This is a genomic window from Klebsiella variicola (assembly GCF_000828055.2).
Taxonomy (GTDB): Bacteria; Pseudomonadota; Gammaproteobacteria; order Enterobacterales; family Enterobacteriaceae; genus Klebsiella; species Klebsiella variicola.
On record NZ_CP010523.2, the window covers coordinates 3,758,533 to 3,815,392 of the forward strand.

A 56,860-nucleotide genomic window follows, 5' to 3' on the forward strand; every position below is an offset into this window, starting at 1 on the left:
GAACTCGTACTCATGATCCTGCGCGTAGTAACCAATTTGCGCGTTTTCAGACCATTTCACGGTGCCGTTGTCCGGCTGCAGTTCGCCTACCAGAGTTTTCAGCATGGTGGATTTACCCACGCCATTGGCGCCCAGAATGGCAATCTTCTCGCCCACTTCCAGCAACAGGTTGACCTTTTTGAACAGCGGACCTTCATCAAAGCCTTTGGTAAGGGCTTCCACTTCCAGCGCGTTACGGAACAGTTTCTTGTCCTGTTCGAAGCGGATAAACGGGTTCTGACGGCTGGAGGCTTTAACCTCTTCCAGCTTGATTTTGTCAATCTGGCGCGCGCGCGAGGTGGCCTGACGTGATTTAGAAGCGTTGGCGCTAAAGCGGCTAACGAAGGACTGCAGGTCCGCAATCTGCGCTTTTTTCTTGGCGTTGTCCGCCAGCAGACGCTCACGCGCCTGGGTGGCCGCGGTCATGTATTCGTCGTAGTTGCCCGGATAGACGCGCAGCTCGCCGTAGTCGAGGTCCGCCATGTGGGTGCAGACCATGTTCAGGAAGTGACGGTCGTGCGAGATGATGATCATGGTGCTGTCGCGATCGTTCAGCGTCTGCTCCAGCCAGCGGATGGTGTCGATGTCCAGGTTGTTCGTCGGTTCGTCGAGCAGCAGGATATCCGGATTGGAGAACAGCGCCTGCGCCAGCAGGACGCGCAGTTTCCAGCCCGGCGCGACTTCGCTCATCGGGCCGTAATGCTGTTCAACCGGAATGCCGACGCCGAGCAGCAGTTCGCCGGCGCGCGCTTCGGCGGAGTAACCGTCCATCTCGCCGTATTTGACTTCCAGGTCGGCCACTTTATAGCCGTCTTCCTCGCTCATTTCGGGCAGCGCGTAGATGCGATCGCGCTCTTGCTTCACTTCCCACAGCTCGCCGTGGCCCATGATAACCGTATCCAGCACGGTGAATGCTTCGAAGGCGAACTGATCCTGGCGCAGCTTACCGATACGCTCGTTCGGGTCGAGAGAAACGTTGCCCAGCGTCGGCTCGAGATCGCCGCCGAGGATCTTCATAAAGGTCGATTTACCGCTGCCGTTGGCGCCGATCAGACCATAACGGTTGCCGCCGCCAAATTTAACGGAGATATTTTCGAACAGCGGCTTACTGCCAAACTGCATGGTAACGTTGCTGGATACTAGCACGGGGATATCCTGAAAAAAGAGAATGAGGGGTGTGACACAACAGACATTATGCCAGCAAATGACACACTTTTCACGGCCTGCGGTAAATTCCGCCGCGGCGCTTGTGCTAAGGTCTTTGTCAGATGAGCCGCAGACCAGGGCTCAAACGGTTATTCTGTACGTCATTATGAGGAACCCCATGACCACCAGCCTACCGCGACACCCGGCTTTTTTATCCCTGCAGGGCGGTATCAATTTTCGCGACCTCGGCGGCCAGCGCGCCGCCGACGGACGCACGGTACGCAGCGGCAAGCTGCTACGCTCCGGCGCGCTAAATCGGTTGACGGCGGACGATCTCAACCATCTGGCGACGCTGCCGCTCAGTCGGGTGCTCGACTATCGCGACCCCGGCGAAGTGCAGCGCACCCCTGACAAGCTTAGCCCGCTCACTCACTATTTAAACGCGCCCGCTAATCCGCCGCTCGGCGATGTGAATGCGAAAGTCACCGAGCTGAATGCTGCCACCCTTAACGCGCTGAACGGGGAGCAGTTTATGCTGCAACTGTATCGCCAGTTGCCCTTTAATAACCCGGCCTATCGCCAGCTCGCCGCCTGGCTGACCACGCCTTTTGAAGGCGCTTTACTGCAACACTGCGCCGTCGGCAAAGATCGCACCGGCGTCGGCTGCGCGTTAACCCTGTTTGCCGTCGGATGCGACAGCGAGACGGTCATGGAGGAGTATCTGCTCACCCACGGCATGCTGACACAAGTGGAAGCCTGGATGCTGGAGATGCTGGGCAACGACCTGACGCCCCAGGGACGCCAGAGTCTGGCGGATATCCTGACGGTGAAAGAGTCCTATCTCGCCGCCGCGCTGTCAGCCATCCACCAGCGCTATGGCACGGTCGACGCCTGGCTGGCAGAAGAGTACCAGCTCACCGCCCCGGCACGCGCTTCGCTACAGGACCGGTTACTGGAAGGATAACCTCCCTGTCACCCGCGTGAGAGGCGGCGATTGCATCATCCGCCAGCCCCGTCAGCCGAGGCTACAGGGAAAAAAATGTGATTTCGTACACATCTGATTTACCTGTTTAGCGGAATGCACATATAATGCGCTCCCATCTACTGTCTCAATCATTAACAAAGGCCTGTGTGGCGTTGATTTCGCACACGACATTAAAGACTATGAAATTATCTACACTCTTAGCGGCAGCCTTCGCCCTCGTAGGCTTTTGCAATACAGCGTCTGCTGTCACCTATCCTTTGCCGACCGACGGCAGCCGTTTGGTTGGTCAGAATCAGGTCATCACCATTCCGGATGATAACAAGCAGCCGCTGGAATACTTTGCGGCGAAATATCAGATGGGGCTGTCCAACATGCTGGAAGCCAACCCGGGGGTGGACACCTATCTGCCAAAAGGCGGTAGCGTCCTGAACATCCCGCAGCAGCTGATCCTGCCGGACACCGTCCACGAAGGCATCGTCATCAACAGCGCCGAGATGCGTCTGTATTACTATCCGAAAGGCACCAACACCGTGATCGTTCTGCCGATCGGTATCGGCCAGTTAGGTAAAGATACGCCGATTAACTGGACCACCAAAGTCGAACGCAAGAAGGCCGGCCCGACCTGGACGCCGACCGCCAAGATGCACGCTGAATACGCCGCTGCCGGCAACCCGCTGCCAGCCGTCGTACCGGCCGGTCCGGATAACCCGATGGGTCTGTACGCGTTATATATTGGCCGTCTGTACGCCATCCACGGCACCAACGCTAACTTTGGTATTGGCCTGCGCGTGAGCCACGGCTGCGTGCGTCTGCGCAACGATGACATCAAATTCCTGTTTGAGAATGTGCCGGTCGGCACCCGCGTGCAGTTTATCGATGAGCCGGTAAAAGCGACCACCGAGCCGGACGGCAGCCGTTACATTGAGGTTCACAACCCGCTGTCGACCACCGAAGCGCAGTTCCAGGGCGGCGAAATCGTGCCGATCACCCTGACTCAGCCGGTACAGGCGATCACCAGCCAGTCTGATGTCGATCAGAACGTGGTTGAGCAGGCTATCCAGAACCGCTCCGGTATGCCGGTGCGTCTGAACTAAGTTCTGCATGACAAGAAAAACGGCGGGCCTGATGCCCGCCGTTTTTTTATCTGCATTTCCCCGGGCTGCGGCTGACGCCTTGCCTGGGTTACCAAACCTGACAACACCCTGGGCCTGCTAAGCGCTGCGCAAACAGGGGTCCCCGGTCTAGCCGTTATTCACCAGAATAATCCCGCCGTGATCGTAGCGATAGTGACAGTGGGCATACTCCAGCGGCGTACCGTCTTCGAGGTAGATCACCTGTTCAACCTCCAGCACCGGGTCGGTGAGGTCGCAGTGAAGATGTAATTTATCCAGTTCATCCGGCTTCATCGCACGCACCACGCGGTAAGATCCCATCAGCTTCAGCCCCAGCGTCTCCTGGATATAGCGAAACACCGAGCTTTCCAGATGGCTTTTATTGAGCCCCGGCACCAGCCCCACCGGCATGACCGTCAGATCCAGCGACACCGGTTCCCCGTTGAGCAACCGCAGGCGAACGAAGTCATACACCGGCGCATCGGCGTCAATCAGCAGCGAACTCTGCTCTTTGTCGCTGGGAAAACGCACCTCAAAGCGCACCACTTCGCTTTGTACCTCGCCAAGATGCTCCCAGGTTTTGGTGGCGCCAAAATAGTCGCTGCCGGGCAACTCCCACTGCGACAGCTGGAGAAAATTTTTCCGCACAAAGGTACCCAGTCCTTTGCGGGTATAGATAAGCCCTTCGACGATTAACTGACGCATCGCCTGCTGGATCGTCATCCGGCTGGTGTTGAACTCCGCCGCCAGCGCAAACTGGTCGGGTAGCGGCGCGCTGGCAGGATACTGCTGGCTGATGATGCGTTTTTTTATTTCCCGCGCGATTTGCAGATACTTCGCCGTCATTCCCGGTCCTTTTACATTCTGTGTGTGGCTGGCGGACAGCATACTTGACCTGACCGCCAGGACACTGTTACATCGCTTCGCCGTTGCTGTGGATCACCTGCTTTAGCCACGCATAGCTCTTCTTCGGCACCCGCCGCAGATCCTTGAGGTCATGGTTCTCACGATTGACGTACACCACGCCGTAGCGCTTACGCATATCGCCCTGAGAGCTGAGGATATCGATTAATCCCCAGCCGAGATAGCCAATCACCTGCGCGCCGTCCTCAAATATCGCCGCTTTCATGGCGTTAATATGGTCGCGATGGTAGGCGATGCGGTAATCATCGGCAATGGGATGTTCGCCATCCCAGGATTCGATCACCCCGATGCCATTTTCAATCGGGAACACCGGTAGCCGCCAGTCATTGTAATAGCGGGTGATGATCATGCGAAATCCCAGCGGATCGATCTGCCAGTTCCATTCCGTCGCTTTCAGGTACGGGTTATCCTGATTACCGAATAGCATGTAATTGTTGACCGCCGTTCCCGGCGGGATCGCGTCGCTATTGAGCGCACGGCTGGCGTAATAGCTGAACGCCAGATAATCGACCTTCACCGTCGCCATCAGCGCGATATCTTCAGGGCGATAAATATCGTCAAAGCCTTGGCGAGCGACAAAATGCATCACCTCCGGGCTATAACCCTCGCCGGCGTAGGCGCGCAGCAGGTTCTGGTTTAAAAACTCGTCCAGTTGCTGGGCGCAGAGAATATCGCGTGGTTTGCAGGTAGCCGGATAGACCAGCGCATGGGCCAGCATTCCGCCCATCAGGCACTGCGGCTTCGTCTGATGCAGATAGTGGGTCAGATGGACATGCGCCATCATCACGTGGTGCTGGATCTGGTAGAGTTCGCGCAGCGTTTTATCGCCACGCAAATAGCCGGTGATCAGGAAGGCTTCCGGCGAATGGTAGAGGTTCTGTTCATTGAAGGTCAGCCAGTACTTCACCTTATCGCCGTAACAGTCGATCATCTTCTGGCCATAGCGGATAAAGGCGTCCATGACCCGGCGGTCGGTAAAACCGTTGTAACGCTCCGCCAGCGACAGCGGCATATCAAAGTGATACAGGCAGATCATCGGTTCAATACCGCGGGCAATGAGTTCATCGATAAACTGATGGTAGAACGCGATCCCCTCTTCATTGAATTCGCCGTCCCCTTCCGGGCACACCCGGCTCCAGGCGATCTGGAAGCGGTAGCAGTTCATGCCCAGATCCTGCATCAGATCGAAATCTTCGCGAAAGCGATGATAGGAGTCGGTCGCGACCTTCCAGTCCGAGGCGAATTCCGCCGGTTGACGAATATCGTACACCGACATCCCCTTGCCCCCCTCGTTCCACGCCCCCTCCGTCTGCATGCTGGAGACGGAATTACCCCATAAAAAATCTGCCGGTAGTGTGTTCTTCATGCTGCGCCTCGGTATATGACTAGTCATTTAACTGTAATGACTAGTCATATACAAAAGATCCGCCACCGAAGCAAAAGTCGGATCGTTTTCTGTGAGCCAGGCAAACAAAAAAGATCGCCGCAAGCGGCGATCTTTATAGGCACGGAAAAAACGGCGTTACTGCGCGTCAAGCTGATGACGACGATATTCCCCCTGTCGCTCCAGCATCCAGCCCGGATATTCGCGCGGCAGGGCGCTGACCGCGTCAAGCTGTCGCAACTCATCATCGCTCAGGCGGATAGCGGTCGCAGCGATGTTATCCTGCAACTGCTCGGCCCGTTTGGCGCCAATAATGACGCTGGTCACCGCCGGCTGATGCAGCAGCCACGCCAGGGCAATCTGCGCCACCGATACCCCTTTTGCTTCAGCTATCACCCGCATGACGTCGATGCAATCAAATGCGCGCGCTTTATCCACGGGCGGAAAGTCGAACGCCAGGCGACGACCACCCGCTTCCGCCTCGCCGTCGCGGCGGTATTTCCCGCTCAGCAGGCCGCCCGCCAGCGGACTCCAGACCATCAGGCCGAGTCCTTCGCTTTGCAGCATCGGCACCAGCTCACGTTCCAGGTCACGCCCGGCAATCGTGTAGTAGGCCTGCAGAGAAGCAAAGCGCGAGAGTCCAAGGCGTTCCGCGATGCCCAGCGCTTTGGCGATTTGCCAGGCCGCCCAGTTTGAAACACCGATGTAGCGCACATGCCCCTGCTGTACCAGCGTATCCAGGGCCGACAATGTCTCTTCGATCGGCGTCGCCGGATCGAAGCCGTGCAATTGATAGAGATCGATATGATCGAGCTGCAGGCGGCGCAGGCTCTCTTTCACGCTGCCCATGATGTGGTACCGTGAGCTGCCGCGCGAGTTCACGCCGGCGGTGCCGGTTTCGCCAAACACTTTGGTCGCCACCACCACGTTTTCACGCGGGATTTTCAGATTTATCAGCGCCTGACCGGTAATCTCTTCAGAGCGCCCTTCCGAGTAGACGTTGGCGGTATCGATAAAGTTGATCCCGGCGTCCAGCGCGCTGCCGACCAGCTGTTCGGCTTCAGCCTGGCGCAGCTGGCCGATTTTGCCCCACATCCCTTCTTCGCCGCCGAAGGTCATGGTGCCCAGGCACAGCTCAGAGACAAACAGACCGGTATTGCCCAGTTTTTGATATCGCATAGCACTCTCCTCAACAGGATGGTTAACGTCAGCGGTATAGTTATACCGCTGTGTCGAGGCGTGCGAATGGGGTGTTTCTGTCAGTTTCTTGCCCAATTCTGCAGAAATCAGGCGCAGAGTTTAAAGAGCCAATAGCCGCTGATGGCCGCCCATAGCAGCATAGGAATGGAGTAAAGATGGAAGCGCCACCAGATCCGCCGATCGCTGGCCATGCGCAGGGCGATGATATTGGCCAGCGATCCTGGCAGCAGACCAAAGCCGCCCACGTTAACCGCCCAGGCAAGCAGTATCGACGGCGGGACATAGTTGAGCAGCAGAATGGTCGAGGGCACATTACTGATCACCTGAGACAGGCCGATGGCGGTCAGCCACAGTCCGCCGCCGGAAAGCGTCCCGACGCCGCTCAGCACATGATGCAGCGCCGGAAGCTGGGTCAGCAGGTGGACGTCGATAAACATCACCATAAACACCAGCAGCAGCGACCAGTCCACATGGACGATCACCGCCCGGGCCAGAATCAGGAAGCCCAGCAGCACCAGCGCCAGCCCCCACAGCGCCTGATTCATCTCCAGCGCCGTCAGGAACACCAGATACAATCCCAGACAGCTCCAGACCAGCTTAGGCTGCCACGATGGCGCCTTATCGCTACTCTGGTAGCTGAGCCGGTTTGCCGGGAAACAGAACCAGCACAGCACCAGCAGGGTCAACATCATTGCCGCCGCCAGGGGTAACATCTCGCCGATAAACCCGACGAAAGAGAGGCCGGACCGTCCCCACAGCAAAATGTTCTGTGGGTTGCCGATCGGCGTCAGCAGCGACCCGGCGTTAACCGCCAGCGCTTCGAAGATAATCAGACGGTTAACCGGGATCGCACACCACTTTTTCAGCGTCAGCGTCAGCGGCACCACAATAAACAGGGCCACATCGTTGGTCAGGAAGGTGGACAGGAGCGCTGCCGCCAGCACCATAAAGATGGCCAGCTGGCGCTCAGTCACGAAGCGGCGGGCCATTTTCCTCCCCAGCACGTCAAAGTAGCCGCTCAGTTCAATGCCCTTGGTCAACAGCATCAGGCCGCTGAGCGTGATGATGGTATGCCAGTCAATGGCCGCCGGCCAGCTTGCCGGGACAAACGGCACGATGGCGCTGAGCACGCAGGCGATAATCAGCAGCAGGTGTAAAAAACGGTCGCGCAGCAGCGACTGAATAAAGGGAAGAGTCATGCTTCCTGGGATCCCTGTTTCTGGGTAAATTTCAGGAACATCGCCAGCGTCTCTTCACTCACGTGATGCTCCATTCCCTCCGCATCGCGGCGGGCGATTTCCGGACTGACGCCAATGGCCAGCAGAAAGTTTTCCACAATCTGGTGGCGTTCGCGACTTTCCTGGGCCAGCTTTTCCCCTTCCGGGGTTAAGAAGATCCCGCGCCAGGGGATCTGTTCGATCAGACCCACGCTGGCCAGGCGTTTGAGCATTTTGGCGACCGTGGGCTGCGAAACGCCAAGACGCGCCGCCATATCCACCTGGCGCGCCTCCCCCACTTCGTTGATCAGATCGGAGATCAGCTCCACATAGTCATCGATCAGTTCGCGGCGATGCGCTTCCCGCACCTGACGGAACCCCTCAACGTGCTCTTCAACATTTACTAACTGCGTCACTTTTTTTGTTATTGGCTTACCTGCGCGACGGTTCATTGTGCTTCCTCATTCGTGTGACGCGTCAAGCATCATATAAAAAGATCCACATTGTAATGGATTGCGCCAAGAGCACAAAAAATTAACGTTTTAGCCATAGCTATAAAATATAGCCTGTGCTATATCTGTATGTAATGCAAACAGCCATCATGGATTGACGGCGTGAACAGGCAGGAGGAGAGCAGATGAACGAATTCAAGAGGTGCTTAAACGTGTTTAGCCATTCCCCTTTTAAAGTACGATTAATGCTGATCGGTATGCTGTGCGAGATGATCAACGGTAAACCACAGCAGGGCAAACCCCATTCCTAAGGCGGCGTCGCGGTACGCCGCTTCATTTTTCTGTCATCTTCTGCCGGTAAAATGACCGGTTTCCCCCGTTTCCCTGACCTTTTTTCAAGTTTTGTAAGCGCCCTCGCAAAACAATCTGTTATGTCTGGTTGACCTTACCATTTACAAGCCCTATCTTTGCACAGCCCTGCCACATTCGCGGCTCGCAGAGACCCTCTTCACGCACTGTCCAGCAGGTTTTACCCCTTGTCGCCAGGGGATGCGCATGGCCTCTTTTTGATTGTTTACTATGAATGTCACCACCCTGAAAGATACGCTGGTCGCCCGCCGACTGGCACTGAACCCATGGACAGGATTCTACTTTTTACAATCGCTGTTGATTAACCTGGCGCTGGGCTATGAATTTAGCCTGCTCTATACCGTGGCATTTACCTGCGTGTTACATCTTCTGTGGCGCGCTTTTCCGCGCGTCCAGAAAGGGGTAGTCGGCGCCTATTCGCTGCTGGCGGCCCTGTATTACCCCTTTGGCCAGGCTTACGGCGCCCCCAATTTCAACACCTTGCTGGCGCTGCACGCGACCAACGTGGAAGAATCTACGGAAATTCTGACCATCTTCCCGTGGTACAACTATCTGCTGGCGGTCTTCATTTTCGCACTGGGGATCATTGCGGTCCGCCGCAGGATCGTTGAGCCCTCCCGCTGGGGAAAAATGGAGACCCTGGGCCTGCTGTTCAGCGTCGGGATCTTCTTTCTGCAGCCGGTGCAAAACCTCGCCTGGGGCGGCGTGTTCAAGGTGATTGACACCGGTTATCCGGCCTTTCGTTTTGTGAAAGACGTGGTGGTGAATAATAACGAGGTGCTGGACGAGCAGGCGCGAATGGCGCAGCTGGCCGGCATGAAAGACAGCTGGCACGTGCTGGCGGTGAAGCCAAAGTACCATCTCTATGTGGTGGTGATTGGCGAGAGCGCCCGTCGCGACGCCCTCGGCGCCTTCGGCGGCCACTGGGATAACACGCCGTTTGCCAGCTCAGTAAACGGTTATCTGTTTAACAACTATGTCGCCGCCAGCGGCTCGACGCAGAAATCGCTCGGCCTGACGCTTAACCGGGTGGTCGACGGCAAACCGCAGTTTCAGGATAACTTTGTCACCCTCGCCAACCGCGCGGGTTTCCAGACCTGGTGGTTCTCCAACCAGGGGCAGATTGGCGAGTACGACACCGCTATCGCCAGCATCGCCAAACGTGCGGATGAAGTCCAGTTCCTGAAAAACGGCGATTTCGAGGCCAATAAAAATACTCAGGACGAGCAGTTATTAAAGCTGACCGAGCAGGTACTCTCTACGCAGCGCACCCAGCCGCAGCTGATTGTCCTGCATCTGATGGGCTCTCACCCGCAGGCCTGCGATCGGACCAAAGGCAAGTACACGGTTTTCGTCCAGTCGAAAGAGACCTCCTGTTATCTCTACAGCATGACGCAGACCGATTCGCTGCTGGCTAAGCTATACAGTCAGTTGCAAAACTCCGGCGATACCTTTTCACTGACCTACTTTTCCGATCATGGTCTGGCGTTCAAGGAGCGGGGAAAAGAGGTGCAGTATCTGGCGCATGACGATAAGTTCCAGCAGAACTTCCAGGTGCCGTTTATGGTGCTGTCCAGCGATGACAAAGCGCATAAAGTGATTAAAGCGCAGCGCTCAGCGAATGATTTCCTCAGTTTCTTCTCCCAGTGGACCGGGATCAAGGCGGCGGAAATCGTCCCGCGCTATCGTTTTATCTCTGAGCAAAAGGCCGGTCCGGTGTACATCACCAACTTCCAGCTGCAGAAGGTGGACTACGCTCACCTCGGTACCGATGAGTTCACCGTCAATTAATCGTGCAGGCCGGGCCAGTCGCTCAGGCTGGCCGGCAACAGGCAAAAAAAATCCGCCCCGAAAGGCGGATTTTTTATATCACCGGAGTGATTAGAAGCGGTAACCCACGCCAGCAATCCAGGTACCGACGTCAACGTTACGAATACGAGACTGCTCGTAGGAGAAGTCCAGAGCAACGTTTTCGATCGGGTTGAACTGCAGACCAGCACCGTAGGAGAAACCGTAGTCGCTCATATCGGATTTCTGGTTCGGGAAGTTGTTGTTCTGGAATTTACCGTAACCAACACCCACTACACCGTAGATGCTTGCCCAGTCGTTCAGACGGTAAGCCGGACCTGCGGTGATGCCGTAGTACTGACCTTTGTTGTAAGTACCGTTGCTGGTGTTATCCTTTTCGGTGTAGGTGAAGGAACCGATAACGCCCAGCGGGTTGTTATCTTGCTCGTAACGGTATTTCAGGTTGAAACCGCCAGCTTTGTTCGCTTTACCCTGCATGTCGCTCTGCGCGTAACCGCCGGTTACGGTAGAAGTTGCAGCAAATGCAGTGGTACCTACGGATGCAGCCAGAACAACGGCCAGTGCTGAAAGACGTGCAATTTTATTCATAACCACCTCAAATGTGTTTCTAATAAGTCCTAAGCCTTAAATATATCAAAAACTTTTGGGAAACTCTTTGGAGTTTACATTGTCTAACATACTTTTTCATGTAACCAAAAGTTTCCATATTTCTATAACAATATGGAAAACAACAATTTTTGGCGTTAACGTACATCTTAACGCTCATTAAGAAATTCGCAAGCATCCAGATTAATCTTAATCACCTGGCGAATTTCTCAGCAATGTGCGCCATTCTACTGTTTTTGCCTCTGTTTTTTTCAACATTAGCTCAACCGTCAGCAGGTTATTCCAGTACACTGGCACTTTTACGACTTTTGACAAAACCTGACAGGAGAAAGGATGCCCGGTCCATCCCGAAAAGCGGCGGCATGGTTGCCGATTCTGGTGATTTTAATCGCCATGACCTCGATTCAGAGCGGCGCATCGCTCGCCAAATCGCTGTTCCCGTTGGTCGGCGCCCCGGGGGTCACCGCCCTGCGCCTGGCGCTCGGGACGCTGATTTTGGTGGTCGTGTTCAAGCCATGGCGGTTACGTTTCTCCCCGGCGCAGCGCGTGCCGCTGCTACTGTACGGCCTGGCGCTCGGCGCGATGAACTATCTCTTTTATTTATCCCTGCAGCGTATTCCGCTCGGCGTGGCGGTAGCCCTGGAGTTTACCGGCCCGCTGGCGGTGGCGCTGTTTGGTTCGCGCCGACCGCTGGATTTTGTCTGGGTGGCGCTGGCGATCCTCGGACTGTGGTATCTCCTGCCGCTGGGGCAGAACGTGGCGCAGGTCGATTTAACCGGCGCGCTCTTTGCCCTGGGCGCCGGCGCCTGCTGGGCGGTCTATATTCTGACCGGGCAGCGCGCCGGTGAAGAGCATGGGCCAGCCACGGTGGCGATGGGGTCGCTCATCGCCTCGCTGGTGTTTGTTCCGTTAGGCATGGCGCAGGCTACGGATACGCTGTGGCAATGGTCGCTGCTGCCGATGGGGCTGGGGATTGCTATTCTCTCAACCGCGCTGCCCTACTCTCTCGAAATGATGGCCTTGACGCGCCTGCCGACGCGCACCTTCGGCACGCTGATGAGCCTTGAACCAGCATTAGCCGCCCTTTCCGGTATGGTCTTCCTCGGCGAAACGTTGAAGCTCTCCCAGACCCTGGCGCTGGGCGCGATCATTATCGCCTCGATGGGCGCCACGCTGACCATGCAGCGACAAAGTAAAATCGAGCAAGTCGATATCAATTAACATTCTGTTACGCCGCCGGCCCGTGAGAAATCCGGGCCGTTCAGCTAAATATAACCCTATGATATTTAGCGATTTTCAAAATAACCAACCACTTTGCGCTATCGAAGTGATATGGCCTGCCGATGCCTCACTCTTTGAAACCCTTGCTATACTTAGTCCCGAAGTTACCTGGGACAACGCTCCACATCATTCAGATTTGAAGTGTGACGAGCATCAATATCAAGAGGATATGAAACGATGAGTACCGCAAAACTGGTTAAATCAAAAGCATCTAATCTGGTCTATACCCGCAACGATGTCGCTGACAGCGAAAAGAAAGCGACCATTGAGCTGTTGAATCGCCAGGTGATCCAGTTCATTGACCTGTCACTTATCACCAAGCAGGCACACTGGAATATGCGCGGTGCGAACTTTATCGCCGTGCACGAAATGCTGGATGGCTTCCGTACCGCGCTAACCGAGCACCTGGACACCATGGCGGAGCGCGCCGTGCAGCTGGGCGGCGTCGCACTGGGCACCACTCAGGTCATTAACAGCAAAACGCCGCTGCAGAGCTACCCGCTCGATATCCATCACGTTCAGGATCACCTGAAAGCGCTGGCTGACCGCTATGCCGTCGTCGCTAACGATGTGCGCAAGGCGATCGATGAAGCCAAAGACGAGGATACTGCGGATATTTTCACCGCGGCCTCCCGCGATCTGGATAAATTCCTGTGGTTCATTGAAGCGAATATCGAGTAAGGCTTTGCCGCCGGCCGCAGCGCGGTCGGCGGCGCCTTTACTTTTCCCGCCCACCTTTCTGTTTTCCGTTCTATCCGTTTCCCCTTCTATGCTTTTCGTCCCCCTGCTGGCCATGCACTGTTTTAGGGCGCCAAATTGATGAAAATGCGCGCAAAAGTAAAACAATTGTAATAATCACCTCACACAATCGTTACGTTGAGATTGTTTTCCCATCAGGGTTTGCGCTAAAAATGTGCTCGTTATTCAGCAACTCTATAACGCACCAAAGTGACGCCCCATCCTGGTGCAGTGAGTGCCTGTCATGATCGAAATTGTGCAACCGCTCGCGCTTCGTTTGTTGAAAAACAACAGCTTGTAAAAGTGGCACGATTTTTTCATTAGGCTAGTCGTTCTCGCAGGGGATCGTCCCGTGGATATAAAAGGAAATGCTATGAAGTCTGTATTTAAAGTTTCACTGGCTGCACTGACCCTGGCTTTTGCGGTTTCTTCCCATGCCGCCAATAAGACCCTGGTTGTCGCCACCGATACGGCGTTCGTCCCGTTCGAATTTAAGCAAGGCGATAAATATGTCGGGTTTGACGTTGACCTGTGGGCGGCTATCGCCAAAGAGCTGAAGCTCGACTACACCCTGAAGCCAATGGACTTCAGCGGCATTATCCCGGCGCTGCAAACTAAAAATATCGATCTGGCGCTGGCCGGGATCACCATCACCGACGAACGTAAAAAAGCGATCGACTTCTCCGACGGCTACTACAAAAGCGGCCTGCTGGTGATGGTCAACGCCAATAATAACGACATCAAAGATGTGAAAGATCTGAACGGTAAAGTGGTCGCGGTGAAGAGCGGTACCGGCTCCGTTGATTACGCGAAAGCCAATATCAAAACCAAAGATCTGCGTCAGTTCCCGAACATCGATAACGCCTATATGGAACTGGGTACCGGCCGCGCTGATGCCGTGCTGCACGATACGCCAAATATTCTGTACTTCATCAAAACCGCAGGCAACGGCAAGTTCAAAGCGGTAGGCGAATCACTGGAAGCGCAAAACTACGGTATCGCTTTCCCGAAAGGCAGCGACGAGCTGCGTGAGAAAGTGAACGGTGCGCTGAAAACGCTGCGCGAGAATGGTACCTACAACGAAATTTATAAAAAATGGTTCGGCACTGAACCAAAATAATAAGAACACACTTCGCCAGACGCAGCTCCGGCGACATCACAACGGTCTTCCGGCACAGACTCGGCGGGAGACCGTATTTTGGCGGAGGATTTCCTCTGCTCTCGACACGGTAACAGGAACGTATTATGCAGTTTGACTGGAGTGCCATCTGGCCTGCCATTCCGATTTTGCTGGAAGGCGCCAAAATGACGCTGTGGATTTCCGTCCTCGGCCTGGCCGGCGGCCTGATAATCGGTCTGGTGGCCGGTTTCGCCCGCTGCTTCGGCGGCTGGATCGCCAACCACATCGCACTGGTGTTTATTGAAATCATTCGCGGCACCCCGATTGTGGTGCAGGTCATGTTCATCTACTTTGCGCTGCCGATGGCCTTTAGCGACCTGCGCATCGACCCCTTCTCCGCAGCGGTAGTGACCATCATGATTAACTCGGGCGCCTATATCGCGGAAATTACCCGCGGCGCGGTGCTCTCCATTCATAAAGGCTTCCGCGAAGCGGGCCTGGCGCTGGGCCTGTCGCGTCGCGAAACCATTCGCCACGTGATCCTGCCGCTTGCGCTACGCCGCATGCTGCCGCCGCTGGGCAACCAGTGGATTATCAGCATCAAGGATACCTCGCTGTTCATCGTCATCGGCGTCGCCGAACTGACCCGTCAGGGACAGGAGATCATCGCGGGCAACTTCCGCGCCCTGGAAATCTGGAGCGCCGTTGCTGTTATCTACCTGATTATCACCCTGGTCCTGAGCTTTATTCTGCGTCGTCTTGAAAGAAGGATGAAAATCCTGTGATTGAATTTAAAAACGTCTCCAAGCACTTTGGCCCGACCCAGGTGCTGCACGATATCTCCCTGAAAATTAATCAGGGTGAAGTGGTGGTCATTATCGGCCCGTCCGGCTCCGGTAAATCGACGATGCTGCGCTGCATCAATAAACTGGAAGAGATCACCAGCGGCGATCTGATTGTCGATGGCCTGAAGGTCAACGACCCGAAGGTGGACGAACGTCTGATTCGTCAGGAAGCCGGGATGGTATTTCAGCAGTTTTATCTGTTCCCGCACCTCACGGCGCTGGAGAACGTCATGTTTGGTCCGCTGCGGGTGCGCGGCGCCAGCAAGCAGGCGGCAGAGAAGCAGGCGAAAGATCTGCTGGCGAAAGTCGGCCTGGCCGAGCGCGCGCATCACTATCCGTCTGAACTCTCCGGCGGCCAGCAGCAGCGTGTGGCCATTGCCCGCGCGCTGGCGGTGAAGCCAAAGATGATGCTGTTTGATGAACCGACCTCCGCGCTCGACCCGGAACTGCGCCATGAAGTGCTCAAGGTGATGCAGGATCTGGCTGAAGAGGGGATGACGATGGTGATCGTAACCCACGAAATCGGCTTTGCCGAAAAAGTGGCTTCGCGATTGATCTTTATCGACAAAGGACGCATTGCTGAAGACGGCAACCCGCAGGAGCTGGTGAAGAACCCGCCAAGCCCGCGCCTGCGCGAATTCCTGCAGCACGTCGCCTGACCCGCAACGGCTCTCTTCCTCCGCGGAGAGAGCCGCTTTTCCAGATTCCTCTTCCCTCCCCTTCCGCCATCGGCTTCTATACTTACCCGTTTACGTTGCAACGGAGGTGCCCATGCCGTGGATCCTGCTTTTGCTCGCTGCACTGTTTACTGCCCCGCTTTCCGCCGCCGCCCTGCCCGGCGTGCCGACAGCTAACGCCGATAAAACCAGCGCCAGCGAACCCGATGCGGAACAGAAAAGAGCGGCCTACGCCGCGCTGGCTGACGTGCTGGCTAACGACAGCGCCCGTCAGGAGCTCATTGACCAGCTGCGTAAAGCAGCCGCCACGCCGCCGCCAGACAGCACCCCGACGCTGACGCCGCCGGCGGTGAAAGAAGAGACCACGGTGCTGGAGAACGTCACGCAGATCAGCCGGGAATACGGCGAGCAGCTCTCGTCTCGCTTCTCTCAACTGTGGCGCAATATCACCGGCTCACCGCATAAACCTTTTAATTCGCAAACCTTCACCAGCGCGGCCTGGCATTTTTTACTGCTGGCCGGCCTGGTCTTTGCCTTCTGGTGGCTGGTGCGTCTTGCGGCGCTGCCGCTGTATCGCAAAATGGGTGAATGGGGGCGGCATAAAAACCGCGATCGCGGAAACTGGCTCCAGCTGCCCCTGACCATCGCCGGGGCGTTTGTTATCGACCTGCTGCTGCTGGCGCTGACCCTGTTTGTCGGCCAGTTGTTAAGCGATCGCCTGAATGGTAATAACCCCACCATCGCCTTCCAGCAGAGTCTTTTCCTCAACGCCTTCGCGTTGATCGAGTTTTTTAAAGCCATTCTGCGGCTCATTTTCTGCCCGCGCATCCCGGCGCTCCGGCCTTTTAACCTCAGCGACGAAGCCGCGTCATACTGGAGCCTGCGCCTGAGCGCGCTCAGCAGCCTGATTGGCTATGGCCTGATCGTCGCGGTGCCGATTATCTCCAATCAGGTGAATGTTCAGGTTGGCGCGCTGGCTAACGTCGTCATCATGCTGTGCATTACGCTGTGGGCGCTGTACCTGATTTTTCATAACAAGACCTTGATTACGCAGGGGCTAATCCATCTGGCCGACCGTTCGCTCTCCTTCTTTAGCCTGTTTATCCGCGCCTTCGCGCTGGTCTGGCACTGGCTGGCCTGCGCCTACTTTGTGGTGCTCTTTTTCTTCTCCCTGTTCGACCCGGGCAATAGCCTGAAATTCATGATGGGCGCCACCCTGCGCAGCCTGGCCATTATCGGCGGCGCGGCGCTGGTGTCCGGCATCCTGTCGCGCTGGATAGCCAAAACCATCACCCTGTCACCCGCCACCCAGCGCAATTATCCTGAGCTGCAAAAGCGGCTGAATGGCTGGATCTCCGCCTCGCTGAAGGCCGCGCGCATTCTCACCGTCTGCGTCGCCGTCATGCTGCTGCTGAGCGCCTGGGGCCTGTTTGACTTCCGCGAATGGCTGCATAACGATGCCGGGCAAAAAACGGTGGATGTGCTGATCCGCATCGCCCTCATCCTCTTCTTCTCTGCCATCGGCTGGACGGTGCTGGCCAGCCTGATCGAAAACCGGCTGGCCTCGGATATCCATGGTCGCCCGCTGCCCAGCGCGCGGGCCCGGACGCTGCTGACCCTGTTTCGCAACGCGCTGGCGGTGGTGATCAGCACCATCACGGTGATGATCCTGCTTTCGGAGATTGGGGTTAACATTGCGCCGCTGCTGGCGGGCGCCGGGGCGTTAGGGCTGGCGATTTCGTTTGGCGCGCAAACGCTGGTTAAAGATATTATCACCGGCATATTTATCCAGTTTGAGAACGGGATGAATACCGGCGACCTGGTCACCATCGGCCCTTTGACCGGCACCGTGGAACGAATGTCGATTCGCTCCGTGGGGGTACGGCAGGATACCGGCGCCTATCACATTATTCCCTGGTCCTCGATCACCACTTTTGCCAACTTCGTGCGCGGCATTGGCTCGGTAGTCGCCAACTATGATGTCGACCGTCATGAGGATCTGGATAAAGCCAGCCAGGCGCTGAAGGCGGCGGTGGACGATCTGCTGGCCCAGGAGGAGATCCGCGGCCTGATCATTGGCGAACCGTCGTTCGCCGGGCTGGTGGGGCTGAGCAATACCGCCTTTACGCTACGCGTCAGCTTCACCACCCTGCCGCTGAAGCAGTGGACGGTGCGCTTTGCCCTCGACACTCAGGTGAAAAAGCACTTCGATCGCGCCGGGGTTCGCGCCCCGGTACAGACCTGGCAACAGCTGCCGATGCCGGGCTCAGACAGCCCGGCCGCCGAGTAGTTAGAACGGACGGCGGCGTTTGGCGTCGTCCATAAAGCTCCAGGCGATAAAGCGGCTCTGCTTTTGACCCTGGGCCATCTCTTTTTTCACCACTTTCACGGCCCCAACCTCGGTCAGCAGGCGGTAGAGCGGCGGCAGATTGTCGCCGCGCGACACCAGCGAGGTAAACCATTTCACCTGGCGGGCGAAGGCCTGACTTTCGCGGATCATCTGCGAGATAAAGGCCACTTCGCCTCCTTCGCACCACAGCTCCTGCTGCTGACCGCCAAAGTTAAGCGCGCTGTCGGCGCCGAGTCCGAGATTGCGGCGCTTGCGCTCACCGCCCGCCCGGGCGCTCTCTGCGGAGTCATGGAACGGCGGATTACACAGCGTGGCGTCATAGGTCTCGTTTTTGTGGATGACGCCGTGGAAGATGGCCTGGCTCTCTTTTTGCCGACGCAGACGGATCTGCCGGGTCAATCCGGGGTTGCCATTGACAATCGCCTGCGCGCTGGCGAAGGCTTCCGGGCTGATTTCGCTGCCGGTAAAGCGCCAGCCGTACTCGTGAACGCCGATCAGGGGATAGATGAGGCTGGCGCCGGTACCAATATCAAGGATCGTGGCTTGCTTCGGCACCTCGCCACTATCCTGCGCCAGCAGATCCGCCAGATGATGAATATAATCGGCACGCCCGGGCACCGGCGGACAGAGAAAACCGTCAGGAATGTCCCAGTGTTTGACCGCGTAGAAATGCGCCAGCAGCGCTTTATTCAACGCCTTTACTGCCTGCGGATTGGCAAAATCAATGGTCTGCTCACCCAGCGGATTGAGCGTAATGTATCCCTGCAGGTCAGGATGCGCCTGGCAGAGCGCAGGCAGGTCGTAGCGTTGATGGTGGCGGTTACGCGGGTGTAACCCCGGTTTCTGGGCTTTCATGACAATCTCCTTTGAACAGCCGCGTAAGATACCCGTTGACGGCGGCGCGGTAAATAAGGGAGTCTGGATATCTCCTTTATCCGTGACAGGTGCAGCATGTACTTTTATCAACCTTCGCAGGGCCACGGCCTGCCGCACGACCCGCTGAACGCGATAATCGGGCCTCGCCCGATAGGCTGGATCGCCTCGCAGGACGCCGAGGGCCAGCGAAATCTGGCGCCATACAGCTTTTTTAACTGCTTTAACTATCGCCCGCCGATCATTGGTTTCGCCAGCAGCGGCTGGAAAGACAGCGTGCGAAATATCGTCGAAACAAAGGAGTTCGTCTGGAACCTGGCGACGCGACCGCTGGCCGTGGCGATGAATGAAACGTCTGCCTCGATCCCGCACGATGAGGACGAGTTCGTGCGCGCCGGTCTCACCGCCGCCGCCAGCCGCCTGGTCAGCGCCCCCCGAGTCGCGGAGAGTCCGGTGAACTTTGAGTGCCGTCTGTCGCAATGTATTCAACTCACCACCGCCGACGGTAACCCTGTTGATACGTGGCTGGTGCTCGGCGAAGTGGTCGCCGTGCATATTGATGAATCACTGCTGGACAACGGCATCTATCAAACCGCCCGCGCCCAGCCGATCCTGCGCGCCGGAGGTCCGAGCGCCTATTACAGTATTGATGATAGTCTGCGTTTTGACATGATCCGCCCTGACGCCCGCTAAATAATCTACCGGCCAGAGTACCGCTGCCCTGCGCCGGTAGCCTACTAAACGCCTTGTTTTGCATTAAAAATTCCCTATCGCACGGTCGGGAAAGACCTACACTTAAGCTATGTCCCATGCTGTTTATGAGGATATGCTGATGAAAATCACCTCGCTGCTATTCGCCGCTGCGCTCACCGCTCATGCCACCGCGGCCTCTCCCCTGCCACCGACACCCGTACTGCCCTATGCCGGGCCGCTCCGCCCTGTCGGCACCGTCTCCGCCTCCGGTGCCAGCACCCTTGATGATCTGGTGGCCGCCCTCGCGGATAAGGCCCACCGCCAGGGGGCGATAGCCTGGCGGGTCAATGCCGCCAGCAGCGGTAACCGACTGCACGGTTCAGCTATAATTTATCAATAACCTTTCACAGGAGGCAGACGATGGCATCAGGTTGGGCAGGCGATGGGGCCGTTCAGGATCAGATCGACAGCACCATTGACGATGCGGTGGCTCGCGCGCGCCGCGAGCTTCCGCGCGGCGAAAGCAACAAATTTTGTGATGAATGTGGAGAGCCGATTCCGGAGGCCCGTCGACAGGCCATCCCAGGGGTCAGATATTGCGTGAAGTGCCAGCAGGAGAAAGATTTACATAACAATACATTTTCAGGATATAATCGTCGCGGATCCAAGGATAGCCAGCTACGCTGACTTTCCTTTACCGTTCATGACAGCCTTTCGCATTATCTTTTCGCGCACATTTTTTGGCGGAAAAAGTCGCAATATGTGCCCTTAAACGCGTCGGTCTTCCTCGCTACGCTTCGTGACGAAAAGAATGAGAAATAATTTATTAATAATCAGTAAATTATTAATCATTCAAAAAATTCGATGAAGACTGTGAATTTCCTTCGATTTTATCTCCCGCAAAAAAGCGTGATACTTATCACATCGACGGAACATCATCCCCTGAACAGAACAACCTGCGAGAGATTAACTATGAAAAACATCAAATATGCTGCCGCTGCCATCGCTCTGACCGCCCTTTCCTTCGGCGCCTTTGCCGCCGAACCGGTCACCCCCGCTCAGGCTGAAAGCATGAATAAAATCGGTGTGGTGTCTGCGCAAGGCGCAACCACTTTAGATGGTCTGGAAGCAAAACTGGCTGCTAAAGCCGAAGCCGCTGGCGCGACCGGCTACAGCATTACTTCCGCTAACACCAACAACAAACTGAGCGGTACTGCGGTTATCTATAAATAATCGCTGTTCCCTCTGTAAGCCACTGAATTAACCCTGAAAAGACCTTTAATACCCTTGCCTTGCCCGTCCGAGCCACCGGACGGGCTTTTTTTTATCCTGCAGATCCGATCACCAGCAGTCGTTGACGCGGCTGAGGCCCTGCTCCAGGGTGGTGACTTCCCCGCTGGCCAGCAGACAACAGGCAAGCTGAATTTTCAACGAGTGGGGCACCGGTTCGACGCCGGCGACGCAGCGCTCGATCCAGCGCGCCGTGACCTCAGGATCTTTCGAGGCCGGCAGGACCACCGCCTCCGCTGCCGTCTCAGTCTGGCGTTCGTACAGCACCCGCACGCCCTGCTCATCGATCAGGCTGATCTGCGGGCAGCGCTGCGGGTTGGCATACACTTCGCCCTCGGTACCGTGCATCAACAGCGCGCGGCCACCGGTCTCACGAAAGAAGTTCGCCACCCGCGGAACATATTCCGGATGCGACACGCTGGAGAGACGCAATGCCTCCGCTTCGCCAAACGGTGTAGCCAGCTTGGCCAGGGTATGGGCGCTGTTGCGCACGCCCATCCGCCAGCGCATCGCCAGCTGTTTCTCCAGCGGCGGACAGAAAGCCCCCACCGGGATATACACCGGTTCATGGCCCTCCAGCTGCGCCTGAGCCTGTCCGGCGTGCCGGGTGGCCGGAATATCCAGCAGGGTAAAAATGGTCTCGGTCAGCACCCGGGTGGGATCGTGACTGACGCCGTGAACCACCACCGGAAACCCCAGCTTGTGCAGAAGCATCGCCAGCAGCGGCGTCAGGTTCGCCTGCTTGCGCGCGCCGTTGTAGCTGGGGATGACAATCGGCATCGGCTTGCCGGCCGGCGGGGTCAGGCGCAGCGTATGCTGCTGCATCGCCGCGTAAAACCCTTTCATCTCCGCTTCGCCTTCGCCTTTGATGCGCAGGGCGATTAATATTCCCCCCAGCTCCAGCTCCGGCACCTCGCCGTCCAGCATCCGCGCATAGAGCGCACGGGCGGTCTCTTCATCGAGGTCGCGGGCATGATTCTTACCGCGACCCACCTCTTTTATAATTTTGCTGTACTCCATGGCTCCCCCTGGTGCATCACGCGCCGGCGTCAGCGACGTTTGCGGCCTGACTGTTTTGCTGTCTGTTTTGCTTTCCGTTTTACTATAACCTCCGGGACGCCCGGCTGCTCTATGGGAAAAACAGGTAACGCGTTCAGTAGACGCGCGCCATAGTTTTTGGTCAACAGACGCTTATCGTAAATCACCACCTCTCCCCAGCAGTGATGGCTGCGGATCAGACGCCCCACCTGCTGAATAAGATTAAAGGAGGCGCTGGGCAAACTCTGTACCTCGAAAGGGTAACGATTAAGGCTTTTCAGCCATTCGCCTTCGGTGATCACTACCGGGCTGTCGATGGGCGGAAAGGCGATTTTATGGATATGTACCTGGCTTAGCAGATCGCCCTTTAAATCCAGCCCTTCGGCAAAGGACTGCAGACCCACCAGCACGCTGCGCTCGCCGCTTTCCACCCGTTTGCGATGCAGCTCCACCAGCCGATAGCGCGGCTGGTCGCCCTGCACCAGCAGTATCAGGCGCAGATCGGTCACATGCTCCAGGAAGCGGTTCATCGCCCGCCCGCTGGCAAACAGCACCAGCATCCCGAGATGTTTCTTGCTCTCTACCTGCTGGCGAAAATAGGCCGCCATCTCGGCAATGTGCTGCTCTTCGTTATCCATCAGCGGTTCATAGCGCATTTGAGGAATAATAATTTTCCCCTGCTCCACGTGGTTGAACGGCGAATCCAGCGCCACGAAGCGGTCACCCGCTTTCTCCTTCAGACCACTCATCTCCTGCAGGCGCGAGAAGCTGTTTAGCGAGCGCAGCGTCGCTGACGTCACGACGATATGCGGTACGCTGCGCCACAGCAGCCGTTCCAGCTGATCGCTGACGCGGATGCCGACACAGTGGAACCAGACATGGATCTGGCCGTCGCGCACCACTCGCGTCGCCCATTTGGTTACCGGCGCGCCTGAGGATTGCGCCAGCGACGCCAGGCGCCATAGCTTGCTTTGGCTTTCAAACATGCCGAGCGCGCGGTTCATCTGCAGCAGCACCCGATGCAGGCGCACCACGTCATGGCTGCCGGTCTTTTCGCTGAGATCGTTAAGAAACAGCTCCGCCAGCCCGCGCAGCATCTCGGTGAGCTTCGCCAGCCGCTGGCAGATCTCCATCACCTCCTGCGGCAGTTCGCCCATCGGGAAGCGATGCTCCGCTTCCTGACCGGCGGGCATGTAGAGATTGAGAATATTATTCAACGACGCAATCAGCTCGAACAGCTCTTCGCAATGGCCGGTGAGCCGCTCCGGATTGGCCAGCGGCGGCGTGGTTTTCGGACGAAACTGCTCCATGCAGGTGGCGACCAGCTTGCAGAACAGATCCAGCTGCAGGCGAAACCAGGGGGCGGTGATCTCGGCGCTCATCTCCAGCGCGTCGCGGGCGACGTCCGGCAGATGATGGCCTTCATCGAGGACCAACAGCAGGTTTTTCGGCTCCGGCAGCACTGCCTCGCTCTCCATCGCCGCCATCACCAGCGCATGGTTGGCCACCACCACTTCCGCCTCCTGAATTTCCCGCCGCGCCACGAAGAACGGGCACTCGCGATAGTAGTGGCAGTTGCGGTTCAGGCAGCTGGCCTTATCGGTGCTCAGCCGGCTCCACAGCGCGTCATCGATGGCTTTATCGGTATGATCGCGCAGGCCGTCCCAGCGGTAGCTGTCGAGGTCCTGCTTCAGGGTCGCACACAGCTTCTGCTCGGCCTGGTTGTTCGGGGTGAGATCGTCATCGAGGAAGGCCAGCAGATCCTGCTGTGACGGCTCGGTGCTGGCCAGTGCCGTCAGGTTACGCGGACAGACGTAGCGCCCACGACCGAAGGCGGCGGTAAAGCGCAGGTCGGGAATAATTTTACGCAGCAGCGGCAGGTCTTTACTGTAGATTTGATCCTGCAGGGCGACGTTGGCGGTGCTAACCACCAGCGTTTTTTGTTCCTCCCGGGCGATGGCGATGCCCGGGATCAGGTATGACAGCGTTTTACCGACGCCGGTCGGCGCTTCGATAGCCAGATGCCTGCCCTCTTCCCCGGCGAGAGTTTTCGCCACATCGGCGATCATCTGCCGCTGCGGGGGGCGGGGAATAAAGTCCGGGATCTGTTCCTGAAGCGCCTTATACCAGGCGGCGATTTGCGCTTTCAGCGCAGCGGTCAAAGCCATGAGAAAACCTGAATACTGTATAAACAGCCACTATTGTGCCATTTTTGCCCGCCTGGAGGTATTGCTTTCTGCTGAGTGTGGAAGCGTGCTCGACAAATAGTGTAATGGAAAGAAAAAGGCCCGCCGCCGCGTAGCGGACAGACGGGCCTGAGCCGGGCCGCGTTATCGCGGCCGAGGCATCAGCGTGTTATTCGCCAGCCGGTTTACGCGGACGACGGCGGCGCGGCGGTTTGCCGTCCTGCGTACGCGCTTTCGGCGCCTCGCCGTCCTGACGGCGCGGGGCGCTGTTCTGGCTGCGCGGCTGTCCGCTGCGTCCCTGACCCTGGCCACCGCGTCCCTGACCTTGCCCACGACCGCCGCCGCGCTGCTGGCGACCGTTCTGGATAGGTTCGGCTTTAATGGACGGATCCGGCTCATAGCCGGCAATCGCGATGCGCGGGATCTCTTTTTTCAGCAGGCGCTCGATATCGCGCAGCAGCTTATGCTCATCCACGCACACCAGCGACAAGGCTTCACCGGTGGCCGCCGCGCGGCCGGTACGGCCGATACGGTGGACGTAATCTTCCGGTACGTTCGGCAGCTCGTAGTTCACCACGTGCGGCAGCTCTTCGATATCCAGACCACGGGCGGCGATATCGGTCGCCACCAGCACGCGAATGCCGCCGGATTTAAAGTCGGCCAGCGCGCGGGTACGCGCTCCCTGGCTCTTGTTGCCATGGATCGCCGCGCTGCGGATGCCGTCTTTATTAAGCTGCTCCGCGAGGTGGTTGGCGCCATGCTTGGTGCGGGTAAACACCAGCACCTGCTGCCAGTTGCCTTCGCCGATCAGCTGCGACAACAGTTCGCGCTTGCGGTTCTTATCAACGAAATGGACGTGCTGGGTGATCTGCTCGGACGCGGTGTTGCGACGCGCCACTTCCACTTCCAGCGGGTTGTGCAGCAGTTTCTCGGCCAGGCCCTTGATCTCGTCGGAGAAGGTCGCCGAGAACAGCAGGTTCTGTCGACGCGCCGGCAGTTTAGCCAGTACGCGACGGATGTCATGGATAAAGCCCATATCCAGCATGCGGTCCGCTTCGTCCAGCACAAGGATTTCCACGCTATCAAGGCTGACCGCGTTCTGATGTTCGAGGTCCAGCAGACGGCCCGGGGTGGCAACGAGGATGTCGACGCCACCGCGCAGCTTCATCATCTGCGGGTTGATGCTCACGCCGCCGAATACCACCAGCGAGCGAATATTCAGGTACTTGCTGTAATCGCGGACGTTCTCGCCCACCTGCGCCGCCAGCTCACGGGTCGGGGTCAGGATCAGCGCCCGCACCGGGCGGCGACCCTTTGCGTGCGGCTCTTTGTCAATCAGGCGCTGCAGCAGCGGCAGGGTAAAGCCCGCCGTCTTACCGGTACCGGTCTGGGCGCTGGCCATCAGGTCGCGCCCCTGCATTACTGCCGGGATCGCCTGCTGTTGGATAGGGGTCGGCTCAACGTAGCCCTGCTCAGCGACAGCGCGCAGGATATCGGGATTCAGGCCAAGGGAATCAAAAGACATAACAACTCCGAACCGCCCCGGCCCGGTGAAGGGCGTAGTTTTCAGGGAGATTATTGCGATAAGAGATGGCAAAAACCACAATGCCATGAAGGGGCGCAGTCTAGCAGATTTTGTGACAGGCCGCATAAAATCTGCAAAAGAATACCGCGCCTGGCTGGCGGGCATGAGAAGGCCGCTGAGCGCGCTCAGCGGCCTGGTGCGTCATGGCAAAGCGATTAACGCAGACGATACTTAAGTTTTTCAACGATCTTCGCGGTGGAGATGCCGTAGCGATCGTGAAGGGTCGGCAGCGCGCCGGCTAACAGGAACGCGTCGGGCAGCCCCACAGTATCCAGCTCACAGCGCACACCCTTACGCATCAACAGCGCGGCCACCGCCTCCCCCAGGCCGCCGACCGCGGTGTGGTTTTCCGCAGTCACCACCAGACGACCTGGCTTCGACGCCTGTTCAATAATCGCTTTTTCATCCAGCGGTTTGATGGTCGGCACGTGCAGGACCGCCACGCTGATGTTATCGGCCCGCAGCTTTTCAACCGCCTCCAGCGCGCGCATGGTCATCAGCCCGGAGGAGATGATCAGCACATCGTTGCCGTCCTCCAGCAGCTTTGCTTTACCCAGTTCGAACTGATAGTCGTATTTATCCAGCACCAGCGGCACCTTACCGCGCAGCAGGCGCATATACACCGGCCCCTGGTGATCGGCAATGGCCGGCACCGCCTGCTCTATCTCCAGCGCATCGCAAGGATCGACGATGACCATGCCGGGGATACCGCGCATAATCGCCAGATCTTCAGTGGCCTGATGGCTGGGGCCATAACCGGTCGTCAGGCCCGGCAGCGCCGCGCAGATCTTCACGTTCAGATGCTCTTCAGCGATGACCTGATGAATAAAATCATAGGCGCGACGGGTTGCAAAGGCGGCATAGGTGGTGGCGAAAGGAATAAATCCCTCCTTCGCCATTCCCCCCGCCGCCGCCATCAGCAGCTGCTCGGCCATGCCCATCTGGAAGAAACGATCCGGGAAGGCCTGGGCGAAAATATGCAGATCGGTATATTTTGACAGGTCCGCGGTCATGCCGACGATTTCCGGACGCTGCGCCGCCAGTTTTGACAGCGCGACGCCGAAGGGCGCAGAGATGGTCGCCTGGCCCTCATCGGCAATCGAGGCGATCATCGCCGACGTTTTTAAACGGGGTTGACTCTGGCTCATTACAGCACTCCTTCTGGTTTGTTAGCATCCAGCACCGCAATCGCTTTTTGCCATTCGTCGGCATCGACGCGAATAAAATGGTTTTTATCGCGGGTTTCGAGGAACGGCACCCCTTTGCCCATCAGCGTGTCGCATAAAATGACCCGCGGCTGGTTGCCGGAATAACTTTTCGCGTTGTCAAAAGCGGCCATCACCGCCGGCAGATCGTTACCGTCCACGCGCTGTACGTACCAGCCGAAGGCGGCCCATTTATCCTGCAGCGGCTCAAAGCCGAGGATTTTGCGCGAATCACCGTCCGCCTGCTGTTTGTTGACGTCGACAAGGTTAATCAGGTTGCTCAGGCCATAGTGAGCCGCCGACATCGCCGCTTCCCAGGTCGACCCTTCGTCCAGCTCCCCATCGGACATGGAGTTATAGACCCAGGCCGTGCTCTGTTTCTGCCGCAGCCCTAGCGCCATGCCGACGGCAATGGACAGCCCCTGTCCCAGCGAACCGCCGGACATCTCCATCCCCGGGGTGTAGGTCGCCATGCCGGACATCGGCAGGCGGCTGTCGTCGGAGCCGTAAGTTTCCAGCTCGGCTTCCGGGATAATGCCCGCCTCCAGCAGCGCGGCATAATAAGCGATAGCGTAATGGCCATGAGAGAGCAGGAAGCGATCGCGCCCCTCCCACTCGGGATCTTCCGGACGATAGGTCATGGCGTGGCTGAAGGCGGTGGCCAGCACATCGGCATAGCCCAGCGCCTGGCCGATATAGCCCTGCCCCTGCACTTCCCCCATTTGCAGGGCGTAACGGCGAATACGCCACGCCGCCGCGGCGACTTTTTGTGATTCGGTCATCTTCATCTGTTTGCCTCGCTTAGTGAATTAACATGCCGCCGTTAACGTCCAGGGTGATACCGGTGGAGTAGGAAGAGAGGTCGCTGCCGAGGAACAGCGCGGCGCGCGCGATGTCTACCGCGTCGCCGAGGCGGTTCATCGGGATCCCGGCAAGAATGTTGGCCGTCATGTCGTCGGTCAGCTTGCCGGCGGTAATGTCGGTCTGAATCAGCCCCGGGGTGATGCAGTTAACGCGGACGTTATCCGGGCCAAGCTCGCGCGCCATCGCCCGCGCCAGACCCAGCACCCCGGCTTTTGCCGCGCTGTAGTGCGGGCCGCCGAAGATACCGCCGCCGCGCTGGGCGGAAACGGACGAGATGCAGACGATGCTGCCGGATTTTTGCGCCCGCATGGTGGGAATAACCGCCTGCGACATCAGCAGCGTACCGCGCAGGCTGACATCAAGTACCGCGTCATAGTTGGCGCGCTTGATCTCCATCAGCTTCAGCGGCTGGGTAATCCCGGCGTTATTCACCAGCACATCAACCCGGCCATATTTCGCCAGAATTTGTTCGATGGCCGCCTGCACCTGCACTTCGTCGGAGACGTTCGCCGCCAGGCCGAGATGGCCTTCGCCTAATGCCGCCGCCGCGGTTTTGCTGGCTTCACCATTGAGGTCGATAATGACCACTTTCGCGCCGTTGTCGGCGAATAATTTCGCGGTGGCGAAACCCAAACCGCGAGCGGAGGCCGCGCCAGTAATAATGGCGACTTTATCTTCTAATAACATAGTTTCACTCCATGACATTACGTCATATTAATTAACAGGATATATTTCCGTTATTGTGGTTCATCGAGGAAAATAATCACCACCAAACCAATGGCGGCGCAGATACCAAAATAGGTAAATACAGAATTAAAACTCCCGGTTTTATCAAGTAAGAAACCGGCTGCCATCGGCGCGACAAATCCACCGAGGTTGCCGCCGCTATTAATTATGGAAGAGGCGATTGGATAGGTTTTGCTGTCCGAAACGGCCATACCGTAGGCGGTAAAAGCCGGCCAGCCGATATTCAAACAAAAACCGACAAAAAATAATCCAATACAGACCGCCAGGGTGCTTGCCGGGATATTCAGCATAATTAACATCATGACCACCGTTGACACGGCAGTAAACATCATGGTGGGTTTACGTCGGCGGCCCAGGACTTTATCTGAAATCCACCCGCCGCCAATCGCGCCAATAAAGCCGCCGATGCACGGCATACTGGCCACGAAACCCATACTCATTACATCAAAGCCACGCTCTTTGACTAAGTACAGCGGGATCCAGGTTAATAATCCGTACAGCACGCTAACCATCATAAAATACGCCAGGCAGTCACCGAGAATATTTTTTGAGGTGAATAAGCCTTTCGCCGTATCAATTGGCGCCATCTTCTTTACCCGAATGATTTTATCCAGCCAGGTGAATCGATCGGCAATTAATATATTTTCGCGTACGCTATTATTATGACTTTCACGCCCGGCATTAATCTCTGCCAGTTCACTTTGTGAAACAAATCCGCTTTCTGATGGCTTTGACTTCACCAATAGATACCAGGCTATCGCTGCCACAATCCCGGGTATCGCGAAGGAGAAAAAGACCCACCGCCAGCCCCAGGTCACCGCAATCCACACCGCCAGCGGCGGGACAATAATCGGCGCAAACATGGTCGCCGCGATGTAAACGCCGGTTGCTGTGGCTTTCTCTTTTGGTGGAAACCAGTTATTTATGGTGGAAGCCAGCCCCACCGGGCAAGGCCCTTCGCTTAGCCCCAGTCCCAGCCGCACCAGCTTCAGGCCAAACACGGAGCTCACCGTGCCCATCAGCCAGGTAAAGGCGGAGAAGCCGAAAATGGACAGCGAAACCAGCCCCCGGGTACCGCGTTTGGCGATGAAAAAACCGGCCGGGATCTGGCTTACCGCATAGCCGAGGAAAAACATACTGGCGATGGCCCCGGCTTCAAAATTATTGATATGAAACTCATCAATGATAAACGGCAGAACCGCGCCAATATTGGTTCTGTCGGCGTAATTGATGGCATACACCAGGAAAATCATCGTCAAAACCACGAAACGATATTTCGTTTTCCTGGCGTCAGTACAGACTAGTGTATCTATACGTGACATAGGGTTTCCTCATCTTATACCTCATCCACTTCGCTGCCCGTTGCCGCTTCGGATCACCGCGTTTTCACTTTCCATACAGCAGCAAAAGATAAATATCTTTTCGCTCAGCTAAACAGGTGGTTAGGTGTTTTATAATGGCGATCTCAACGCATCGCCGTTTGTGATCAGGCCTGTGAGAGGAATATAACAACCCCAAAATGAAACGGTATTCAAAAAACCTCAATTATGATTGAGAAAAATTGAGTTAGTGACTTCCCGCAAATTTTTAGTTTTTACTGACACGCGCGCTTTTAACGAGATAAATTGTTAAGCCCATCACAAATTAAAATCATTTTTTTCCTTTTCCCTATGCTGGCTATCACGACTGCGCCACGCTGTTCGCTATTTTCTTTTAGAAACGCCCAGCCCAGGATGCTGCCATGAGTCAACCGCTGCCCAATAAAAATTTGCCGATGCCCTCTTTACGCAATATCCAGGCCTTTATTGAAGTCGCCGCTACCGGCAGCCTCAACCTGGCCGCAGAGAATCTCAATATTACCGCCTCGGCGGTCAGCCATCAGATAGCCAGCCTGGAGCACTTTCTGGGGAAAAAACTGTTCTCCCGCAGCAGTAAAGGCGTCATGTTAACGGCGGTGGGAGAAAAATATCTCAAAGAGGTCTCCGGGGCGCTGAATATGATTGGCCAGGCCACCAGCCAGGTGATCAATGATATCCATCAGGATTATTTACGTATTCACTCGGCGCCGAGCTTCGGCCTGCTGTGGTTGATGCCTCGCCTGGATAAATTTCGCCAGGCGTGGCCGGAGTTAAAAATCAGCCTGACCTGTTCCTACGAAAGCATCCAGTTCTCCCGGGATAATATTGATATCGATATTCGTCACGGGCTATCACAGTGGCCAACGCTGTTGGTCAGAACCATTAAAAATGAGTGTGTCCTGCCCTACAGCGCAGCGTCTTATTTAGCCAGCCATCCTGTGCATGCGGTGGAAGATCTGCTGGCCTGCGATCTGATCCACTCCGACAGCACCTTAATTAACTGGAGCAGTTGGCTGTCGTGGCACAAGGTCCGCGGCTGGCATAAAAACTTCATTTTTAATTTCGACCGGTCGTACATGAGCATCGAGGCGGCCAGAATGGGGATGGGCGTGATCCTCGAAAGCAATCTGCTGGCCGGCGGGCACGTGCGTCAGGGGCAGCTGACGCCGGTATTTGACGACGAGCGGAGTATGCCGGTCGGCGCGCACCACTTCGTTCTTCCCCATGCCAATGAACAGAAGGAGAAGGTCCAGCGTTTCTTCGCCTGGGTCGCCGGGGAGCTGAAGGAGGAAGGGTTCCATATTTGATCCCGGCTGGTGGACAAACCGCCGATCGAGGCCTAAAGTTAATCAATCGATTGATTAACTTTTACCGAGCGCGATGACCAGTAAAGGCGAACAGGCAAAAAATCAGCTTATCGCGGCCGCTATCGCCCAGTTTGGCGAGTATGGTCAGCATGCCACCACCCGCGATATCGCCGCCCAGGCCGGGCAGAATATCGCCGCTATCACCTATTATTTTGGCTCGAAAGACGACTTATATCTCGCCTGTGCCCAATGGATCGCCGATTTTATCGGCGACAATTTTCGCCCACAGGCCGAAGCGGCGGAGGCCCTGCTCGCCGGGAAGTCGCCGGATCGCCAGGCAATACGCGCCCTCATTCTCAACGCCTGCCATAACATGATCCTGCTGCTGACCCAGGATGATACGGTCAACTTAAGCAAATTCATTTCCCGTGAGCAGCTGGCGCCGACCGCCGCCTACCATCTGATCCACCAGCAGGTGATCGCCCCCCTGCACCACTATCTCACCCGGCTGATTGCCGCCTGGACAGGCCGCGATGCCGGTGATACGCAAATGATCCTCCACACCCACGCCCTGCTGGGCGAGGTGCTGGCTTTCCGTCTTGGGCGTGAAACCATCCTGCTACGCACCGGCTGGACGCAGTTTGACGCGCAAAAGACCGAACAGATTTTCGAGGTCATTACCTGTCATATCGATTTCATTCTGCATGGGTTATCGCAAAGGAGTTTGGGCTGATGAAAAAACCCGTCGTCGTCATTCTGCTGATCGTGATTCTTCTCGCCGCGCTGGGCGGCGGCTGGTGGTGGTACCAGAGCAGCCGGCAGCAGCCGCTGACCCTGTATGGCAATGTCGATATCCGCACCGTCAACATGAGCTTCCGCGTCGGCGGCAGACTGGCTTCGCTGACCGTCGACGAAGGCGACAGCATCCGCGCCGGGCAAACTCTCGGCGAGCTTGATCGCGCGCCTTATGAAAATGCCCTGCTGCAGGCCCAGGCCAACGTCTCCACCGCCCAGGCGCAGTATGACCTGATGATGGCCGGCTACCGCGCGGAAGAGATTGCCCAGGCCGCGGCGGCGGTGAAACAGGCGCAAGCCGCTTACGACTATGCGCAAAACTTTTATCAGCGCCAGCTCGGGCTGCGCGCCAGCAGCGCGATTTCCGCCAACGATCTGGAGAACGCCCGCTCCTCACGCGACCAGGCGCAGGCAACGCTCAAATCGGCGCAGGATAAACTGCGTCAGTATCGCGCCGGTAACCGCCCGCAGGAGATTGCCCAGGCCAAAGCCAGTCTGGAACAGGCGCAGGCGGCGCTGGCCCAGGCCAAACTGGACCTGCACGATACCGTGCTCACCGCCCCTTCCGACGGTACGCTGATGACCCGCGCCGTCGAGCCCGGCACCATGCTCAACGCCGGCGGCACCGTACTGACGCTGTCGTTAACCCATCCGGTATGGGTCCGCGCCTATGTTGACGAAAAAAACCTTGGTCAGGCGCAGCCGGGACGTGAAGTGCTGCTGTATACCGACAGCCGGCCGGATAAGCCCTATCACGGCAAAATCGGCTTTGTCTCGCCAAGCGCTGAATTCACCCCGAAGACCGTTGAAACGCCGGATCTGCGTACCGACCTCGTTTATCGTCTGCGTATTGTGGTGAACGATGCCGACGGCGCCCTGCGCCAGGGGATGCCGGTGACCGTCTCCTTTAACCACGGGAACGGACATGAGTGAGGCCATCATTGCCTTAAACGGTCTGAGCCGCCGTTTTCCCGGAATGGACAGGCCAGCGGTGGCGCCGCTCACCTGCACGATCCACGCCGGCTACGTCACCGGGCTGGTGGGGCCCGACGGCGCGGGGAAAACCACCCTGATGCGAATGCTGGCCGGTTTGCTCAAGCCTGATGAGGGCCGCGCCAGCGTGATCGACTTCGACCCGCTAAAAGACGACAGCGCCCTGCACGCGGTGCTCGGCTATATGCCGCAGAAGTTCGGCCTGTATGAAGATCTGACGGTGATGGAAAACCTGACCCTGTACGCCGACCTGCGCAGCGTCACCGGCGAGGCGCGGAAGAAAATTTTCGACCGTCTGCTGGAGTTCACCTCCCTTGGCCCGTTCACCGAACGGCTGGCAGGCAAGCTTTCCGGCGGCATGAAGCAAAAGCTGGGGCTCGCCTGTACCCTGGTGGGCGACCCGAAAGTACTGCTGCTGGATGAGCCCGGCGTCGGCGTCGACCCTATCTCGCGCCGCGAGCTGTGGCAGATGGTGCACGAGCTGGCCGGCGACGGCATGCTGATCCTGTGGAGCACCTCCTATCTCGATGAAGCGGAACAATGCCGCGACGTGCTGCTGATGAACGAAGGCAAACTGCTCTACCAGGGTGAGCCGACGGCGCTGACGCAAACCATGGCCGGGCGCAGTTTCCTCGTCTCCAGCCCACAGGAAAACAACCGCCGTCTGCTGCAGCGGGTGCTGAAACTGCCGCAGGTCAGCGATGGCGTGATCCAGGGCAAATCGGTGCGCCTGATCCTGAAAAAGGACGCCCGCATTGAGGAAGTCCAGCAGCATGGCGACATGCCGCCGCTGCAGGTGGCCGACACCGCGCCGCGCTTTGAAGATGCGTTTATCGATCTGCTCGGCGGAGCGGGAACCGCCGAATCGCCGTTGGGAGCGATTATCCATCGTGTTGACGGCAGCAAAGACGAAACGGTCATTGAAGCCCAGTCGTTAACGAAAAAGTTTGGTGATTTCGCCGCTACCGACCACGTCGATTTCCAGGTTAAGCGCGGTGAAATTTTCGGCCTGCTCGGCCCCAACGGCGCCGGGAAATCCACCACCTTCAAAATGATGTGCGGCCTGCTGGTGCCCACCTCCGGCAAAGCGCTGGTTCTGGGGATGGATCTTAAGGTCAGCTCTGGCAAGGCGCGCCAACATCTGGGCTATATGGCGCAAAAATTTTCGCTGTACGGCAACCTCAGCGTCGAGCAGAACCTGCGCTTTTTCTCCGGCGTCTATGGCCTGCGCGGCCGGGCGCAAAATGAAAAAATCGCCCGAATGAGCGATGCCTTTGGCCTGAAAAGTATCGCCCGTCACGCCGCCGACGAGCTGCCGCTCGGCTACAAGCAGCGGCTGGCGCTGGCCTGCTCGCTGATGCATGAGCCCGATATTCTGTTTCTCGATGAACCGACCTCCGGCGTCGACCCCATCACCCGCCGCGAGTTCTGGCTGCATATCAACAGCATGGTCGATAAAGGGGTGACGGTGATGGTGACCACCCACTTTATGGATGAGGCGGAATACTGCGACCGTATCGGGCTGGTTTACCACGGTAAACTTATCGCCAGCGGCACCCCGGACGCGCTGAAGGCCCAGGCAGCGGATGACAGCCAGACGGACCCGACCATGGAGCAGGCGTTCATTACCCTGATTAACCGCTGGGATAAGGAGAATAGCCATGAGCAATAGCATTCTCTCCTGGCGGCGGGTCCGCGCCCTGTGCGTGAAAGAGACCCGGCAGATCGTCCGCGATCCCAGCAGCTGGCTGATCGCGGTGGTGATCCCGCTACTCCTGCTGTTTATCTTCGGCTATGGCATTAACCTCGACTCCAGCAAACTGCGGGTCGGCGTATTGCTGGAGCAACAGAGCGAAGAGGCGCTGGATTTCGTCCATACCATGACCGGCTCGCCCTATATCGACGCCACGGTCAGCGATAATCGCCAGCAACTGATTCAAATGATGCAGGCCGGGCGCATCCGCGCCATGGTGGTCATTCCGGTGGACTTCGACCGCCAGATGGCCCGCGCCGGCGCCGACGCACCGCTGCAGCTCATCACCGACGGCAGCGAGCCCAATACCGCCAACTTCGCTCAGGGCTACGTGGAAGGTATCTGGCAGATCTGGCAGCAGCAGCGGGCGGAAGACCGCGGCGAAACCTTTGAACCGCTGATCGACGTGCAGATGCGCTACTGGTTTAACCCGGCGGCTATTAGCCAGCACTTTATTATCCCCGGCGCAATTACCATCATCATGACCGTGGTCGGCGCGATCCTGACCTCGCTGGTGGTGGCGCGCGAATGGGAGCGCGGCACCATGGAGGCGCTGCTGTCGACGGAGATCACCCGCGCCGAACTGCTGCTATGCAAGCTCATTCCCTACTATTTCCTCGGCATGCTGGCGATGTTGCTCTGTATGCTGGTGTCGGTATTTATTCTCGGCGTGCCCTATCGCGGCTCGCTGCCGATCCTGTTTGTCATCACCAGTCTGTTTTTGCTCAGCACCCTGGGGATGGGGCTGCTGATCTCAACCATTACCCGCAACCAGTTTAACGCCGCGCAGGTGGCGCTGAATGCCGCGTTTTTACCGTCGATTATGCTGTCCGGGTTTATTTTCCAGATAGACAGTATGCCGGCGGTGATCCGCGCGGTGACCTACGTGATCCCGGCGCGCTATTTCGTCAACACCCTGCAAAGCCTGTTTCTGGCGGGCAATATTCCGGTGGTGCTGCTGGTGAATGTGCTGTTTTTGATTGCGTCGGCGGTGATGTTTATCGGCCTGACGTGGTTAAAAACCAAGCGGCGTCTGGATTAGGTTTTGCCCGGTGGCGCTGCGCTGACCGGGCCTACGGTTTAACCAACATCGATTATACGGTTCGCCGATCCCCCAGGCCGGGCAAACGCAGTGCCGCCCGGCGTGGTTGAATGGGCCAAAGGAGCAATTATGTTTCACCGTTTATGGACATTGATCCGCAAAGAGCTGCAGTCGCTGCTGCGCGAGCCGCAAACGCGGGCAATTTTAATCATGCCGGTGCTGATTCAGGTATTGTTGTTTCCCTTTGCCGCGACGCTGGAGGTGACCAACGCCACCATCGCCATCTACAACGAAGACAGCGGCCGCCACGCGGTGGAACTCACTCAGCGCTTCGCCCGCGCCAAAGCCTTTACCCACGTCCTGTTGCTGAAAAGCCCGCAGGCTATCCAGCCGACCATCGATGAACAAAAAGCCCTGCTGGTGGTACGCTTCCCGGCGGATTTCTCGCGTAATCTCGACAACTATCAAACCGCCCCGCTGCAGCTCCTGCTCGACGGGCGCAACTCCAACAGCGCGCAAATCGCCGCCAACTACCTGCAGCAGATCGTAAAAAACTATCAGCAGGAGCTGCTGGAGGGGAAAGCGAAGCCGAACAACAGCGAACTGGTGGTGCGCAACTGGTACAACCCGAATCTCGACTATAAGTGGTTCGTGGTGCCGTCGCTTATCGCCATGATCACCACCATCGGGGTGATGATCGTGACGTCGTTGTCGGTGGCCCGCGAGCGCGAACAGGGTACCCTCGATCAGCTGCTGGTCTCGCCCCTCGCCACCTGGCAAATCTTCGTTGGCAAAGCAGTGCCGGCGCTGATCGTCGCCACCCTGCAGGCGACTATCGTGCTGGCGATTGGTATCTGGGCCTATCAGATCCCGTTTGCCGGCTCGCTGCTGCTGTTCTATTTCACGATGGTGATTTATGGCTTATCGCTGGTGGGCTTCGGTTTATTGATTTCATCGCTGTGCGCCACCCAGCAGCAGGCGTTTATCGGCGTGTTCGTCTTTATGATGCCGGCGATCCTGCTTTCGGGCTACGTTTCACCGGTGGAAAATATGCCGCAGTGGCTGCAGGATCTGACCTGGATAAACCCGATCCGCCATTTTACCGATATCACCAAGCAAATTTATCTGAAGGATGCGAGTCTGAAGATTGTGTGGGGAAGTTTGTGGCCGCTACTGGTCATAGCGGCCACCACCGGCTCAGCGGCGTATGCGATGTTCCGAAGAAAGATTGCGTAGTTTTTTATCTTTCGCCAGCAGCGAGACCACCGCCGGGCCTGCCAGTATCACCAGCCCGGCGAGGGCCAGCAGCAGGTTGTTGTGCAGCACGCGCGACAGCAGCCACAGCGCTATCATGGCCGCGCCAAAGTACCAGGTGGTGGTGAGCTCCTCAAGGAAGTCTCCCACATCGCGCCAGCGCGCCTCGTGGTGACGCTGCAAAAACAGCATCGCCAGCAGCGTGACGCTATAGAGGACGCACAGCCCCAATCCGACGCGCACCAGCGCGCCGCTCATCCATCCCATCACCAGCACTGCCACGACCAGTAGATGCAACATAATCTGCCAGCAACTAAGACCTGTTGCGACGCGTACACGTTGTTGCCACTTCATGGCTTCTCTCCTGAAGGATTTTTCTCTGCTACTCAGAGTACCGCACTTTACGGAAAATTCCGTAACACCGCATCTTTTTGTGACGTCTACTACACTATTTTATTCAGGAAAGTGACATTTACTGGAGAATTATGGCTGAGCCAACGTCGGGATTTTCGTTGAACGTGCTGACAATTAACACCCATAAAGGCTTTACGGCGTTTAATCGGCGTTTTATTTTGCCCGAGTTGCGCGACGCCGTGCGCAGCGTCAGCGCGGATATTGTTTGCCTGCAGGAAGTGATGGGCGCTCACGAGGTTCACCCGCTGCACATCGAGAACTGGCCAGATACCACCCATTATGAATTTCTCGCCGACACCATGTGGAGCGATTACGCCTACGGGCGCAACGCGGTCTATCCGGAAGGCCACCACGGCAATGCCGTACTGTCGCGCTTTCCCATTGAATACTATGAAAATCGGGATATTTCAGTCGGCAACGGCGAGAAACGTGGTCTGCTTTACTGCCGCATCGTGCCGCCAGAGAGCGGCGTGACGATCCATGTGATCTGCGTTCACCTGGGTTTACGCGCCGACCAACGGCAGGCGCAGTTGACCATGCTGGCAGAATGGGTCAATACCCTCCCCGCCGGTGAGCCGGTGGTGGTGGCCGGGGATTTTAACGACTGGCGTCAGCAGGCGAATCAGCCGTTAAAAGCGCAAGCCGGGCTGGAAGAGATCTTTACCCGCGCCCGCGGACGGCCGGCGCGTACGTTTCCGGTCAGTTTTCCGCTGCTGCGCCTCGATCGTATTTATGTCAAAAACGCCCACGCCAGCCACCCGAAGGCGCTGGCCCTCAAACAATGGCGGCATCTGTCCGATCATGCGCCCCTTAGCGTGGAGATACACTTGTGAAATGTCGTTGGCAGGAAGGCAACCGCATTACGCTACTGGAGAACGGCGACCAGTACTATCCGGCGCTGTTTGCGGCTATTGGTCGCGCCAGCCGGCGGGTGATCCTCGAATCCTTTATCTGGTTTGAAGATGAGGTGGGCTGGCGGCTGCACGCGGTGCTGCTGAAAGCCGCCCGCCGCGGTATTCAGGTGGAGGTGCTGCTTGACGGCTACGGCTCGCCGGATCTCAGCGATGAGTTTGTCGGCGAACTGACCGCCGCCGGGGTGATTTTTCGCTACTACGATCCGCGCCCTAAGCTGATGGGGATGCGCACCAACCTGTTCCGTCGGATGCACCGTAAAATCGTGGTGATTGACGACACCACCGCCTTTGTCGGCGGCATCAACTACTCCGCCGAGCATATGAGCGACTACGGCCCGGAGGCGAAACAGGATTATGCGGTGCAGGTCGAGGGGCCGGTGGTGCTTGATATTCTCCAGTTCGAGCTGGAGAACCTGCCCAACAGCGAAACCGCCCGCCGCTGGTGGCGCCGCCGTCGCCACCAGCCAGAGATCAACCAGACTCCCGGCGAGGCGCAGGCGCTGTTCATCTGGCGCGACAACCAGGATCACCGCGACGATATCGAACGCCACTACCTGAAGATGCTCACCAGCGCCCGCCGGGAGGTGATCATTGCCAACGCCTATTTCTTTCCCGGCTACCGCCTGCTGCATGCGATGCGCAACGCTGCGCGACGCGGCGTGCGGGTCAAGCTGATCGTCCAGGGCGAGCCGGATATTCCGATTGTGAAGTTTGGCGCCCACCTGCTCTATCACTATCTCGTTAAGGGCGGGGTGCAGATCTACGAATATCGCCGCCGTCCGCTGCATGGCAAGGTCGCCCTGGCGGATGACCACTGGGCCACCGTCGGGTCGAGCAACCTGGATCCATTGAGCCTGTCGCTGAATCTGGAAGCCAATCTGATTATCCACGACCGGGTGTTTAACCAGACGCTGCGCGATAACCTTAACGGGCTTATCGCCAGGGATTGCCAGCGGATCGATAAAACGATGCTGCCGAAACGCAACTGGTGGCGGCTGGGCGTCAGCGTGATGGCCTTCCACTTTCTGCGCCACTTCCCGGCGTGGGTCGGCTGGCTACCAGCCCATACGCCGCGGCTGGCCAGGGTCAGCCCGCCGGTGCAGCCGGAGATTGAAACCCAGGATCGTGTCGACTCACAAACCAGGGATAATCCGCTATGAGCAAATCGCATCCCCGCTGGCGGATGGCGAAAAGAGTACTTACCGTGCTCTTTTTTATCGCGGTGATCGTCCTGCTGGTGATTTACGCGCAAAAAGTCGACTGGCAGGACGTGTGGAAGGTGATCCGCGGCTACGATCGGCTGGCCTTGTTTAGCGCCATTGCGCTGGTCATCGTCAGCTATCTGATCTACGGCTGCTACGATCTGCTTGGCCGGGCCTATTGTGGGCATAAGCTGGCGAAACGCCAGGTGATGCTGGTGTCGTTTATCTGCTATGCCTTTAACCTGACGCTCAGCACCTGGGTCGGCGGGATCGGCATGCGCTACCGGCTGTACTCGCGGCTGGGGCTCAACGGCGGCACCATCACCCGTATTTTTTCCTTAAGCATTACCACCAACTGGCTGGGCTATATCCTGCTCGGTGGGGTGATATTTACGGCGGATCTGGTGAAGCTGCCGCCGCACTGGTACATCAGCCAGACCACTCTGCGCATTATCGGCGGGGTGATGCTGATCCTTACGCTTTGCTATCTGTTCGGTTGCGCGTTTGCCAAACGCCGTCACCTGACGATTAAAGGCCAGCGGCTGGTGCTGCCCTCCTGGCGCTTCGCGTTGCTGCAGATGGGGATTTCGGCGGCGAACTGGATGGCGATGGGGGCGATAATCTGGCTGCTGTTGGGCAGCGAAATTAACTATTTCCTGGTATTAGGGGTGCTGCTGGTGAGCAGTATCGCCGGGGTGATCGTTCATATTCCGGCCGGTATCGGCGTGCTGGAGGCGGTGTTTATCGCCATGCTCTCCGGAGAGGAGATTTCGAAGGGCGCGATTATCGCCGCCCTGCTCGCCTGGCGCGCGCTCTATTATTTCCTGCCGCTGCTGCTGGCGACGGTGGCTTATCTGCTGCTGGAGAGTCGGGCGAAAAAGCTGCGGCAAAAGAACGAGCGCAAGCTGGCCCGCGAATGACACCGCCAGGTCGCGCTGCGCTTGCCGGGCCTGCGGGGTGTGAGCCTGTGAGAGGATCCTGTAGTCCGGGTAAGGCGCCAGCCGCCACCCGGCAATACCAGGGGTACCGTGCCTGATATCTTGCCCGGCGGCGCTGCGCTTGGCAGGTCTAAACCCCAGCCGGACGGTTCCCTCTCCCTCCGGGAGAGGGACAGGGTGAGGGGAAGCACTGCGGTGTGGTTGTTTATATTATCTGTGGCTTCAGCGTAGTTTGCGCTCCCGGTTAGTCTTCTGCGTTATGTCATTCATGGCGCAGGGAGCGCACAGGGGGCGGCCAGTCGCCGCCGCCCCCTGTACCCCCGGGCTCCGGCCAGCAAAATCGCCACTTCGTGGTGCCTTCGACTTATCCCTGCAGGCTTCGGGTCGGGCCGAGGCAGCGTCCCTGCAAAACACGGCCCTCAGCCCGCATCCATGCGGGCTGCCCCGACCTTCCGGGAACGTCTCAGCGATTTTGAGGCCGTCAGCACCGGCAGTTTCAGCAAGAAAGGTGAATAAATTAACGACAGGTCGCACGCACCGTAGGCCGGATAAGGCGCCAGCCGCCACCCGGCAACATCACGGGTACCGTGCCTGAAATCTCGCCCGGCGGCGCTGCGGCTTGCACGGGCCTACGGGGTGTGAGCCTGTGAGAGGCTCCTGTAGGCCGGGTCAGGCGCCAGCCGCCACCCGGCAGCACCACGGGTACCGTACCTGATGCCATCGCCCGGCGGCGCTGCGCTTGCACGGGCCTACGGGGTGTGAGCCTGTGAGAGGATCCTGTAGGCCGGGTAAGGCGCAGCCGCCACCCGGCAAAATCACGGGTACCGTGCCTGATGCCATCGCCCGGCGGCGCTGCGCTTGCATGGGCCTACGGGGTGTGAGCCTGTGAGAGGATCCTGTAGGCCGGGTAAGGCGCAGCCGCCACCCGGCAAAATCACGGGTACCGTGCCTGATATATCGCCCGGCGGCGCTGCGCTTGCCGGGCGTTAGGAGATGCAACCCTCTGATATTAAGAGGTTAGCGGCGGTTGCCCATAATACGCAGCAGCATCAGGAACAGGTTGATAAAGTCCAGGTACAGCGTTAAGGCCCCGAGGATCGAGTATTTACGCAGCGTAGCGCTGTCGCGGGTATCAATCTGCTCGCCGATGTTTTTCAGCTTCTGGGTGTCATACGCCGTCAGGCCGACAAACAGCACCACCCCAATGTAGGTCACCGCCCACATCAGCGCCTCGCTCTTCAGCCACAGGTTGACCAGCGATGCCAGCACGATGCCAATCAGCCCCATAAACAGCATGCTGCCGAAGCCGCTCAGATCGCGCTTCGTGGTGTAACCATACAAGCTCATCGCCCCGAACATCCCGCCGGTGACCACAAAGGTGCTGGCGATCGATGAGTAGGTATAGGCGATAAAAATGCTCGACAGCGTCAGCCCGGTCAGCGCCGAGTAGAGCATAAACAGCGTGGTGGCCATCCCGGCGCTCAGTCGCTGCACCATTCCCGACAGCACAAACACCAGCGCCAGCTGGGCAATAATCAGCCCAAAGAAAGTGATTTTGCTCGAAAAGACGAACATCATCACCGCCGGGGTATTCGCCGCAAACCACGCGATAAACGCCGTCAGCAGCAGGCCAACCGTCATCCAGCCGTATACCTGCGCCATGTAAGTCTGCAGGCCGGTACGGCCCTGCACGATTGAATCGGAACGCGGATATCTGTCCATGACTCTCTCCTGATTAACAAAGTTTCACCCTGTAAGCGTATCACACTACCAGCGCTCTGCCGCCTGACGATCGCTGTCGCGGGCGTCGACCCAGCGTTCGCCTTCCGGCGTCGCCTCACGCTTCCAGAACGGCGCGCGGGTTTTCAGGTAGTCCATAATAAACTCGCCGGCGGCGAAGGCGCTGCCGCGGTGGGCGCTGGTGACGCCGACAAACACAATCTCTTCCCCCGGCCACATTTCGCCGATGCGGTGGATAACCGTCACCCGGCCCAGCGGCCAGCGCTCGCGCGCCAGGTTGACAATTTCCGCCAGTGATTTCTCGGTCATCCCCGGATAGTGCTCGAGGGTCAGCGCTTTTACGCTGTCGCCAAGATTGTGATTGCGCACTTTACCGGTGAAGGTAACCACCGCACCGTCTTCATCGCGCTCGGCCAGCCACGGATACTCATCGCCGACGCTAAAGCGTGCCGGGCTAACCACGATACGAGTTTGCGTCATCTTAGCCTCCGGTCACCGGCGGGAAGAACGCCACTTCGTCGCCGCTGGCGACCGGATGGTCAAACGCGGTCAGCGTCTGGTTGACTGCCGCCAGCAGCTTGCCCTCTTCCAGGGCCAGCGCCCAGCGGTCGCCGCGCGCGGCAAGCTGCTGGCGCACGGCCTCGACGGTTGCCAGGTCGCTGGCGTCGAGTGTCAGGGCATCGGTGCCGACCAGTTCGCGCACCTGGGCGAAAAACAGAACCTTAATCATGGCGTTCGTCCACCTTAAAATCGCCGGACTTGCCGCCGCTTTTCGCCAGCAGGCGCAGCGGGCCAATGACCATATCTTTTTGCACCGCCTTGCACATGTCGTAGATGGTCAGCGCGGCAACGGAGGCGGCGGTCAATGCTTCCATCTCAACGCCGGTTTTACCGGTCAGACGGCAAAGTGACTCAATGCGCACCCGGTTATGCTCCGGCTGCGCCTGCAGATTGACTTCCACTTTGCTCAGCATCAGCGGATGACACAGCGGGATCAGCTCCCAGGTACGTTTTGCCGCCTGGATCCCGGCGATACGCGCGGTGGCGAACACATCGCCTTTATGGTGGCTGCCGTCGATAATCATCGCCAGCGTCGCCGCCTGCATTTCGACATAAGCCTCGGCGCGCGCTTCGCGCACCGTTTCCGCTTTGCCGGAGACATCCACCATATGGGCTTCGCCCGCGGCGTTAATATGGGTCAGTTGTGACATAGATTATTTCTTCAGGTGAGGAATGAAGTTACACGGACGGGTGCGAGCATCCAGCTGCGGGGCAATGATGTTGTCCCACGCCGTGCGGCAGGCTTTGGTCGAGCCCGGCATGGCAAAAATCAGCGTGCGGTTGGCGACGCCGGCCACGGCCCGGGACTGCAGCGTCGAGGTGCCGATCTCTTCGAACGACAGCATACGGAACACTTCGCCAAAGCCTTCGACCTCACGGTCAAACAGCGGCAGCAGCGCTTCCGGCGCCTGGTCACCCTCGGTGAACCCGGTCCCGCCGGTGATCAGCACCACCTGCACGTCATCGCTGGCGATCCACGCCGACACCTGGGCGCGGATGGCGTAGCGGTTTTCTTTCACAATCGCCTTATCGACGACATGGTGTCCCGCCTCCTGCGCCGCCTCGCGCAGCCAGTGGCCGGAGGTATCATCCTCTTCGCCACGGCGGCTGGAAACAGTAAGAATAGCAATACGGGTCGGAATAAACTCAGCGCTAGCCTGGCTCATCTGAATGCTCCTTTCGAAAACGATTAACCGCCAATATAGGACAGGTTCTGCGTAATACCGGTGTTGCCCTGATGCAGGAAATGGGTCTGCTTTTTATGGGTCAAGGCTTCGGCTATCCGCGCTTCCAGCTCGGCCTGTTGCTCGTCCTCAGCCATCAGGTCGCGCAGGTCGACGCCGCCTTCGCCAAACAGACACAGGTGCAGTTTGCCAACGGATGAGACGCGCAGACGGTTGCAGGTGGCGCAGAAATCTTTTTCATACGGCATGATGAGGCCGATTTCACCGGCGTAATCCGGGTGACAAAAGACCTGCGCCGGGCCATCGCTGCGCTGGCGGATCTGGTGGATCCAGCCGCGGCGCAGCAGCTCGTCGCGCAGCACCATGCCGGAAAGATGGTGACGGCGGAACAGATCGCTGCCCTCTCCGGTTTCCATCAGCTCAATAAAACGCAGCTGAATACGACGGGGTTGGATCCACGCGAGAAAGGTATCGAGCTGGTGATGATTAACATCACGCATCAGCACGGTATTGACCTTCACCTTGTCAAAGCCCGCGGCGAAAGCAGCATCAATGCCGTCCATCACCTGGTGGAACTTGTCCTGGCCGGTGATGGCATGAAATTGACGGGCGTCGAGGCTATCAACGCTGATGATTAACATCACGCATCAGCACGGTATTGACCTTCACCTTGTCAAAGCCCGCGGCGAAAGCAGCATCAATGCCGTCCATCACCTGGTGGAACTTGTCCTGGCCGGTGATGGCATGAAATTGACGGGCGTCGAGGCTATCAACGCTGACGTTAATCGCCGTCAGCCCGGCATCGCGCCAGCGTTCGACATCGCGCGCCAGGCGGTAACCGTTGGTGGTAACCGCAATCTGACGGATCGCCGGGTTTTCACGCACCGCGGCAATGATTTCGGTGAAGTCGCGACGCAGAGAGGGTTCCCCACCGGTGAGGCGAACTTTTTCGGTGCCCAGCGCGGAGAAAGCGCGCGTGACGCGGCGCACTTCGTCTACGCTGAGAAAGCCGTTGTTATTGACGGCGCCGGGTTTGTAGCCGTCCGGCAGGCAGTAGGTGCAACGGAAGTTGCACACATCGGTAATCGACAGACGCAGGTAAAAAAACTTACGCGCGAATGCATCGGTAAGCTGTGAGGCCATATACACCTTTCCAAATACGGGAGGCGCGGTCATTTCTTCCCACGCCCTGGCGACACCCGGAGGGGTCGCGGCCAAACCGCCATATCTTTTGACACAGGCGAAGAGGCTAGAGTGTTAACAGGTTATGCCGATAGTAGCGCGTTACGGACGGTTTCGCCATTTGCGATTTCGTTATATAACATTGTATATATCGCTACCTTCGTGCATTTTCGCTACAGAATAGCCATAAATCATTTTTTTGCCTTGATGTCGGTCAGTTTGTCGGGCTCCTCCCATCGTCTTTTAGGGGTAGATCGGGTAGTGTGTGGCCGTTTATGTGAAATAAGGAATTTCTATGCGCAATCGTACATTCGCTGACCTCGATCGGGTGGTCGCGCTCGGCGGCGGGCATGGTCTGGGCCGGGTGATGTCCTCCCTCTCCTCGCTCGGCTCGCGGCTGACCGGCATTGTCACCACCACCGACAACGGGGGCTCCACCGGGCGGATCCGCCGCTCGGAAGGCGGCATTGCCTGGGGCGATATGCGCAACTGCATCAATCAGTTAATTGCCGAGCCCAGCGTGGCGTCGGCGATGTTCGAGTATCGTTTTAGCGGTAATGGCGAACTTTCCGGGCATAACCTCGGAAATCTGATGTTAAAGGCGCTGGACCACCTGAGCGTGCGGCCTTTAGAAGCTATCAATTTAATCAGAAACCTGCTCAAAGTAGACGCGTTTCTTATCCCGATGTCGGAACAACCGGTGGATTTGATGGCGCTCGATCATGAAGGCCATGAAGTTTACGGCGAAGTGAATATCGATCAGCTCGACAACCTACCGCAGGAGCTGATGCTTACCCCACCGGTACCCGCCACTCGCGAGGCGGTGGAAGCGATCGCCGAAGCCGATCTGATCCTCATCGGCCCGGGCAGCTTTTACACCAGCCTGCTGCCGATCCTGCTGCTCGACGAGATGGCCCAGGCGCTGCGCCGCACCCCGGCGCCGATGGTGTTTATCGATAATCTGGGTAAAGAGCACAGCCCGGCGGCGAGGCTGTCGCTGGCGGAGCGCATTGCGATTATGGAGCACTACGTGGGTAAGCGGGTGGTGGATGCGGTGATCGCCGGGCCAAAAGCCGATATCCGCGGCATCAACGACCGGCTGGTGATCCAGACGCCGCTGGAGGCCAGTGACGTGCCCTATCGCCATGATCGGGCGCTGCTCCGCGGCGCGCTGGAAAAGGCGATTCAGCTTCCTGGCTGACGCTGCGCGCCGGAGGGCCAACCTTCGGTGCACCTTAAAATCTTAAGGTTGTCTTAAAATAGGGCTGGCACTATACGCTTATCTCTTTCTGTGGGTAGGTATTATGTCGTTATTGCCTCTGCGTCGGCCGCTCTTCAGCCGCACGACTTATTTGATTCTCTTTGCTTGCTATATCGGTATCTTTCTCAACCTGGCTTTTTATCGCCAGGTTTTCCCGTTACTGCCGGTAAACAGCCTGCATAACTGGCTGGTATTCCTCAGTATGCCGATCGTGGCCATTAGCGTGATGAATATCATCACCACCCTCGCCTCGTTCCTGAAGCTCGATCGGGTGGTCATCAGCCTGTTTATTCTGCTCAGCGCGTCGGCGCAGTACTTTATCTGGAACTTCGGGGTAGTGATCGACCGCAGCATGATCACCAATATCCTCGACACCACTCCGGCGGAGAGCTTTGCTCTGCTCTCCGGCGAAATGATCGCCGTCCTCGGCCTCTCGGGGGTTTTAGCGGTATTCGTCGCCTGGTGGGTGAAAATCCGTAAGCCCGCCACACGGTGGCGCGGCGCGGCGATGCGCCTGCTCAATATCGCCGTTTCGGCGCTGCTGATTATTCTGGTGGCCGCGCTGTTCTACAAAGATTACGCCTCGGTGTTCCGTAACAACAAAGAACTGGTGAAATCCCTGAGTCCCTCCAACAGCATTGTGGCGCTGAACTCGTGGTATGCGCACAACCGCATGGACAATCTGCCGCTGGTGAAGATTGGCGAAGATGCCAGGCAGAAACCAGTGATGCATAGCGGCCCCCGCAAAAACCTGACGATTGTGGTGCTGGGCGAAACCTCGCGCGCCGGGAACTTCTCGCTGGGCGGCTACGATCGGGAGACTAACCCACGCCTGCAACAGGACGACGTGGTGTACTTCCCGAAAACCACCTCCTGCGGCACGGCAACTGCGGTTTCCGTCCCCTGTATGTTCTCCAATATGCCGCGCGCGCATTACGATGAAGAACTGGCGCACCATCAGGAAGGCGTCCTGGATATTCTGCAGCGCGCCGGTGTTCAGGTGCTGTGGAACGACAATGACGGTGGCTGTAAAGGCGCCTGTGACCGTGTACCGCACCAGAACGTCACCGATCTGCACCTCAGCGGTCAGTGCATCGACGGCGAGTGCTACGATGAGGTCCTGTTCCATAATCTGGACAGTTACATCGACAACCTGAAACAGGATGGCATTATCGTACTGCATACTATCGGCAGCCACGGCCCGACCTATTACAACCGCTATCCGGCTGAATTCAAAAAATTCACCCCGACCTGCGATACCAATGAAATCCAAAGTTGTACGCAACAACAGTTGACCAATACCTACGACAACACCATTCTGTATGTCGACTATGTTGTTGATAAAGCGATAAAATTACTGCAATCCAAACAGGATAAATTTACCACTAGCCTGGTTTATTTGTCAGACCACGGCGAATCGCTGGGTGAAGATGGCGTCTATTTGCATGGTCTGCCGTACTCAATTGCGCCGGATACGCAAAAACACGTGCCCATGCTGCTGTGGCTGTCGCCGGATTACCAGCAACGTTACGGTGTCTCCAGCCAGTGTTTGCAACAACAGGCCAAGACGAAGGATTATTCACAAGATAATCTGTTCTCCACCCTGCTCGGCCTGCTCGGCGTCAGCACCCACGAGTACCAGGCAGCAGATGATATTTTAACGCCATGTAGAGAGGCTGGTTGATGAAAATCTTAGTCATTGAAGACGATGCGCTGCTGTTGCAGGGGTTGATTCTGGCGATGCAAAGTGAAGGATACGTATGCGACGGCGTCTCCACAGCGCACGAAGCGGCGCTATCGTTGGCCAGCAATCACTACAGCCTGATCGTACTCGACCTCGGCCTGCCGGATGAAGACGGTCTGCATTTTCTCACCCGTATGCGGCGGGAGAAGATGACCCAGCCGGTGCTGATCCTCACCGCCCGCGATACGCTTGAGGATCGCATTAGCGGTCTCGATACCGGCGCGGATGACTATCTGGTGAAACCCTTTGCCCTGGAAGAGCTGAATGCGCGCATTCGCGCCCTGCTCCGCCGGCATAATAACCAGGGCGATAACGAAATCAGCGTCGGCGATCTGCGCCTCAACGTCACCCGCCGCCTGGTATGGCTGGGTGAGACGGCGCTGGAATTGACGCCAAAAGAGTATGCCCTGCTGTCGCGGCTGATGATGAAAGCCGGTAGCCCGGTGCATCGTGAAATCCTCTACAACGACATCTACAGCTGGGACAACGAGCCGGCGACCAATACCCTTGAGGTGCATATTCATAACCTGCGCGAAAAGATTGGCAAATCGCGGATCCGCACCGTCAGGGGTTTTGGCTATATGCTGGCTAACCACATCGACACGGAATAGACCATGGCTCTGTTTGCAACCGAAACCTGGACCATGCGCCACCGGCTGCTGCTGACCATTGGCGCCATCCTGGTGGTCTGCCAGCTGATCAGCGTCTTCTGGCTATGGCATGAGAGCAAAGAGCAGATCCAGCTGCTGGTGGCCAGCGCCATCGAAGGCCACAATAACCAGAAACATGTGGAGCATGAGGTACGGGAAGCGGTCGCCAGCCTGCTGGTGCCGAGCCTGTTGATCGTTGGCCTGGCGCTGTATATCAGCATGCTGGCGGTGCGCAAGATCACCCGCCCGCTCTCCCGACTGCAAAGCGAGCTGGAGAGCCGCACGCCGGACAACCTCACCCCCATCGTGCTCAGCGAATCGGTGCCCGAAGTCACGGCGGTGACCACCGCCCTGAATCAGCTGGTTTCCCGTCTCAATCTGACCCTCGACCGTGAGCGGCTGTTTACCGCCGACGTGGCGCATGAGCTACGTACCCCGCTGGCCGGCCTGCGGTTGCACCTCGAACTACTGTCGAAAGTGCACGGCGTGGGCGTCGACCCGCTGATCCAGCGCCTCGACCAGATGACCACCAGCATTTCGCAGCTGCTGCAGCTGGCGCGCGTCGGACAGTCTTTTTCCGCCGGCAGCTATCAGCAGGTGCTGCTGCTGGATGACGTGGTCAAACCGCTGCAGGATGAGCTGGAGACCATGCTGGCGCAGCGTCAGCAGCGGCTGCTGCTGACGGATGTCGAAAGCGAGGCCATCGTCTCTGGCGACGCGACGTTAATCCGTGTGATCCTGCGCAATCTGGTGGAGAATGCTCACCGCTACAGCCCGGAAGGGTCAACTATCCGCGTGTCGGTGAAAGCGGGCCTGATGCCGGTGATGGCGGTGGAAGATGAAGGCCCAGGGATTGATGAGGCGAAAAGCGGCGAACTCAGTAAAGCGTTTGTGCGCATGGACAGTCGCTACGGCGGCATAGGCCTCGGACTGAGCATCGTCACGCGCATTGCTCAGCTGCATGACGCCCAGTTCTTCCTGCACAACCGCCAGCCGGGGCCCGGCGTCCGCGCGTGGGTGTTATTCCCGCGGCGCGCGGGTCAGAACGTCAGTACCCACTGATGGAAAAAGGCAACAATAATAACCAGGGCGGTGGCGACCGCCAGATATTCACGGAAGTTGATTTTTTGCATGGGCGCTATCCTCATCATGGGGAGGTTAGTGTCGCCTGGCGAGATTAAGCAAACATTAAGAAGGCCGCAATGCGGCCTTTTTTCTTCTCAAAGGTTTGCTATCTGGTAGCGGGACAATGAGAGAAGCGTCCCGCCTTCACTACGCCCCACACGCCCACTCCGGCAGTATGCGCCGGGACTCAGGAGGCGGCGATAAACAGCTCGCGCAGCTGATGCAACTGGTCGCGAATTTGCGCCGCCTCTTCGAACTCGAGGTTCTGGGCGTGCTGCATCATCTGCCCTTCCAGCTCGTGGATCTTCTGCTGCAGCGCTTTTGGCGTCATCTCCACGGCGCTAAGCCCGGCAGGCTCAACGGCCTTCGCTTTACCGCGCCCTTTGGCTTTAGTTTTCGCCAGGCCCTGGCCCAACTGCAGGATATCCACCACTTTCTTGTTGAGGCCCTGCGGTACGATGCCATGCTCTTCGTTATAACGCTGCTGTTTCTCCCGTCGACGCTCGGTCTCGCCAATGGCTTTGGCCATGGAAGGGGTGATCTTATCGCCGTAAAGGATGGCCTTGCCGTTGATGTTTCGCGCCGCGCGGCCGATGGTCTGGATAAGCGAGCGTTCGGAGCGCAGGAAGCCCTCTTTATCGGCATCCAGGATCGCCACCAGCGACACCTCCGGCATATCCAGCCCCTCACGCAGCAGGTTGATCCCTACCAGCACGTCAAACTCGCCAAGGCGCAGGTCGCGGATAATCTCCATGCGCTCGACGGTGTCGATATCCGAGTGCAGATAGCGCACCCGCTCGCCGTGCTCCTCAAGATACTCGGTTAAATCCTCCGCCATCCGCTTAGTGAGGGTGGTCACCAGCACGCGCTCGTTGATGGCCGTGCGCAGGCGGATCTCTGACAACAGATCGTCTACCTGGGTGGCTACCGGCCGCACTTCGATGATCGGGTCAAGCAGACCGGTCGGCCGCACCACCTGATCCACCACTTCGCCGCCGGATTTATCCAGCTCGTAGGCGCCGGGGGTTGCCGAGACGTAGATGGTTTGCGGGGCCAGCGCTTCAAATTCTTCAAACTTCATCGGCCGGTTATCCAGCGCCGACGGCAGGCGGAAACCGTACTCCACCAGCGTCTCTTTGCGCGCCCGGTCGCCCCGGTACATACCGCCGATCTGCGGCACCGTAACGTGGGATTCGTCTATCACCAGCAGACCGTCTGCCGGCAGATAGTCAAACAGAGTGGGCGGCGGCTCGCCGGGCCCGCGACCGGAAAGGAAGCGCGAGTAGTTTTCAATGCCCGAGCAGTAGCCCAGCTCGTTCATCATTTCGAGGTCGAACTGGGTACGCTGGGTTAAGCGCTGCTCTTCCAGAAGCTTGTTGTTGGCCAGCAGAACCTTGCGCCGCTCCGCCAGCTCCAGCTTGATCTCTTCCATCGCCTGGACGATGCGTTCCCGCGGCGTCACGTAGTGGGTCTTGGGATAAATGGTGTAGCGCGGCACCGTCGATTCCACGTGGCCGGTGAGCGGGTCGAACAGCGACAGGCGCTCGACCTCTTCATCAAACAGCTCAATGCGCAGCGCGATATCGTCGGATTCCGCCGGGAAGACGTCGATCACCTCGCCGCGCACGCGAAAGGTGCCGCGCTGGAAGGCCTGATCGTTGCGGGTATACTGCAGTTCGGCCAGACGGCGCAGGATAGCGCGCTGGTCAATCAGCATCCCGACCGTCAGGTGCAGCATCATCTTCAGGTACAGGTCCGGGTCGCCGAGGCCGTAGATAGCCGAGACTGACGCCACTACCACCACGTCGCGCCGCTCGAGCAGCGCTTTGGTCGCCGACAAGCGCATCTGCTCGATATGTTCGTTTACCGAGGCGTCCTTCTCAATGAAGGTATCTGAGCTGGGGACGTAGGCTTCCGGCTGATAGTAATCGTAGTAGGAGACGAAATACTCGACGGCATTCTCCGGGAAAAACTCTTTCATCTCGCCATAGAGCTGGGCCGCCAGGGTTTTGTTTGGCGCCAGCACCATCGTCGGCCGCTGCAGGTCGGCAATCACGTTGGCGATGGTGAAGGTTTTACCGGAGCCGGTGACCCCCAGCAGCGTTTGATGCGCGAGCCCATCCTCCAGCCCCTCTTCCAGGCGGCGGATGGCTTCCGGTTGGTCTCCGGAGGGGCGAAAGGCGGAATGCAGAACAAACGATTTACTCATTGATCAAAACCTGAAGATGGATTTAGCGGCCGGTGTTTAATTCTACCCTCCGGGCCATTTTTTGCCAACAAATTATACTGGATATTTAAACAGTACATTACTATGATAGCGTCAGTAAACGGCTTATTTCGGCGCCATGGTGCGCATAAAACGCGCGCCGGGTGGAATAATCCTCCGGCCGGCAGGGTTATCCCCAGAAATTTTTACCTTTTAACATTTGTCAAGCGGACGGGTGAAAGTTTTATGGCAGTAGATGACGCTTTTCTTACACCCATTGATTTTATATAACACGCTGATATTTAAGTGCTTTAACGAAAAGACGCCTTTCGCGCCAATTCAGCCGCAGGCCGCGTACGCTCTAGCTTACCGCAGGTTTTCTAACTCTAATGCACAAGGTTATCCACAGGAATAGTGGATAACTGTCTGCAGCCCAAGACCGCCGCCGCCCGGCGCAAATCGACTTTCGCTGTAAACCGTGCGGCGAAAAATTTTTATCGAACTATTTTTGATAACTATCCGTTTAAAGCCGCTCGATTTTTGCTGCTTTTTGCACCACCCTTTAGCGTCGGGCACCGGAAAAGTGCAGCGCCCGCGCTGACTATGCCCGATGGTGTCGGCGTTTCGCGGTTTTTTCCGAGCGTTCTTTTTCCTGGCAAGAGTTTTGCAGCATCTTTCTGTCGCCCTGACGCCAGGATAAGGAGAAAACGTCCATGTTGAATTTACAGGCAGTAAATCATTTTTACGGTAATCAGCACTCGCTGTGGAATGTCGATCTTGAACTACGCCCGGGAGAGTGCATTGGCGTACTGGGACGCGAGGGAATGGGAAAAACCACCCTGGTCAACTGCATTGCCGGCCATCTGCCGGTGGCCAGCGGTCGGATGACCTGGCATGACATTGGCGCCCCGCCGTGCGATCTCACCCCCCTGTCCGCTCAGTCGCGCAGCGCCATCGGCATCGGCTACGTGCCGCAGGATAAACGCATCTTTTCCCAGCTCAGCGTGGAAGAGAACCTGCATATTGCCCTGGCGGCCGGGAAACCCGGGGCTAACGCCAGCGGCGGCGAAATTTATGACCATTTTCCCGAACTCTATGCGCTACGGCAGCGCAAAGGCGCTTCGCTAAGCGCCGACGATCAGTACCAGCTGGCGCTGGCCAGGGCGCTGATCGTCCAGCCACGACTGCTGATCCTTGACGAACCCTCACGCGGCGCAGGGCCGCGCTGCCTGCAAAAGCTGGCGGAATTGCTGCTGCGGTTAAATCGCGATATCGGTCTGACGGTGCTGCTCGCCGAGCAGCACCTGCCCTTTATCCGCCGGGTGGCGGATCGGTTCTGTGTCCTTCACCGGGGGCGTAATGTCGCCGAGGGCGATATTATGGCGCTGGATGAACCGCTGCTGGCGCAGTGGATGACGCCAGATCCAGCGCGCTGAGATCCAGATACTGGCCGAGATCGTCGCGCTGCGCGATATCGACAAGCCACGGTATTTCGCCAAGAAACGGCACGGCCAACCGGTTTTTCAGCGTCGCCAGATATTCGCCATGGCGCTTGCCCGGCGGCTGCACGTCATTGGCGATCCAGCCCGCCAGCGGCAGCCCCGCCTGGCGCACCGCCTGGGCGGTAAGCATCGCATGGTTGATACAGCCGAGCTTGACCCCCACCACCAGAATCACCGGCAGCTGCTCCTGCTGCGCCCAGTCGGCGAAGGTCAGGGTGTCCGAGAGCGGCGTAAACCAGCCGCCGGCCCCTTCCACCAGTACCCAGTCAGCCAGGCGCTCCAGTTCGCGTAAGCCGCTGGAAAGCGTCGTCGCGGCAATCGGTCGCCCCTCATCGGCGCTAATAATATGCGGCGAGGTCGGTTCGGCAAAAGTATAAGGGTTGACCTGTTCATAGCTCAGCGCCACCCGGCTATTACGCTGCAGGGCCAGCGCATCTTCATTGCGTAACCCTTGTGCGGTCAGGTCGCTACCGGAAGCCACCGGTTTATAGCCGGCGGTGTTAAAACCCAACTGGTTCGCCGCCTGCAGCAGTGCGCTGCTGGCGACCGTTTTCCCGACTTCAGTATCGGTTCCGGTGACGAAAAAACGTTTAGTCACGTTCAATGACTCCTGTAAAAAGATAATACGTCAGCGGGCAGATACCCTGCTGTTGCGGCCAGGCCAGCTGCAGTTCGCGCAGTTTGCCGCGGCCAAGCGGGGCGGATGCCCTCCCCTGGTGCAAATGGGTAGCGCCGATGCCCTTCAGGGAGCGCATAGCGCTCAGCGCATCGGCGAACGGCAGGCTAATCTGATGAACGACGCCTTCGGCGCGCAGGCCGCTCAGTGCGGCCCTTACCGCCGGTTCGCTGAGAAAACGGTTGGCATGTGGCCGGTCGTCGATAGCCTGCCACGCCTGATTGAGCTCCGGCAGCGATCCGGCCAGCAGCGTGGTAAACGCCACCCGCCCGCCGGGCCGCACCACCCGGCACAGCTCGCCGATCGCCGCGCGCAGATCGTCGCACCACTGCACCGCCAGGTTGCTCCATGCCAGATCGACGCAGCCATCCGGCAGCGGCAGCGCTTCGATATCGCCCTGCAGATAATGCTGCGCGGCGTCGTGGCGCTGCGCCTGGGCCAGCATGCCGGCGGAGAGATCCAGCGCGGTCACCACGCTGCCCGCCTCACGCCAGTAGCGGCTCATGCTGCCGGGGCCGCAGCCAGCATCCAGCACCTGAGCAAAATCGCGGCGCGCCAGCTGGCGCAGCAGCAGATCGGCGCTGCGCCGCTGCAGTTCATCATGTTGCGTATAGCCGCTGGCCGCCCGGCCAAACGCCGCGGCCACCGCCTGCTTATTCACCGTGACCATGCAGCGCCTCCAGTAAACGGTTAATGTCCTCAGCCTGATGAGCGGCGGTCAGGGTCAGACGCAGGCGAGCGCTGCCGACCGGCACCGTCGGTGGTCGGATCGCCGTCGCCCAGCAGCCGGCCTCGCGCAGACGGCAGGCCAGGCTCAGCGCTCGCGCGTTATCGCCGACGATCAGCGGCTGGATCGCGCTGACGGAATCGGTCAGCCCCAGCGACACATCGCCCATCCCTGCACGGAACTGACGGATGCGGGCGGCCAGGGTTTCCCGCCGCTGCTGGCCCTCATCGCTACGAATGACCCGCAGCGCCGCGCTCAGCGCCACCGCCTGGGCGGGCGGCATGGCGGTGCTGTAGATCAGATGACGGGCAAACTGCAGCAGATAATCGGCCATCGATTCGCTGCACAGTACCGCCGCGCCGCTCACCCCAAACGCCTTACCGAAGGTGACCACCAGCAGCTCCGGGCGCACCCCCTGCGCGGCGCAGCTTCCACGCCCTTCCTCACCAACCACGCCGATGCCGTGGGCGTCATCCGCCAGCAATACCGCCCCGGCGGTCTGCGCTGCGGCATGAATGGCCGCCAGCGGCGCGCTGTCGCCGTCCATACTGAAAATGCCTTCAGTCACCACTAACTGCAGACCGTCCAGCGGTTTCGCCAGCAGTTGCGCGAGCTGCTGCGGATCGTTGTGGGCAAAGCGCCGCAGCTGGGCCGGGCTGAGGCTCGCCGCTTCCAGCAGGGAGGCGTGGCTCAGGCGGTCGGCGACAATCCGATCCTCTTTTTCCGCCAGCGCGGCAACCAGCGCCTGATTGGCGGCAAAGCCGGAGATAAACAGTAGCGCGCGCGGGTAACCGAGCCAGTCGGCAAGTTCCTCTTCCAGCGCGCGGTGGGCCTCACTATAGCCGCTTACGTGGCCCGATCCGCCGGAGCCGACGCCATAACGTTCCGCCCCCTGCTGCCAGGCGGCGATAATGCCGGCATGCTGGCTCAGGCCCAGGTAATCATTGCTGGAGAAGTTGAGCCAGCGCTCCCCTTCGCGCTCCAGCCAGCGTCCGGCGCCGTGGCTTACCGGCAGGCGGCGGCGAAACGCATCCGTCTGCCGCCGCTCGTCCAGCGCCCGCTCGATTCGTTGCTGCCAGGTCATAGCGCCGCCGCGTTGTAATATTCCTCAGTGTCGGGGGTGAGTAAGGCCTGCTCCAGGCGCTGCTGCTGCTCATTATCGCCCTCCAGTACAGCCGTCTGCTGCGGGTTGATCCCCAGCTTGCGGAACAGTTGCAGGTCTTTGTCCTCTTCCGGGTTCGGCGTGGTGAGCAGCTTGCAGCCGTAGAAAATCGAGTTCGCCCCGGCCATAAAGCACATCGCCTGGGTCTGCTCGTTCATCTGTTCGCGGCCGGCGGAGAGACGCACGTAAGAGGTGGGCATCATGATGCGTGCGATGGCGATGGTACGGATGAAATCGAAAGCGTCGACATCGTCGTTATCCGCCAGCGGCGTGCCTTTAACTTTCACCAGCATGTTGATCGGCACACTCTCCGGCGGCGTCGGCAGATTAGCCAGCTGCAGCAGCAGCCCGGCGCGATCTTTTACGGTCTCTCCCAGCCCGACGATGCCGCCGGAGCAGACTTTGATCCCGGCATCGCGCACTTTATCCAGCGTA

General features: G+C 58.2%; 53 protein-coding genes, 4 pseudogenes and 1 riboswitch (2 of these 58 running past the window's edge). Of the genes and pseudogenes, 29 read left to right on the forward strand and 28 right to left on the reverse strand.

Features of this window, described 5'->3' with window-relative positions; translation table 11 throughout:
- Nucleotides 1-1,185, reverse strand: partial view of an ABC-F family ATPase gene (locus tag SP68_RS17595; RefSeq protein WP_008805786.1) — the 5' portion only. Its footprint begins 408 nt before the window's first position; the window shows 1,185 of its 1,593 coding nt (coding positions 1-1,185); the start codon lies at nt 1,183-1,185; the stop codon falls past the left edge of the window.
- A gap of 48 nt (nt 1,186-1,233) precedes the next feature.
- Between SP68_RS17595 and SP68_RS17600 the strand changes: the two are divergent.
- Nucleotides 1,234-2,149 (forward strand): annotated as a pseudogene (locus tag SP68_RS17600) (tyrosine-protein phosphatase).
- 200 nt (nt 2,150-2,349) lie between these two features.
- Nucleotides 2,350-3,264, forward strand: coding sequence for a L,D-transpeptidase (gene ldtB / locus SP68_RS17605; RefSeq protein WP_008805784.1), 915 nt, complete (start codon nt 2,350-2,352; stop codon nt 3,262-3,264).
- Between the two features lie 147 nt (nt 3,265-3,411).
- Here the strand turns inward: ldtB and SP68_RS17610 are convergent, their stop codons facing one another.
- From SP68_RS17610 to mntR, 5 genes are all read right to left on the reverse strand, one after another.
- Nucleotides 3,412-4,128 (reverse strand): GntR family transcriptional regulator, encoded by a 717-nt coding sequence (locus tag SP68_RS17610; protein ID WP_016160535.1) that lies wholly within the window; start codon nt 4,126-4,128, stop codon nt 3,412-3,414.
- Between the two features lie 67 nt (nt 4,129-4,195).
- Nucleotides 4,196-5,572, reverse strand: a complete 1,377-nt coding sequence (locus tag SP68_RS17615) for a glycoside hydrolase family 1 protein (protein ID WP_012542372.1) — start codon at nt 5,570-5,572, stop codon at nt 4,196-4,198.
- Nucleotides 5,573-5,728: 156 nt separating this feature from the next.
- Nucleotides 5,729-6,769: an aldo/keto reductase gene (locus tag SP68_RS17620; RefSeq protein WP_022065789.1), complete on the reverse strand. Its 1,041-nt coding sequence runs from the start codon at nt 6,767-6,769 to the stop codon at nt 5,729-5,731.
- Nucleotides 6,770-6,876: 107 nt separating this feature from the next.
- The gene (locus SP68_RS17625) at nt 6,877-7,989 is read right to left on the reverse strand and encodes an anion transporter (protein WP_040973994.1); all 1,113 of its coding nucleotides are present in this window, start codon (nt 7,987-7,989) and stop codon (nt 6,877-6,879) included.
- Nucleotides 7,986-8,459, reverse strand: coding sequence for a manganese-binding transcriptional regulator MntR (gene mntR / locus SP68_RS17630; RefSeq protein WP_008805779.1), 474 nt, complete (start codon nt 8,457-8,459; stop codon nt 7,986-7,988). Before mntR ends, SP68_RS17625 begins: the two co-directional genes overlap by 4 nt.
- A 185-nt stretch (nt 8,460-8,644) precedes the next feature.
- Here mntR and mntS point away from each other — a divergent pair, with 185 nt between their 5' ends.
- The gene (mntS, locus tag SP68_RS17635) at nt 8,645-8,770 is read left to right on the forward strand and encodes a manganase accumulation protein MntS (protein WP_012542374.1); all 126 of its coding nucleotides are present in this window, start codon (nt 8,645-8,647) and stop codon (nt 8,768-8,770) included.
- A gap of 268 nt (nt 8,771-9,038) precedes the next feature.
- Complete coding sequence (locus tag SP68_RS17640; protein ID WP_012968654.1) at nt 9,039-10,619, forward strand: phosphoethanolamine transferase; 1,581 nt, start codon at nt 9,039-9,041, stop codon at nt 10,617-10,619.
- A 90-nt stretch (nt 10,620-10,709) separates the two neighbouring features.
- Here SP68_RS17640 and ompX read toward each other — a convergent pair whose 3' ends face one another.
- Nucleotides 10,710-11,225: an outer membrane protein OmpX gene (gene ompX, locus SP68_RS17645; RefSeq protein ID WP_008805777.1), complete on the reverse strand. Its 516-nt coding sequence runs from the start codon at nt 11,223-11,225 to the stop codon at nt 10,710-10,712.
- Nucleotides 11,226-11,576: 351 nt separating this feature from the next.
- Here ompX and rhtA point away from each other — a divergent pair, with 351 nt between their 5' ends.
- From rhtA to ybiO, 6 genes are all read left to right on the forward strand, one after another.
- Nucleotides 11,577-12,464: a threonine/homoserine exporter RhtA gene (rhtA, locus tag SP68_RS17650; RefSeq protein WP_008805776.1), complete on the forward strand. Its 888-nt coding sequence runs from the start codon at nt 11,577-11,579 to the stop codon at nt 12,462-12,464.
- A 237-nt stretch (nt 12,465-12,701) separates the two neighbouring features.
- Complete coding sequence (dps, locus tag SP68_RS17655) at nt 12,702-13,205, forward strand: DNA starvation/stationary phase protection protein Dps (RefSeq protein ID WP_002895841.1); 504 nt, start codon at nt 12,702-12,704, stop codon at nt 13,203-13,205.
- A gap of 430 nt (nt 13,206-13,635) precedes the next feature.
- Entirely contained in the window at nt 13,636-14,382 is a 747-nt protein-coding gene (gene glnH / locus SP68_RS17660; protein WP_004886198.1) for a glutamine ABC transporter substrate-binding protein GlnH, read from the forward strand.
- Nucleotides 14,383-14,507: 125 nt separating this feature from the next.
- Entirely contained in the window at nt 14,508-15,167 is a 660-nt protein-coding gene (gene glnP, locus SP68_RS17665; protein WP_002895837.1) for a glutamine ABC transporter permease GlnP, read from the forward strand.
- Nucleotides 15,164-15,886 (forward strand): glutamine ABC transporter ATP-binding protein GlnQ, encoded by a 723-nt coding sequence (gene glnQ / locus SP68_RS17670; protein WP_008805775.1) that lies wholly within the window; start codon nt 15,164-15,166, stop codon nt 15,884-15,886. Before glnP ends, glnQ begins: the two co-directional genes overlap by 4 nt.
- Before the next feature lie 112 nt (nt 15,887-15,998).
- A complete protein-coding gene (gene ybiO / locus SP68_RS17675) occupies nt 15,999-18,194 on the forward strand; it encodes a mechanosensitive channel protein (protein ID WP_012542377.1) in 2,196 nt (731 codons plus the stop codon).
- On the opposite strand, the gene rlmF is transcribed toward ybiO, so the two are convergent.
- Nucleotides 18,195-19,109: a 23S rRNA (adenine(1618)-N(6))-methyltransferase RlmF gene (rlmF, locus tag SP68_RS17680; protein ID WP_040973991.1), complete on the reverse strand. Its 915-nt coding sequence runs from the start codon at nt 19,107-19,109 to the stop codon at nt 18,195-18,197.
- Between the two features lie 96 nt (nt 19,110-19,205).
- On the opposite strand from rlmF, the gene SP68_RS17685 reads away from it, so the two are divergent.
- The 4 genes from SP68_RS17685 to ybiJ all read left to right on the forward strand — a co-directional run bounded on the left by SP68_RS17685 (nt 19,206) and on the right by ybiJ (nt 21,053).
- On the forward strand, nt 19,206-19,820 hold the full coding sequence (locus SP68_RS17685; RefSeq protein WP_008805772.1) for a flavin reductase family protein: 615 nt from the start codon (nt 19,206-19,208) through the stop codon (nt 19,818-19,820).
- A gap of 139 nt (nt 19,821-19,959) precedes the next feature.
- The gene (locus SP68_RS17690; RefSeq protein WP_016160534.1) at nt 19,960-20,220 is read left to right on the forward strand and encodes a YdgH/BhsA/McbA family protein; all 261 of its coding nucleotides are present in this window, start codon (nt 19,960-19,962) and stop codon (nt 20,218-20,220) included.
- Nucleotides 20,221-20,240: 20 nt separating this feature from the next.
- Nucleotides 20,241-20,507: a DksA/TraR family C4-type zinc finger protein gene (locus SP68_RS17695; protein WP_002895824.1), complete on the forward strand. Its 267-nt coding sequence runs from the start codon at nt 20,241-20,243 to the stop codon at nt 20,505-20,507.
- Nucleotides 20,508-20,792: 285 nt separating this feature from the next.
- Nucleotides 20,793-21,053: a DUF1471 family protein YbiJ gene (gene ybiJ / locus SP68_RS17700; protein ID WP_004176772.1), complete on the forward strand. Its 261-nt coding sequence runs from the start codon at nt 20,793-20,795 to the stop codon at nt 21,051-21,053.
- Between the two features lie 108 nt (nt 21,054-21,161).
- Here the strand turns inward: ybiJ and ybiB are convergent, their stop codons facing one another.
- The 7 genes from ybiB to SP68_RS17735 form a co-directional block, all read right to left on the reverse strand.
- The gene (gene ybiB / locus SP68_RS17705) at nt 21,162-22,130 is read right to left on the reverse strand and encodes a DNA-binding protein YbiB (protein WP_008805768.1); all 969 of its coding nucleotides are present in this window, start codon (nt 22,128-22,130) and stop codon (nt 21,162-21,164) included.
- A 29-nt stretch (nt 22,131-22,159) separates the two neighbouring features.
- Nucleotides 22,160-24,316: an ATP-dependent DNA helicase DinG gene (gene dinG / locus SP68_RS17710; protein ID WP_032735011.1), complete on the reverse strand. Its 2,157-nt coding sequence runs from the start codon at nt 24,314-24,316 to the stop codon at nt 22,160-22,162.
- Nucleotides 24,317-24,503: 187 nt separating this feature from the next.
- Nucleotides 24,504-25,859: an ATP-dependent RNA helicase RhlE gene (gene rhlE, locus SP68_RS17715; protein WP_008805766.1), complete on the reverse strand. Its 1,356-nt coding sequence runs from the start codon at nt 25,857-25,859 to the stop codon at nt 24,504-24,506.
- Nucleotides 25,860-26,074: 215 nt separating this feature from the next.
- Entirely contained in the window at nt 26,075-27,067 is a 993-nt protein-coding gene (locus SP68_RS17720; RefSeq protein ID WP_008805765.1) for a transketolase family protein, read from the reverse strand.
- A complete protein-coding gene (locus tag SP68_RS17725; RefSeq protein ID WP_023297255.1) occupies nt 27,067-27,912 on the reverse strand; it encodes a transketolase in 846 nt (281 codons plus the stop codon). Before SP68_RS17725 ends, SP68_RS17720 begins: the two co-directional genes overlap by 1 nt.
- A gap of 13 nt (nt 27,913-27,925) precedes the next feature.
- Nucleotides 27,926-28,675 carry an SDR family NAD(P)-dependent oxidoreductase gene (locus SP68_RS17730; RefSeq protein ID WP_040973985.1) on the reverse strand — a complete coding sequence of 250 codons (750 nt, stop codon included), beginning with the start codon at nt 28,673-28,675 and terminating at the stop codon, nt 27,926-27,928.
- Nucleotides 28,676-28,725: 50 nt separating this feature from the next.
- Nucleotides 28,726-30,057, reverse strand: a complete 1,332-nt coding sequence (locus tag SP68_RS17735) for an MFS transporter (protein WP_040973982.1) — start codon at nt 30,055-30,057, stop codon at nt 28,726-28,728.
- A gap of 419 nt (nt 30,058-30,476) precedes the next feature.
- On the opposite strand from SP68_RS17735, the gene SP68_RS17740 reads away from it, so the two are divergent.
- The 6 genes from SP68_RS17740 (at nt 30,477) to SP68_RS17765 (ending at nt 37,219) form a co-directional block, all read left to right on the forward strand.
- Nucleotides 30,477-31,400: a LysR substrate-binding domain-containing protein gene (locus SP68_RS17740; RefSeq protein WP_012542386.1), complete on the forward strand. Its 924-nt coding sequence runs from the start codon at nt 30,477-30,479 to the stop codon at nt 31,398-31,400.
- Between the two features lie 73 nt (nt 31,401-31,473).
- Complete coding sequence (cecR, locus tag SP68_RS17745; protein ID WP_008805760.1) at nt 31,474-32,133, forward strand: transcriptional regulator CecR; 660 nt, start codon at nt 31,474-31,476, stop codon at nt 32,131-32,133.
- Nucleotides 32,133-33,128 (forward strand): secretion protein HlyD, encoded by a 996-nt coding sequence (gene hlyD / locus SP68_RS17750; RefSeq protein WP_008805759.1) that lies wholly within the window; start codon nt 32,133-32,135, stop codon nt 33,126-33,128. Before cecR ends, hlyD begins: the two co-directional genes overlap by 1 nt.
- The gene (locus tag SP68_RS17755) at nt 33,121-34,860 is read left to right on the forward strand and encodes an ATP-binding cassette domain-containing protein (protein ID WP_040973981.1); all 1,740 of its coding nucleotides are present in this window, start codon (nt 33,121-33,123) and stop codon (nt 34,858-34,860) included. The genes hlyD and SP68_RS17755 overlap by 8 nt, the downstream gene beginning before the upstream one ends.
- Entirely contained in the window at nt 34,850-35,983 is a 1,134-nt protein-coding gene (locus tag SP68_RS17760) for an ABC transporter permease (RefSeq protein ID WP_008805757.1), read from the forward strand. The genes SP68_RS17755 and SP68_RS17760 overlap by 11 nt, the downstream gene beginning before the upstream one ends.
- A 129-nt stretch (nt 35,984-36,112) precedes the next feature.
- Nucleotides 36,113-37,219 carry an ABC transporter permease gene (locus SP68_RS17765; protein ID WP_012542389.1) on the forward strand — a complete coding sequence of 369 codons (1,107 nt, stop codon included), beginning with the start codon at nt 36,113-36,115 and terminating at the stop codon, nt 37,217-37,219.
- Here the strand turns inward: SP68_RS17765 and SP68_RS17770 are convergent.
- On the reverse strand, nt 37,181-37,591 hold the full coding sequence (locus tag SP68_RS17770) for a YbhQ family protein (protein ID WP_012542390.1): 411 nt from the start codon (nt 37,589-37,591) through the stop codon (nt 37,181-37,183). The genes SP68_RS17765 and SP68_RS17770 overlap by 39 nt on opposite strands.
- Nucleotides 37,592-37,722: 131 nt before the next feature.
- On the opposite strand from SP68_RS17770, the gene SP68_RS17775 reads away from it, so the two are divergent.
- Genes SP68_RS17775 through SP68_RS17785 form a run of 3 tightly spaced genes read left to right on the forward strand, consistent with a single transcriptional unit; the run spans nt 37,723 to nt 40,687 of the window.
- Nucleotides 37,723-38,484, forward strand: coding sequence for an endonuclease/exonuclease/phosphatase family protein (locus tag SP68_RS17775; protein ID WP_008805754.1), 762 nt, complete (start codon nt 37,723-37,725; stop codon nt 38,482-38,484).
- A complete protein-coding gene (gene clsB, locus SP68_RS17780; protein ID WP_008805753.1) occupies nt 38,481-39,725 on the forward strand; it encodes a cardiolipin synthase ClsB in 1,245 nt (414 codons plus the stop codon). Before SP68_RS17775 ends, clsB begins: the two co-directional genes overlap by 4 nt.
- Nucleotides 39,722-40,687, forward strand: coding sequence for a lysylphosphatidylglycerol synthase domain-containing protein (locus SP68_RS17785; RefSeq protein WP_008805752.1), 966 nt, complete (start codon nt 39,722-39,724; stop codon nt 40,685-40,687). Before clsB ends, SP68_RS17785 begins: the two co-directional genes overlap by 4 nt.
- A 1,035-nt stretch (nt 40,688-41,722) precedes the next feature.
- Here SP68_RS17785 and SP68_RS17790 read toward each other — a convergent pair.
- From SP68_RS17790 to SP68_RS17820, 7 genes and pseudogenes are all read right to left on the reverse strand, one after another.
- The gene (locus tag SP68_RS17790; protein ID WP_004142079.1) at nt 41,723-42,427 is read right to left on the reverse strand and encodes a Bax inhibitor-1/YccA family protein; all 705 of its coding nucleotides are present in this window, start codon (nt 42,425-42,427) and stop codon (nt 41,723-41,725) included.
- Between the two features lie 45 nt (nt 42,428-42,472).
- Nucleotides 42,473-42,925, reverse strand: a complete 453-nt coding sequence (gene moaE, locus SP68_RS17795; RefSeq protein WP_008805750.1) for a molybdopterin synthase catalytic subunit MoaE — start codon at nt 42,923-42,925, stop codon at nt 42,473-42,475.
- Between the two features lies 1 nt (nt 42,926).
- Entirely contained in the window at nt 42,927-43,175 is a 249-nt protein-coding gene (moaD, locus tag SP68_RS17800) for a molybdopterin synthase sulfur carrier subunit (RefSeq protein ID WP_008805749.1), read from the reverse strand.
- Nucleotides 43,168-43,656, reverse strand: a complete 489-nt coding sequence (moaC, locus tag SP68_RS17805; protein WP_008805748.1) for a cyclic pyranopterin monophosphate synthase MoaC — start codon at nt 43,654-43,656, stop codon at nt 43,168-43,170. The genes moaD and moaC overlap by 8 nt, the downstream gene beginning before the upstream one ends.
- 3 nt (nt 43,657-43,659) lie before the next feature.
- Nucleotides 43,660-44,172, reverse strand: coding sequence for a molybdenum cofactor biosynthesis protein B (moaB, locus tag SP68_RS17810; protein ID WP_008805747.1), 513 nt, complete (start codon nt 44,170-44,172; stop codon nt 43,660-43,662).
- Nucleotides 44,173-44,195: 23 nt separating this feature from the next.
- Nucleotides 44,196-44,822, reverse strand: a pseudogene (moaA, locus tag SP68_RS17815) (GTP 3',8-cyclase MoaA); the annotation flags it as partial.
- Nucleotides 44,823-44,832: 10 nt separating this feature from the next.
- Nucleotides 44,833-45,333 (reverse strand): annotated as a pseudogene (locus SP68_RS17820) (radical SAM protein); the annotation flags it as partial.
- A riboswitch (molybdenum cofactor riboswitch) is annotated at nt 45,321-45,459 on the reverse strand. (Overlaps the previous pseudogene by 13 nt.)
- Before the next feature lie 208 nt (nt 45,460-45,667).
- Between SP68_RS17820 and yvcK the strand changes: the two are divergent.
- From yvcK to pmrB, 4 genes are all read left to right on the forward strand, one after another.
- Entirely contained in the window at nt 45,668-46,573 is a 906-nt protein-coding gene (gene yvcK, locus SP68_RS17825; protein ID WP_023297252.1) for a uridine diphosphate-N-acetylglucosamine-binding protein YvcK, read from the forward strand.
- Between the two features lie 103 nt (nt 46,574-46,676).
- Entirely contained in the window at nt 46,677-48,317 is a 1,641-nt protein-coding gene (gene eptA / locus SP68_RS17830; RefSeq protein WP_012542393.1) for a phosphoethanolamine transferase EptA, read from the forward strand.
- A complete protein-coding gene (pmrA, locus tag SP68_RS17835; protein ID WP_008805743.1) occupies nt 48,317-48,988 on the forward strand; it encodes a two-component system response regulator PmrA in 672 nt (223 codons plus the stop codon). Before eptA ends, pmrA begins: the two co-directional genes overlap by 1 nt.
- Nucleotides 48,989-48,991: 3 nt before the next feature.
- Nucleotides 48,992-50,089 (forward strand): two-component system sensor histidine kinase PmrB, encoded by a 1,098-nt coding sequence (pmrB, locus tag SP68_RS17840; RefSeq protein WP_012542394.1) that lies wholly within the window; start codon nt 48,992-48,994, stop codon nt 50,087-50,089.
- Between the two features lie 250 nt (nt 50,090-50,339).
- On the opposite strand, the gene uvrB is transcribed toward pmrB, so the two are convergent.
- Nucleotides 50,340-52,361: an excinuclease ABC subunit UvrB gene (gene uvrB, locus SP68_RS17845; RefSeq protein ID WP_008805740.1), complete on the reverse strand. Its 2,022-nt coding sequence runs from the start codon at nt 52,359-52,361 to the stop codon at nt 50,340-50,342.
- Nucleotides 52,362-52,772: 411 nt separating this feature from the next.
- Here uvrB and SP68_RS26785 point away from each other — a divergent pair.
- Together SP68_RS26785 and SP68_RS17850 are read left to right on the forward strand one after the other, a co-directional pair.
- Nucleotides 52,773-52,982, forward strand: a pseudogene (locus SP68_RS26785) (hypothetical protein); the annotation flags it as partial.
- Nucleotides 52,983-53,071: 89 nt separating this feature from the next.
- The gene (locus SP68_RS17850) at nt 53,072-53,794 is read left to right on the forward strand and encodes an ABC transporter ATP-binding protein (RefSeq protein WP_008805739.1); all 723 of its coding nucleotides are present in this window, start codon (nt 53,072-53,074) and stop codon (nt 53,792-53,794) included.
- Here the strand turns inward: SP68_RS17850 and bioD are convergent.
- The 4 genes in view from bioD to bioB are tightly spaced (each overlapping or abutting the next) and all read right to left on the reverse strand, a layout consistent with a single transcriptional unit that may run on beyond the window.
- A complete protein-coding gene (gene bioD, locus SP68_RS17855; RefSeq protein ID WP_040973971.1) occupies nt 53,736-54,458 on the reverse strand; it encodes a dethiobiotin synthase in 723 nt (240 codons plus the stop codon). The genes SP68_RS17850 and bioD overlap by 59 nt on opposite strands.
- Nucleotides 54,451-55,206, reverse strand: a complete 756-nt coding sequence (gene bioC / locus SP68_RS17860) for a malonyl-ACP O-methyltransferase BioC (RefSeq protein WP_012542398.1) — start codon at nt 55,204-55,206, stop codon at nt 54,451-54,453. Before bioC ends, bioD begins: the two co-directional genes overlap by 8 nt.
- On the reverse strand, nt 55,190-56,347 hold the full coding sequence (bioF, locus tag SP68_RS17865) for an 8-amino-7-oxononanoate synthase (protein ID WP_040973970.1): 1,158 nt from the start codon (nt 56,345-56,347) through the stop codon (nt 55,190-55,192). The genes bioC and bioF overlap by 17 nt, the downstream gene beginning before the upstream one ends.
- Nucleotides 56,344-56,860: the 3' portion of a biotin synthase BioB gene (bioB, locus tag SP68_RS17870; RefSeq protein ID WP_016160524.1), read on the reverse strand. Its footprint extends 524 nt past the window's final position; the window shows 517 of its 1,041 coding nt (coding positions 525-1,041); its start codon lies off the right edge, out of view — the gene reads right to left on this strand; it ends in the stop codon at nt 56,344-56,346. The genes bioF and bioB overlap by 4 nt, the downstream gene beginning before the upstream one ends.

Bases quoted from the DNA above. Each gene is read 5' to 3' on its own strand.
- rhtA (WP_008805776.1), top strand. From the start codon at position 11,577: ATGCCCGGTCCATCCCGAAAAGCGGCGGCATGGTTGCCGATTCTGGTG.
- bioC (WP_012542398.1), bottom strand. From the start codon at position 55,206: ATGGTCACGGTGAATAAGCAGGCGGTGGCCGCGGCGTTTGGCCGGGCG.
- dinG (WP_032735011.1), bottom strand. From the start codon at position 24,316: ATGGCTTTGACCGCTGCGCTGAAAGCGCAAATCGCCGCCTGGTATAAG.
- mntS (WP_012542374.1), top strand. From the start codon at position 8,645: ATGAACGAATTCAAGAGGTGCTTAAACGTGTTTAGCCATTCCCCTTTT.
- SP68_RS17770 (WP_012542390.1), bottom strand. From the start codon at position 37,591: ATGAAGTGGCAACAACGTGTACGCGTCGCAACAGGTCTTAGTTGCTGG.
- SP68_RS17695 (WP_002895824.1), top strand. From the start codon at position 20,241: ATGGCATCAGGTTGGGCAGGCGATGGGGCCGTTCAGGATCAGATCGAC.
- SP68_RS17690 (WP_016160534.1), top strand. From the start codon at position 19,960: ATGAAAATCACCTCGCTGCTATTCGCCGCTGCGCTCACCGCTCATGCC.
- SP68_RS17720 (WP_008805765.1), bottom strand. From the start codon at position 27,067: ATGAGCCAGAGTCAACCCCGTTTAAAAACGTCGGCGATGATCGCCTCG.
- SP68_RS17615 (WP_012542372.1), bottom strand. From the start codon at position 5,572: ATGAAGAACACACTACCGGCAGATTTTTTATGGGGTAATTCCGTCTCC.
- SP68_RS17850 (WP_008805739.1), top strand. From the start codon at position 53,072: ATGTTGAATTTACAGGCAGTAAATCATTTTTACGGTAATCAGCACTCG.
- ybiB (WP_008805768.1), bottom strand. From the start codon at position 22,130: ATGGAGTACAGCAAAATTATAAAAGAGGTGGGTCGCGGTAAGAATCAT.
- hlyD (WP_008805759.1), top strand. From the start codon at position 32,133: ATGAAAAAACCCGTCGTCGTCATTCTGCTGATCGTGATTCTTCTCGCC.
- glnP (WP_002895837.1), top strand. From the start codon at position 14,508: ATGCAGTTTGACTGGAGTGCCATCTGGCCTGCCATTCCGATTTTGCTG.
- SP68_RS17740 (WP_012542386.1), top strand. From the start codon at position 30,477: ATGAGTCAACCGCTGCCCAATAAAAATTTGCCGATGCCCTCTTTACGC.
- ybiO (WP_012542377.1), top strand. From the start codon at position 15,999: ATGCCGTGGATCCTGCTTTTGCTCGCTGCACTGTTTACTGCCCCGCTT.
- SP68_RS17620 (WP_022065789.1), bottom strand. From the start codon at position 6,769: ATGCGATATCAAAAACTGGGCAATACCGGTCTGTTTGTCTCTGAGCTG.
- moaB (WP_008805747.1), bottom strand. From the start codon at position 44,172: ATGAGCCAGGCTAGCGCTGAGTTTATTCCGACCCGTATTGCTATTCTT.
- ldtB (WP_008805784.1), top strand. From the start codon at position 2,350: ATGAAATTATCTACACTCTTAGCGGCAGCCTTCGCCCTCGTAGGCTTT.
- dps (WP_002895841.1), top strand. From the start codon at position 12,702: ATGAGTACCGCAAAACTGGTTAAATCAAAAGCATCTAATCTGGTCTAT.
- moaC (WP_008805748.1), bottom strand. From the start codon at position 43,656: ATGTCACAACTGACCCATATTAACGCCGCGGGCGAAGCCCATATGGTG.
- rhlE (WP_008805766.1), bottom strand. From the start codon at position 25,859: ATGTCTTTTGATTCCCTTGGCCTGAATCCCGATATCCTGCGCGCTGTC.
- SP68_RS17730 (WP_040973985.1), bottom strand. From the start codon at position 28,675: ATGTTATTAGAAGATAAAGTCGCCATTATTACTGGCGCGGCCTCCGCT.
- ybiJ (WP_004176772.1), top strand. From the start codon at position 20,793: ATGAAAAACATCAAATATGCTGCCGCTGCCATCGCTCTGACCGCCCTT.
- glnH (WP_004886198.1), top strand. From the start codon at position 13,636: ATGAAGTCTGTATTTAAAGTTTCACTGGCTGCACTGACCCTGGCTTTT.
- SP68_RS17725 (WP_023297255.1), bottom strand. From the start codon at position 27,912: ATGAAGATGACCGAATCACAAAAAGTCGCCGCGGCGGCGTGGCGTATT.
- SP68_RS17625 (WP_040973994.1), bottom strand. From the start codon at position 7,989: ATGACTCTTCCCTTTATTCAGTCGCTGCTGCGCGACCGTTTTTTACAC.
- mntR (WP_008805779.1), bottom strand. From the start codon at position 8,459: ATGAACCGTCGCGCAGGTAAGCCAATAACAAAAAAAGTGACGCAGTTA.
- SP68_RS17685 (WP_008805772.1), top strand. From the start codon at position 19,206: ATGTACTTTTATCAACCTTCGCAGGGCCACGGCCTGCCGCACGACCCG.
- SP68_RS17610 (WP_016160535.1), bottom strand. From the start codon at position 4,128: ATGACGGCGAAGTATCTGCAAATCGCGCGGGAAATAAAAAAACGCATC.
- moaD (WP_008805749.1), bottom strand. From the start codon at position 43,175: ATGATTAAGGTTCTGTTTTTCGCCCAGGTGCGCGAACTGGTCGGCACC.
- SP68_RS17785 (WP_008805752.1), top strand. From the start codon at position 39,722: ATGAGCAAATCGCATCCCCGCTGGCGGATGGCGAAAAGAGTACTTACC.
- pmrA (WP_008805743.1), top strand. From the start codon at position 48,317: ATGAAAATCTTAGTCATTGAAGACGATGCGCTGCTGTTGCAGGGGTTG.
- SP68_RS17790 (WP_004142079.1), bottom strand. From the start codon at position 42,427: ATGGACAGATATCCGCGTTCCGATTCAATCGTGCAGGGCCGTACCGGC.
- SP68_RS17640 (WP_012968654.1), top strand. From the start codon at position 9,039: ATGAATGTCACCACCCTGAAAGATACGCTGGTCGCCCGCCGACTGGCA.
- SP68_RS17760 (WP_008805757.1), top strand. From the start codon at position 34,850: ATGAGCAATAGCATTCTCTCCTGGCGGCGGGTCCGCGCCCTGTGCGTG.
- pmrB (WP_012542394.1), top strand. From the start codon at position 48,992: ATGGCTCTGTTTGCAACCGAAACCTGGACCATGCGCCACCGGCTGCTG.
- SP68_RS17775 (WP_008805754.1), top strand. From the start codon at position 37,723: ATGGCTGAGCCAACGTCGGGATTTTCGTTGAACGTGCTGACAATTAAC.
- cecR (WP_008805760.1), top strand. From the start codon at position 31,474: ATGACCAGTAAAGGCGAACAGGCAAAAAATCAGCTTATCGCGGCCGCT.
- yvcK (WP_023297252.1), top strand. From the start codon at position 45,668: ATGCGCAATCGTACATTCGCTGACCTCGATCGGGTGGTCGCGCTCGGC.
- uvrB (WP_008805740.1), bottom strand. From the start codon at position 52,361: ATGAGTAAATCGTTTGTTCTGCATTCCGCCTTTCGCCCCTCCGGAGAC.
- SP68_RS17765 (WP_012542389.1), top strand. From the start codon at position 36,113: ATGTTTCACCGTTTATGGACATTGATCCGCAAAGAGCTGCAGTCGCTG.
- SP68_RS17755 (WP_040973981.1), top strand. From the start codon at position 33,121: ATGAGTGAGGCCATCATTGCCTTAAACGGTCTGAGCCGCCGTTTTCCC.
- rlmF (WP_040973991.1), bottom strand. From the start codon at position 19,109: ATGAAAGCCCAGAAACCGGGGTTACACCCGCGTAACCGCCACCATCAA.
- ompX (WP_008805777.1), bottom strand. From the start codon at position 11,225: ATGAATAAAATTGCACGTCTTTCAGCACTGGCCGTTGTTCTGGCTGCA.
- bioF (WP_040973970.1), bottom strand. From the start codon at position 56,347: ATGACCTGGCAGCAACGAATCGAGCGGGCGCTGGACGAGCGGCGGCAG.
- SP68_RS17735 (WP_040973982.1), bottom strand. From the start codon at position 30,057: ATGTCACGTATAGATACACTAGTCTGTACTGACGCCAGGAAAACGAAA.
- eptA (WP_012542393.1), top strand. From the start codon at position 46,677: ATGTCGTTATTGCCTCTGCGTCGGCCGCTCTTCAGCCGCACGACTTAT.
- moaE (WP_008805750.1), bottom strand. From the start codon at position 42,925: ATGACGCAAACTCGTATCGTGGTTAGCCCGGCACGCTTTAGCGTCGGC.